The sequence below is a fragment of the Microcystis sp. BLCC-F210 genome (assembly GCF_042134685.1).
In the GTDB taxonomy this organism is placed as follows: Bacteria; Cyanobacteriota; Cyanobacteriia; order Cyanobacteriales; family Microcystaceae; genus Microcystis; species Microcystis aeruginosa_D.
The window spans coordinates 3566888-3624051 of sequence record NZ_CP169647.1; the positions used below are offsets into that span (position 1 = coordinate 3566888).

53 protein-coding genes and 5 pseudogenes (2 of these 58 running past the window's edge) are annotated in these 57164 nt (G+C 42.1%); 30 read left to right on the plus strand and 28 right to left on the minus strand.

Features of this window, described 5'->3' with window-relative positions:
* Both ACE3JL_RS17170 and ACE3JL_RS17175 read left to right on the plus strand, forming a co-directional pair.
* On the plus strand, positions 1-330 hold the end of the coding sequence (locus tag ACE3JL_RS17170) for a B12-binding domain-containing radical SAM protein (RefSeq protein ID WP_271991388.1). 1233 nt of this gene lie to the left of the window's left edge; only the last 330 of its 1563 coding nucleotides appear in the window; the start codon falls outside the window, past its left edge; its stop codon occupies positions 328-330.
* A 397-nt stretch (positions 331-727) separates the two neighbouring features.
* Complete coding sequence (locus ACE3JL_RS17175) at positions 728-1801, plus strand: hypothetical protein (RefSeq protein WP_375327992.1); 1074 nt, start codon at positions 728-730, stop codon at positions 1799-1801.
* A 2-nt stretch (positions 1802-1803) separates the two neighbouring features.
* Here the strand turns inward: ACE3JL_RS17175 and ACE3JL_RS17180 are convergent, their stop codons facing one another.
* The 6 genes from ACE3JL_RS17180 to ACE3JL_RS17205 form a co-directional block, all read right to left on the minus strand.
* A complete protein-coding gene (locus ACE3JL_RS17180) occupies positions 1804-2247 on the minus strand; it encodes a molybdenum cofactor biosynthesis protein MoaE (protein ID WP_271991392.1) in 444 nt (147 codons plus the stop codon).
* Between the two features lie 129 nt (positions 2248-2376).
* Positions 2377-3273 carry a 50S ribosomal protein L11 methyltransferase gene (prmA, locus tag ACE3JL_RS17185; protein WP_375327993.1) on the minus strand — a complete coding sequence of 299 codons (897 nt, stop codon included), beginning with the start codon at positions 3271-3273 and terminating at the stop codon, positions 2377-2379.
* Positions 3274-3392: 119 nt separating this feature from the next.
* Complete coding sequence (gene serA / locus ACE3JL_RS17190) at positions 3393-4970, minus strand: phosphoglycerate dehydrogenase (RefSeq protein ID WP_271991396.1); 1578 nt, start codon at positions 4968-4970, stop codon at positions 3393-3395.
* Between the two features lie 488 nt (positions 4971-5458).
* Positions 5459-7312 (minus strand): biosynthetic-type acetolactate synthase large subunit, encoded by a 1854-nt coding sequence (ilvB, locus tag ACE3JL_RS17195; protein WP_375327994.1) that lies wholly within the window; start codon positions 7310-7312, stop codon positions 5459-5461.
* 229 nt (positions 7313-7541) lie between these two features.
* Entirely contained in the window at positions 7542-8072 is a 531-nt protein-coding gene (locus ACE3JL_RS17200) for a ComEA family DNA-binding protein (protein ID WP_271989636.1), read from the minus strand.
* On the minus strand, positions 8072-8467 hold the full coding sequence (locus ACE3JL_RS17205; RefSeq protein ID WP_002759086.1) for an NINE protein: 396 nt from the start codon (positions 8465-8467) through the stop codon (positions 8072-8074). The genes ACE3JL_RS17200 and ACE3JL_RS17205 overlap by 1 nt, the downstream gene beginning before the upstream one ends.
* 227 nt (positions 8468-8694) lie before the next feature.
* Between ACE3JL_RS17205 and asnS the strand changes: the two genes are divergently transcribed.
* Positions 8695-10059 (plus strand): asparagine--tRNA ligase, encoded by a 1365-nt coding sequence (asnS, locus tag ACE3JL_RS17210; RefSeq protein WP_375327995.1) that lies wholly within the window; start codon positions 8695-8697, stop codon positions 10057-10059.
* 245 nt (positions 10060-10304) lie between these two features.
* Here the strand turns inward: asnS and ACE3JL_RS17215 are convergent, their stop codons facing one another.
* Positions 10305-10466, minus strand: a complete 162-nt coding sequence (locus ACE3JL_RS17215; protein WP_271989632.1) for a hypothetical protein — start codon at positions 10464-10466, stop codon at positions 10305-10307.
* Positions 10467-10474: 8 nt separating this feature from the next.
* Here ACE3JL_RS17215 and ACE3JL_RS17220 point away from each other — a divergent pair, with 8 nt between their 5' ends.
* Complete coding sequence (locus ACE3JL_RS17220) at positions 10475-10777, plus strand: hypothetical protein (protein ID WP_002759084.1); 303 nt, start codon at positions 10475-10477, stop codon at positions 10775-10777.
* Positions 10765-10992, plus strand: a complete 228-nt coding sequence (locus tag ACE3JL_RS17225) for a hypothetical protein (protein WP_002735928.1) — start codon at positions 10765-10767, stop codon at positions 10990-10992. The genes ACE3JL_RS17220 and ACE3JL_RS17225 overlap by 13 nt, the downstream gene beginning before the upstream one ends.
* A 265-nt stretch (positions 10993-11257) precedes the next feature.
* On the opposite strand, the gene ACE3JL_RS17230 is transcribed toward ACE3JL_RS17225, so the two are convergent.
* Both ACE3JL_RS17230 and ACE3JL_RS17235 read right to left on the minus strand, forming a co-directional pair.
* Positions 11258-11581: a Txe/YoeB family addiction module toxin gene (locus tag ACE3JL_RS17230; protein ID WP_271989629.1), complete on the minus strand. Its 324-nt coding sequence runs from the start codon at positions 11579-11581 to the stop codon at positions 11258-11260.
* A complete protein-coding gene (locus ACE3JL_RS17235) occupies positions 11571-11855 on the minus strand; it encodes a type II toxin-antitoxin system Phd/YefM family antitoxin (RefSeq protein WP_012264090.1) in 285 nt (94 codons plus the stop codon). Before ACE3JL_RS17235 ends, ACE3JL_RS17230 begins: the two co-directional genes overlap by 11 nt.
* Before the next feature lie 1071 nt (positions 11856-12926).
* Here ACE3JL_RS17235 and ACE3JL_RS17240 point away from each other — a divergent pair.
* The 3 genes from ACE3JL_RS17240 to ACE3JL_RS17250 all read left to right on the plus strand — a co-directional run bounded on the left by ACE3JL_RS17240 (position 12927) and on the right by ACE3JL_RS17250 (position 14317).
* Positions 12927-13238, plus strand: coding sequence for a hypothetical protein (locus tag ACE3JL_RS17240; RefSeq protein WP_375327996.1), 312 nt, complete (start codon positions 12927-12929; stop codon positions 13236-13238).
* 600 nt (positions 13239-13838) lie between these two features.
* Entirely contained in the window at positions 13839-14075 is a 237-nt protein-coding gene (locus ACE3JL_RS17245; protein ID WP_004161776.1) for a hypothetical protein, read from the plus strand.
* Between the two features lie 2 nt (positions 14076-14077).
* Positions 14078-14317 (plus strand): hypothetical protein, encoded by a 240-nt coding sequence (locus ACE3JL_RS17250; RefSeq protein WP_375327997.1) that lies wholly within the window; start codon positions 14078-14080, stop codon positions 14315-14317.
* Between the two features lie 119 nt (positions 14318-14436).
* Here ACE3JL_RS17250 and ACE3JL_RS17255 read toward each other — a convergent pair whose 3' ends face one another.
* The 5 genes and pseudogenes from ACE3JL_RS17255 to ACE3JL_RS17275 all read right to left on the minus strand — a co-directional run bounded on the left by ACE3JL_RS17255 (position 14437) and on the right by ACE3JL_RS17275 (position 16486).
* On the minus strand, positions 14437-14790 hold the full coding sequence (locus tag ACE3JL_RS17255) for a type II toxin-antitoxin system RelE/ParE family toxin (RefSeq protein WP_375327998.1): 354 nt from the start codon (positions 14788-14790) through the stop codon (positions 14437-14439).
* Entirely contained in the window at positions 14783-15121 is a 339-nt protein-coding gene (locus ACE3JL_RS17260; RefSeq protein ID WP_334311234.1) for a UPF0175 family protein, read from the minus strand. Before ACE3JL_RS17260 ends, ACE3JL_RS17255 begins: the two co-directional genes overlap by 8 nt.
* A gap of 116 nt (positions 15122-15237) precedes the next feature.
* Positions 15238-15381, minus strand: a pseudogene (locus tag ACE3JL_RS17265) (DUF3368 domain-containing protein); the annotation flags it as partial.
* Complete coding sequence (locus ACE3JL_RS17270; protein ID WP_002748168.1) at positions 15378-15623, minus strand: UPF0175 family protein; 246 nt, start codon at positions 15621-15623, stop codon at positions 15378-15380. The gene ACE3JL_RS17270 and the pseudogene ACE3JL_RS17265, both read right to left, overlap by 4 nt.
* 188 nt (positions 15624-15811) lie before the next feature.
* Positions 15812-16486, minus strand: coding sequence for a Uma2 family endonuclease (locus tag ACE3JL_RS17275; protein ID WP_375327999.1), 675 nt, complete (start codon positions 16484-16486; stop codon positions 15812-15814).
* A 278-nt stretch (positions 16487-16764) separates the two neighbouring features.
* Between ACE3JL_RS17275 and ACE3JL_RS17280 the strand changes: the two genes are divergently transcribed.
* From ACE3JL_RS17280 to ACE3JL_RS17300, 5 genes are all read left to right on the plus strand, one after another.
* Positions 16765-17988, plus strand: a complete 1224-nt coding sequence (locus tag ACE3JL_RS17280; RefSeq protein WP_150975139.1) for a bifunctional oligoribonuclease/PAP phosphatase NrnA — start codon at positions 16765-16767, stop codon at positions 17986-17988.
* A gap of 52 nt (positions 17989-18040) precedes the next feature.
* The gene (gene sixA / locus ACE3JL_RS17285; protein WP_375328000.1) at positions 18041-18535 is read left to right on the plus strand and encodes a phosphohistidine phosphatase SixA; all 495 of its coding nucleotides are present in this window, start codon (positions 18041-18043) and stop codon (positions 18533-18535) included.
* 208 nt (positions 18536-18743) lie between these two features.
* Positions 18744-19490 (plus strand): pseudouridine synthase, encoded by a 747-nt coding sequence (locus ACE3JL_RS17290; protein WP_150975137.1) that lies wholly within the window; start codon positions 18744-18746, stop codon positions 19488-19490.
* A gap of 26 nt (positions 19491-19516) precedes the next feature.
* Positions 19517-20278: a RodZ domain-containing protein gene (locus tag ACE3JL_RS17295; protein ID WP_271987736.1), complete on the plus strand. Its 762-nt coding sequence runs from the start codon at positions 19517-19519 to the stop codon at positions 20276-20278.
* Between the two features lie 8 nt (positions 20279-20286).
* A complete protein-coding gene (locus tag ACE3JL_RS17300) occupies positions 20287-21135 on the plus strand; it encodes a hypothetical protein (protein WP_271987738.1) in 849 nt (282 codons plus the stop codon).
* Here the strand turns inward: ACE3JL_RS17300 and ACE3JL_RS17305 are convergent.
* Positions 21109-21306: pseudogene (locus tag ACE3JL_RS17305) on the minus strand (DNA cytosine methyltransferase); the annotation flags it as partial. The gene ACE3JL_RS17300 and the pseudogene ACE3JL_RS17305 sit on opposite strands and share 27 nt — an antisense overlap.
* A gap of 411 nt (positions 21307-21717) precedes the next feature.
* On the opposite strand from ACE3JL_RS17305, the gene ACE3JL_RS17310 reads away from it, so the two are divergent.
* The 6 genes and pseudogenes from ACE3JL_RS17310 to ACE3JL_RS17335 form a co-directional block, all read left to right on the plus strand.
* The gene (locus ACE3JL_RS17310) at positions 21718-22857 is read left to right on the plus strand and encodes a citrate synthase (protein WP_271987740.1); all 1140 of its coding nucleotides are present in this window, start codon (positions 21718-21720) and stop codon (positions 22855-22857) included.
* Positions 22858-23056: 199 nt separating this feature from the next.
* On the plus strand, positions 23057-24799 hold the full coding sequence (locus tag ACE3JL_RS17315; RefSeq protein WP_271987742.1) for an ABC transporter substrate-binding protein: 1743 nt from the start codon (positions 23057-23059) through the stop codon (positions 24797-24799).
* Entirely contained in the window at positions 24799-26070 is a 1272-nt protein-coding gene (locus tag ACE3JL_RS17320) for a glycosyltransferase (RefSeq protein ID WP_375328001.1), read from the plus strand. The genes ACE3JL_RS17315 and ACE3JL_RS17320 overlap by 1 nt, the downstream gene beginning before the upstream one ends.
* 76 nt (positions 26071-26146) lie before the next feature.
* Complete coding sequence (locus tag ACE3JL_RS17325; RefSeq protein WP_375328002.1) at positions 26147-26740, plus strand: IS607 family transposase; 594 nt, start codon at positions 26147-26149, stop codon at positions 26738-26740.
* Positions 26709-27518, plus strand: coding sequence for an RNA-guided endonuclease InsQ/TnpB family protein (locus tag ACE3JL_RS17330; protein ID WP_375328003.1), 810 nt, complete (start codon positions 26709-26711; stop codon positions 27516-27518). Before ACE3JL_RS17325 ends, ACE3JL_RS17330 begins: the two co-directional genes overlap by 32 nt.
* 141 nt (positions 27519-27659) lie before the next feature.
* A pseudogene (locus ACE3JL_RS17335) lies at positions 27660-28121 on the plus strand (IS200/IS605 family accessory protein TnpB-related protein); the annotation flags it as partial.
* Positions 28122-28256: 135 nt separating this feature from the next.
* Here the strand turns inward: ACE3JL_RS17335 and groL are convergent.
* Positions 28257-29939, minus strand: coding sequence for a chaperonin GroEL (gene groL, locus ACE3JL_RS17340; RefSeq protein WP_375328004.1), 1683 nt, complete (start codon positions 29937-29939; stop codon positions 28257-28259).
* 247 nt (positions 29940-30186) lie between these two features.
* On the opposite strand from groL, the gene ACE3JL_RS17345 reads away from it, so the two are divergent.
* Complete coding sequence (locus ACE3JL_RS17345; protein WP_375328005.1) at positions 30187-31620, plus strand: hypothetical protein; 1434 nt, start codon at positions 30187-30189, stop codon at positions 31618-31620.
* Between the two features lie 7 nt (positions 31621-31627).
* Here ACE3JL_RS17345 and ACE3JL_RS17350 read toward each other — a convergent pair whose 3' ends face one another.
* From ACE3JL_RS17350 to ACE3JL_RS17390, 9 genes and pseudogenes are all read right to left on the minus strand, one after another.
* A complete protein-coding gene (locus ACE3JL_RS17350) occupies positions 31628-33652 on the minus strand; it encodes a potassium channel family protein (protein ID WP_375328006.1) in 2025 nt (674 codons plus the stop codon).
* 127 nt (positions 33653-33779) lie between these two features.
* Positions 33780-34619 (minus strand): SWIM zinc finger family protein, encoded by an 840-nt coding sequence (locus ACE3JL_RS17355; RefSeq protein ID WP_271992922.1) that lies wholly within the window; start codon positions 34617-34619, stop codon positions 33780-33782.
* Positions 34620-34632: 13 nt separating this feature from the next.
* A complete protein-coding gene (locus ACE3JL_RS17360; protein ID WP_375328007.1) occupies positions 34633-37755 on the minus strand; it encodes a DEAD/DEAH box helicase in 3123 nt (1040 codons plus the stop codon).
* 409 nt (positions 37756-38164) lie between these two features.
* Entirely contained in the window at positions 38165-39145 is a 981-nt protein-coding gene (locus ACE3JL_RS17365; protein WP_375328008.1) for a DUF3616 domain-containing protein, read from the minus strand.
* Between the two features lie 658 nt (positions 39146-39803).
* Positions 39804-40526, minus strand: a complete 723-nt coding sequence (locus ACE3JL_RS17370; RefSeq protein WP_375328009.1) for a WD40/YVTN/BNR-like repeat-containing protein — start codon at positions 40524-40526, stop codon at positions 39804-39806.
* Between the two features lie 65 nt (positions 40527-40591).
* A complete protein-coding gene (locus ACE3JL_RS17375) occupies positions 40592-42112 on the minus strand; it encodes a penicillin-insensitive murein endopeptidase (RefSeq protein WP_375328010.1) in 1521 nt (506 codons plus the stop codon).
* A gap of 44 nt (positions 42113-42156) precedes the next feature.
* The gene (locus tag ACE3JL_RS17380; RefSeq protein WP_375328011.1) at positions 42157-43077 is read right to left on the minus strand and encodes an N-acetylmuramoyl-L-alanine amidase; all 921 of its coding nucleotides are present in this window, start codon (positions 43075-43077) and stop codon (positions 42157-42159) included.
* Between the two features lie 74 nt (positions 43078-43151).
* Positions 43152-44036 (minus strand): peptidoglycan-binding protein, encoded by an 885-nt coding sequence (locus ACE3JL_RS17385; protein WP_375328012.1) that lies wholly within the window; start codon positions 44034-44036, stop codon positions 43152-43154.
* 29 nt (positions 44037-44065) lie between these two features.
* A pseudogene (locus ACE3JL_RS17390) lies at positions 44066-44243 on the minus strand (IS30 family transposase); the annotation flags it as partial.
* Between the two features lie 871 nt (positions 44244-45114).
* On the opposite strand from ACE3JL_RS17390, the gene ACE3JL_RS17395 reads away from it, so the two are divergent.
* The 6 genes and pseudogenes from ACE3JL_RS17395 (at position 45115) to aroQ (ending at position 51346) form a co-directional block, all read left to right on the plus strand.
* Positions 45115-46554 carry a sensor histidine kinase gene (locus ACE3JL_RS17395; RefSeq protein WP_375329624.1) on the plus strand — a complete coding sequence of 480 codons (1440 nt, stop codon included), beginning with the start codon at positions 45115-45117 and terminating at the stop codon, positions 46552-46554.
* A gap of 92 nt (positions 46555-46646) precedes the next feature.
* Positions 46647-47744 (plus strand): saccharopine dehydrogenase family protein, encoded by a 1098-nt coding sequence (locus ACE3JL_RS17400; protein WP_375328013.1) that lies wholly within the window; start codon positions 46647-46649, stop codon positions 47742-47744.
* A 3-nt stretch (positions 47745-47747) separates the two neighbouring features.
* Entirely contained in the window at positions 47748-49430 is a 1683-nt protein-coding gene (locus tag ACE3JL_RS17405) for a mechanosensitive ion channel family protein (RefSeq protein WP_271992935.1), read from the plus strand.
* Between the two features lie 9 nt (positions 49431-49439).
* Positions 49440-49577 (plus strand): annotated as a pseudogene (locus tag ACE3JL_RS17410) (IS607 family transposase); the annotation flags it as partial.
* Positions 49549-50787: an RNA-guided endonuclease InsQ/TnpB family protein gene (locus ACE3JL_RS17415; RefSeq protein ID WP_375328014.1), complete on the plus strand. Its 1239-nt coding sequence runs from the start codon at positions 49549-49551 to the stop codon at positions 50785-50787. The pseudogene ACE3JL_RS17410 and the gene ACE3JL_RS17415, both read left to right, overlap by 29 nt.
* A gap of 94 nt (positions 50788-50881) precedes the next feature.
* The gene (aroQ, locus tag ACE3JL_RS17420; RefSeq protein ID WP_271993060.1) at positions 50882-51346 is read left to right on the plus strand and encodes a type II 3-dehydroquinate dehydratase; all 465 of its coding nucleotides are present in this window, start codon (positions 50882-50884) and stop codon (positions 51344-51346) included.
* On the opposite strand, the gene ACE3JL_RS17425 is transcribed toward aroQ, so the two are convergent.
* Positions 51343-52515 (minus strand): CBS domain-containing protein, encoded by a 1173-nt coding sequence (locus tag ACE3JL_RS17425; protein ID WP_375328015.1) that lies wholly within the window; start codon positions 52513-52515, stop codon positions 51343-51345. The two genes, aroQ and ACE3JL_RS17425, sit on opposite strands and share 4 nt — an antisense overlap.
* A 238-nt stretch (positions 52516-52753) precedes the next feature.
* Positions 52754-53161, minus strand: a complete 408-nt coding sequence (locus ACE3JL_RS17430) for a recombinase family protein (protein WP_375328016.1) — start codon at positions 53159-53161, stop codon at positions 52754-52756.
* A 293-nt stretch (positions 53162-53454) separates the two neighbouring features.
* Here ACE3JL_RS17430 and trxA point away from each other — a divergent pair, with 293 nt between their 5' ends.
* The 4 genes from trxA to malQ all read left to right on the plus strand — a co-directional run bounded on the left by trxA (position 53455) and on the right by malQ (position 56704).
* A complete protein-coding gene (gene trxA / locus ACE3JL_RS17435; protein WP_375328017.1) occupies positions 53455-53778 on the plus strand; it encodes a thioredoxin in 324 nt (107 codons plus the stop codon).
* Positions 53779-53858: 80 nt separating this feature from the next.
* Positions 53859-54185, plus strand: a complete 327-nt coding sequence (locus tag ACE3JL_RS17440) for a hypothetical protein (protein WP_002751596.1) — start codon at positions 53859-53861, stop codon at positions 54183-54185.
* Positions 54186-54236: 51 nt separating this feature from the next.
* Entirely contained in the window at positions 54237-54854 is a 618-nt protein-coding gene (locus ACE3JL_RS17445; protein ID WP_002790229.1) for a CP12 domain-containing protein, read from the plus strand.
* 347 nt (positions 54855-55201) lie between these two features.
* Positions 55202-56704, plus strand: coding sequence for a 4-alpha-glucanotransferase (malQ, locus tag ACE3JL_RS17450; RefSeq protein ID WP_271993052.1), 1503 nt, complete (start codon positions 55202-55204; stop codon positions 56702-56704).
* A 51-nt stretch (positions 56705-56755) separates the two neighbouring features.
* On the opposite strand, the gene ACE3JL_RS17455 is transcribed toward malQ, so the two are convergent.
* Positions 56756-57164 carry the 3' portion of a hypothetical protein gene (locus ACE3JL_RS17455; RefSeq protein ID WP_375328018.1) on the minus strand. Its footprint extends 17 nt past the window's final position, so only the last 409 of its 426 coding nucleotides appear in the window; the start codon falls outside the window, past its right edge; its stop codon occupies positions 56756-56758.

Here is a 57164-nt window from a genome sequence, read left to right on the forward strand (position 1 = left end):
CTTGATCGCACCTATCGCTGTTTCCTGAAATTGGGCGCACCTAAAGCTAAACCTGCCTTTAAACTGCCTCGCCGGGCCGATCTCTATGCCCTAGCGGTAATTATCTGGCGACAGGGCTTTAAACGTTCCACTCGCTGGAAATTCTGGCAGAATTTATTCGGTATCTTGCGCCATAATCCCGCCAATGCCGAACACTATATCACTGTCTGCGCCCACAACGAGCATTTCCTAGAATACCGTCAGATTGTTCGGGATGAAATTATGGCACAATTAGCCGAATTCCAACGCCAAGAGGCATTAACATCGGAAAAAACAGCTATAGCGGCCTAATTATGCAGAGGATGGGTAAATAAACCCATCCTTAATATTTTCTGTCCTGATGGTGGACGATCGATAAAATATAAGTACCTAAGCAAAATTAATTACACATATCTAACCACCTCTTGCCTCTTGCCTCTTGCCTCTTGCCTCTTGCCTCTTGCCTCTTGCCTCTTGCCTATCTTCACTAGGAAATTAATTTTGCACGACTACTTAAATCAATAATATTCCTATTTTCTGGTTAAAAATTCCCTCAATCTCTGCCAAAGCAATTCAGTATAAATTCTTAATTTTCTAGATATAATTACATTTTTTCCCTAAAATGTTAGCTTGAATACTGAATAAATCGTAAAATCTTGATAAAGCCAGTATTTTTAGCTCCTTAACCCTATAAATCAAGGGAAAGTCAATGATTACTCGTCAAGAACTTAAGAAACTACAATCCCTAACTCAAATACCCGCTCTTTCCATTCTCTTACCCACCCATCGCACCTCACCGGATAACAAACAAGACCCTATTCTCGTTAAAAATTTGGTCGATGAAGCAAAGCGCCGATTATCGGAAGAATTCTCTAAACGTGAAATCGAACCTTTGTTCGATCGCCTCGATAGTCTAGTGGCTGAAATAGATTATCCTTATACTCTAGATGGATTAGCTCTCTACATTGGCCCGGATATTGCCAAGCTTTATAACCTGCCTTTTTCTGTTCAGACAAGAGTTATCATCGATAAAACCTTTGCTACACGGGATTTAGTTTATGGATTACATCGAGAACAACCCTATTGGCTGTTACTATTAAGTCAGGGTTCTACTCGTTTAATCTCCGGTACAGGAGAAACTCTCGAAGAAATTCGCGATCAGAATTTTCCCCTAGAAATGACCGGACCTGGGGCCACCTCACCACTGCCTTTTGATGCCGATACCAGTTATCTAGATGATAGAATCCGGCGATTTTTCCAACAGGTAGATAATGCTCTGGATGAATACGTTGATGATTTTTCCCCTTTGATTGTGGGTGGAGTGGTTCGTCAAATTTCCTTCTTTCAAGAAGTTTCACAGTACACATCAGCAATTGTTGGCACTTTAACTGGCAATTTTGACAAAACCTCACTGTCAGAATTAATGCCACAGGTATTGCCGATTATGCACTCAGTGCGTCAGACTCAAAAAACTGAAGCTCTGCAAGCTTTAGATGCGGCAGTCAGCGCTCAAAAAGTTATCTCTACCCTGGGAGAAGTGTGGCGTTTAGCGCAGGAAGGTCGAGGAAAATTGTTATTAGTGGAGAAAAATTACCATGTACCCGCAGTTTTAGGCGAAAACGGTGATTTAGTGTTGGTGGAAAATGTCGGTGGTACGGAGGTAATCGATGATGCAGTGGATGAAATTATCGAAGCGGTATTGGCCAAGGGAGGACGTGTAGCTTTAGTCGAGGAGGATTCCTTGAACGATTACCAAAAAATCGCCTTGATTTTACGTTATTAGACCTAAGACTCCGTTTCACAAGCACCAATACTAACCCATTGACTAGAACCATCAGACCAGTATTCTTTTTTCCAGATGGGGGCATTATGCTTGAGAGTATCAATAGCATAACGACAGGCTGCGAAAGCTTCCCCCCGATGGGGACAACCCACCGCTACTAAGACGCTAATTTCCCCGATTTTGAGCTTACCAGTGCGATGGTGAATGACAACTCGATTGGTGTCGGGCCAGGTTTGCCGAATTTGCCGAGCAATTTGCCGGAAAACTTCCATCGCCATGGGTTCGTAGGCCTGATAATCAAGATAAATAACCGGTTTGCCGTCGGTTTGCTCCCGTACAGTACCACTCATTAGTACAATAGCACCATTAGCCCCATCATCGGCTAATTGATATACTTCCTGCAAAGATAAGGGAGCAAAACTGATGCGAAAACTATCTTGAGTCATGGATGGGGTGTGGGGGAATTATGAATTATGAATTATGAATTATGAATTATGAAGTGGGGTGTGGGGAGAACAAAGCTGCCTTTTGCCTTTTGTATTCTGACGACCGTATCCTGACGGCCGAGAGCTATATTAATCGAGGGTGCGACGAATTTGGATACAACACCATTCTTGACGTTTCCACAGGGCAGCCACTGTCCAGCCGTGGCGTTCTAAAATACTTGTAACTGCTTGTGCTTGGGTGAAGAGGATGCCGCTTAAAATTCCCCAAGTGGTGAGTTTTGCTAGAAGGGTGATTTCCGGCATTAAAGCGATAATTGTCTCGGCTAAAATATTACAAACGATGCCATCAACACCGTCGGGAATTAATTCTAATAACTCCTCGACACTGCCCTGATTAACAGCTAAATTTTCGGGGTTAATCCCGTTGAGATGGCGATTACCGTGGGTCGCACTCACCGCCAGCGGATCTATATCAACAGCATAAACTTTTTTAGCCCCCAATAAAATCGCCCCGATCGCCAGTATGCCGGAACCACAACCGATATCGGCGATAATTCTATTCTCTGGATGGCTACTTAAACGCATTTCTAGGGATTCTAGACATAATTGCGTGGTGGGGTGCGTTCCTGTGCCGAAAGCGGAACCGGGGTCAATTTTAATCACCAATCTCCGGTTATTTTCCGGGGGATTTAACCAAGCGGGACAGATCAAAAAGCGATCGCCGATCTCGCTAATTTGCCAATGTTGTTTCCAACTGCTGGCCCAGTCTTCCTCGTCCATTAACTGCCAACTGGTGACAGGTTCGGGAAAACCTAAAATCAAAGCATCCTGCTTTAACCAGAGGTTTAGTGCCTCTAAATCAGGCAATTGCGCTTTAATTTCTGGTATATAGGCCTTAACCTCCAAAGAGGATTGTTTTTTAGCAGTGGACGTTCCCGAACAGCCAAAATTTTCCAGTCTCCAGAAAACCGTTTCTTCGAGACTAGGTTCGCACAAAACCGTAATTTCCCACCAACTATTAGACATATATCAGTTATCAGGAATCAGTTATCAGATTTGGGTTTTCAGTCAACAGTAATAAGTGGCAAGTGCGGAGCTTTCCTTTCACTGATTACTGTTTACCGATAACTGATAACTGATTTAACCTAGAGTTTCACTGTGTAAGCATCGCGGATACCGGGGACTTTAGTAATTTCCGAGAGCAGACCTTCCGGTAGAGGATCATCGAGACTCAGGGCCATAACCGCATCACCGCGAATAATTTTGCGTCCTACCTGCATACTGGCGATATTGACATTAAAACTGCCTAAAAGTGCGCCAATTTTGCCGATAATACCGGGCATATCCTGGTGAAGGGTGAATAACATATGATTACTCGGTGGCACGTTAATGGGGAACTCATCGAGGTCAGTAATGCGGATTTCTCCCGTACTTAACAGCGCTCCGGTGACTGAATGGGTCCCCATGGAACCATTAGCTTCCAAATGAATCGATCCCGAATAGTCGCGGGTGGAAGCATCCCGGGTTTCGATTACCCGGATACCGCGTTCCTTAGCTTCGATCGCCGCATTAACATAGTTTACCCGTTCCCGGAGAGCTTGGGAAAGTAAACCCTTAATTGCCGCTACCACCAGAGGTTGACTGTCTTTAGTGGCCAATTCTCCCTGTAAACGGACATTTAACGAGTCACAGCGACCTCCTGCCAACTGACTGACGAGATTCCCCATAGTTTCCGCTAATTGCAGGTAAGGGCGCAGTTTTTCCATAACATCGGGAGTTAGTCCGGGGATATTAACGGCCGAACGCGCTGGCAAACCGAGGAGGACATCGCGAATTTGTTCGGCCACATCAACAGCTACACCCACCTGTGCTTCCGTAGTCGATGCACCTAGGTGGGGAGTGAGGATGACGTTAGACAATTCTCTTAATCTAGATTCGCCTAAAGGTTCCTGTTCAAATACATCCAAGGCTGCCCCAGCAATTCTACCAGATTCGAGGGCTTCAATTAAAGCCAACTCGTCGATAATGCCGCCTCTGGAACAGTTAATGATGCGGACCGTGGGTTTCATCTTAGCGATGGTTTCCTGACCGATGAGATGCTGGGTTTCGGCGGTTTTCGGGACGTGGAGGGTGATAAAATCGGACTCGGCAAAGAGTAGATCCAGATCCACCAGGGTGCAACCGAGTTGATCCGCGCGTTCTTTGGAAATAAAGGGATCGTAGGCGAGAATTTTCATGCCTAGGGATCTAGCTACTTTGGCGACGTGGGAGCCAATTTTACCTAAACCGACGACTCCTAGGTTTTTTTTATAAACTTCTGTGCCGATAAAGCGATTTCTTTCCCATTTATTCGCTTTTACCGACTGATTGGCATCGGGAATATGACGGGAGAGGGATAACATCATGGCCAAGGCGTGTTCGGCAGCGGCGATCGTGTTACCTTCGGGAGAGTTAACGACAATAATCCCCTGACGAGTGGCCGCAGGAACATCGATATTATCGACTCCTACCCCCGCGCGGCCGATAATTTGCAGTTTGCTGCCCGCTTCGACGATTTCTTTGGTGACGCGGGTACTGGAACGGAGCATCAGCGCGTCGTATTCGGGGATAATTTGAATGATTTCCTCGGCGGATAGTCCTGTTTTCACGTCCACTTGGGCAACCTGTGACAGAATTTCTACTCCTACCGGATCGATCGAATCGGATACCAGAACTTTGGCCATAATCTTTATAACGTGCTTTTTTCAGTCTACGGGCAAATGCTAGACCAATATTGGTATCTAGCCGCAATAGCCCATTTTAGAAGCAAAGGGTGCAGTCTATGGCAAAATTAGCGAAAAGATTTTAGGTTGTCATTCTTAATTGTCGTCCATAGGGTTGATGTCAGCCTCTTGCCGTTGTCACTGAGATATGGCTAATTTAATCACGGTGGTGATCGAGTTTTTCGCTTCTTTTTCTAAGGCTTTTTCTAGGGATGCCATTGCTTCTGTTTGAAAATTTCTAAGTAGCTGGTTATAATTAAATTAAGAATGGATTTTAGGTTCGATCCCCCCTGCCCCCCTTGATAAGGGGGGTGCTGATCTCCCCTTATCAAGGGGGGTTTCTGATAATTTTTAAGCCCTACCTACTTATCATGTTCACATAGTAGATAAAAAGCCAAAAACCTCCGTTATATTTAACGGAGGCTGGTTAATTAATTAACAATTTTTTGCTACAATTTCGCCCCACATTCAGGACAGAATTTATTATTCCAACTGTTAACTGCACCGCAACTGGGACAATCGAGCATTTCACAATCCTTGGCGACAATTTTCGGTAAACCAATCATACGCGCATTACTTTGACCGGGGGCAACCATGGGATAACAATTTTCGTCTCTAGCAACGATCGCATTGACCAAAACTGGACCATCATGGGCCAACATTTCGGCGATTTTTGCGGCTAATTCCTCTCGATGGCGAATAGTAATCCCTTTAATGCCGTAAGCTTGGGCTAACAGTTCTAAATCTGGCATTCCCACTTCCATATTGGAATTAGAATAACGTTCCCCATAGAAAGCTTCTTGCCATTGACGTACCATACCCTGCCAACCATTATTAATAACAATTGTCTTGGCATGAATATTAAATTGGGTTAGAGTCCCTAATTCCTGTAGATTCATTTGGAAACTGGCATCACCACTAATACAGATGACCTCCTCATCGGCAATGGCCACCTTGGCCCCCATCGCAGCTGGTAAACCGAAACCCATTGTCCCCAATCCCGCGCTAGAAATCCAACGTCGGGGACCATTTTTGAGGAATTGGGCCGCCCACATCTGATGCTGGCCCACATCGGTGGTGTAGTAGGCGTGGGGTGCTTGACGGCCCACCTCAACGATTACTTCTTGGGGGGAAAGTTTGCCTTCTGGTCGAGGTACTTGCAGGGGATAATCTTGCCGCCAGCGCTCGATCTTGGCTAACCAAGCTTGGCTGCGATCGGGATTAGTAGGATAATCAAATTCTCTGGCTTTGTGGAGTATTTGTTCTAAAACTACCCGCACATCCCCGACAATCGGCACATCAGGGGCGCGATTTTTGCCCACTTCTGCCGGGTCGATATCCACATGGATTACCTTAGCTTTCGAGGCGAATTCGTCCAATTTCCCCGTTACTCGGTCATCAAAACGAGCGCCGACTGCAATTAATAAATCACACTCGGTCACGGCAAAATTAGCGTAGGCAGTGCCGTGCATTCCTAACATTCCCACCGAGAGGGGATGATGTTCATCAAAAGCACCGATCCCCATTAACGTGGTGGTGACGGGTAACTGAAAACGTTCGGCAAACTCGGCGATTTGGGCGTGGGCATTAGCCGCGATCGCACCTCCGCCAACGTACAGTAAAGGTTTTTCGGCGGTTTCCAAGAGGTGTAAAGCGGCCTCGATTTGACGGCGATTGCCTTTGACCGTGGGACGATAACCGGTTAGTTTTACATCTCCCGGTTCGACCGGGATATAATCACATAGTTCTAAACCGACATCTTTGGGAATATCGACTAAAACCGGTCCCGGTCGTCCTGTACTGGCGATATGGAAGGCTTCTGCGACAATTCTCGCTACTTCGCTGGCATTTCTAGCCACATAGGAATGTTTAACAATCGGGAGAGTAATGCCATAAATATCGGTTTCTTGGAAAGCATCGGAACCGATGGCTGCCCGACTCACCTGACCGGTGATAATTACCATCGGGATGGAGTCCATGTGTGCGTTAGCGATGCCTGTTACCAAATTGGTCGCCCCGGGGCCGGAAGTACCGAAACAGACTCCCACTTTGCCGGTGGCCCTAGCGTAGGCATCGGCGGCATGGGCGGCCGCTTGTTCGTGACGCACTAAGATATGTTGTAATTCTCCCCGTTCTTCAAAGCGGTAGAGTTCGTCATAGATGGGCAGGATCGCACCACCGGGATAACCGAAGATGTGCTTAACACCATGACGTTTGAGACTGTCCATCAAGGCATAAGCACCAGAACAACGCTGGGAAACCGTTGTTAAAGAGTCATTGGGCTTGGGAAGTGATGAAACCACAGGGCAAACCGTCCAATTTCTAACTAGAGGGATAATTGCGATTCTGTTGCCTAGGATGCAACTTGAAAAATAGCAAAATTGATAACCTTATACATTTAGTGTATTCTATCTGACCTTTTTGGCCGCAGTTTTTTTTCTTTTTGCATCTTACCTATGCAATATCTGGGGTGTGGGTTTTGGCCGTGAGCTTAGACTTCGACCTCCCGTCTCCTGTCCTGATGATTTGGGATTAAAACTGAAAAAAGTGCATTAATTGGGAGATTTCCTGAGCGTCTAGGGATAAACGCCCTTTAAAATCCACAATATTCTTAAATAATCCCTGTTCTTCTCTATTTTTAATAATGGCAGCTGCTAAATTATCGCTGATCAGGGGTAGGGTGATTAACTGCTCGATCGAGGCGGTGTTAGGATTGATTTTAGGGGGTGCGAGGTGACTTTCTGGGCTATAATAGGCAAATTCTAGAATCGGTTCCCAAGCTTTCAATCTAGCCACAGGAACACTCAAAGCAGCCGCTAGATCTTCGAGACAAAGCAATTCTACCCCCATACCCAGCAATTCCACCAACATCCGCGCTTGATGGATGGATATCCCCGGCAATCGCAGCCAATCATCCACACCCGCTTGACTGACATTAATTTTAATGCCCAATTGTGCCGCCATAGCGATCTCATCGAGGGAACGAAAGCGATAATAGGGATCATTGCTAATTTTGGCTTTTAAAGGGTTAAAAGTGCGTCCTAACCAGTTTTGCGGTGTCATTATAGTAATTGTCGCCGTTTTTCTTCAAATTCGTACTCAGAAATCAATCCTTCTTGCCGGAGGCGCTCTAATTCCCTTAAAGCTGCCCCGATCGCCTCTACTTGTTTAGGCTCTAAACTGGGGACAGTGGCAGCAGCGGTGGCAGTGGGAAAATAGTTAGCCAAAAATTGGTTATCTTGGATTAAATACCACACCGCATCGATCGCGCAAGCCACCCGGGGAATCGGAGTTTGCCAAAGGAGAAGATAAATAATTCCCCAGAGAGGTTGACCGAGATAGAATTTATGAATACCGGCGATAGGAAAGGGTAAAGCGAGAATACTACCGATAAAAGCCAAAAAAATCGCTAATTTACGGCTTTTGGGCTTACTTAATAATTTTTCCACCAGAAGCATGAGACCTGTTCGAGATTGATTTTAGCCTGATCTGGACTTTCTATCCTAAAATACTCTTTGGTTCTCAGTAGGGAGACACAATTATTTGTAGGATGGGTTAGCGGTAGCGTAACATAATCTGGCGTTGGGTTTCATGCTTCAACCGTTCGGCTGAGCTCACGGCCGAAGCCCAACCTACGTTCATCTTATATTTAATTCCACTCACCCACTTAACATAGGGATAAGCCATGACTAGCAGAATCAAGGAAATCTTTCAAACAGGACAACCGGATCAATCCGTCACCGTGCAGGGTTGGGTGAGAACAAAACGAGAATTAAAAGAATTTACTTTCCTGGAAGTTAATGATGGCTCATCCCTGGCCAACTTACAAGTTATCCTCGAATCGACTTTACCCGATTATGAAAATGTACTAAAGACAATTAGTACAGGAACGGCGATCGCTGTTTCGGGAAATTTGGTTCCTTCCCCGGGTAAAGGGCAAAATATCGAGTTAAAAGCGGCCGAAATCACCCTTTATGGTGACTGTCCTGCGGATTACCCCCTACAAAAGAAACGTCATTCCTTTGAATTTCTGAGAACTATTGCCCATCTGCGAGCAAGAACCAACACCCTAGGAGCAGTAATGCGGGTTAGAAACGCTTGCGCTACCGCTATTCACAGTTTTTTCCAAGAAAAGGGCTTTATTTGGGTACATACTCCCATTATTACCGCTAACGACTGCGAAGGTGCGGGAGAATTATTTACTGTCACCAGTTTAGACTTAAAAAAACCCGCCAATTTTGCCGAGGATTTCTTTGGTAAACGGGCCTATTTAACCGTCAGTGGACAATTACAAGCGGAAGTAATGGCCATGGCTTTATCTAATGTTTACACTTTTAGCCCGACTTTTCGCGCCGAAAATTCTAATACTTCCCGTCATCTGGCCGAGTTTTGGATGGTGGAACCAGAAATGGCTTTTTGTGACTTGGAAGGGGATCAGGATTTAGCGGAAGCTTTTCTCAAATATATCTTTAAATTCGTTTTAGAAAATTGTCCCGAAGATTTGCAGTTTTTTAACGAACGTATCGATAAAACGGTGTTAAGTACGGCCGAGAATATCGTTAATAGTGAGTTTGGCCGGATTACCTACAGCGAAGCGATCGAGTTATTAGAAAAAGCCGATCGTCAGTTCGAGTTTCCAGTAGAATGGGGCGTAGATCTACAGTCAGAACACGAACGTTATCTAGCGGAGGAACTATTTAAAAAACCCGTGATTGTCACCAATTATCCCAAGACAATCAAAGCTTTTTATATGCGTCTAGATGACAATAATAAAACTGTTTCCGCTATGGATATTTTAGCACCCAAGATCGGCGAAATTATCGGCGGTTCCCAACGGGAAGAACGATTAGATGTATTAATCCAAAGAATGCAGGAACAGGGTATGAATCCCGATGATTTGTGGTGGTATTTAGATCTGCGTCGCTACGGTTCCGTTCCCCACGCTGGTTTTGGTTTAGGATTCGAGCGTCTGGTACAATTCATGACGGGAATGACCAATATTCGCGATGTGATTCCTTTCCCCCGTACCCCTTTAAGTGCCGACTTTTAGGTTGATGTCTAGAACCCACGGGAGAAAGCTTGTAATCCTCAAGCTTTCAGCACTAATTTGCTTGGTCTTTGGAAACTTGTACAACTTTATTGTACAAGTCCAAGCTCTTGAACTCCCCAAAAATCCCAAAATCTCAAGGGAGGAGAATGTAAAGATTTATTAAATTGTAGCTTAAAGTACAGTTACGGGGGATAGTGTGTGTTGTTGTATGGAGAATCGGTTATTATTACCTTGATTGAATCTGCTCAAAATACTCCCTCAAATGATGATTCATCATGGGATAGTGAAGATTGGGAGCAATTTGACCAACTCATTGCCAATTGTCTTGTAGATTCAGGAATTGAAGATTGAGCATCAGCAACACGACCACTATATTTATCGAACACCGAAACGAGAATCCTATCCATGATTGGCAATGAAATTTGAAGTTGTTACCCCTTTGGGATTTACAGTTAGAACTTCAGAAGGTTATTGGCAGAGGCTAATGGGCAAACATCCTGACCTTGAGGAGTTGGAGGAATTAGTGACCCTTACCCTAGCTTCACCAGATGAAATTCGACGCAGTAGCCACGATGCTGGGGTGCTGCTATTCTATCGCCAGCGACAGGAAAAACGTTGGGTTGTGGCAGTGGCTCGGCGTTTGAATGGAGATGGGTTCTTGATTACTGCCTACCAAACCGATGGGATTAAAGAAGGGGAAATGCTATGGCTCAAGTAAAAGTTTTCTATGAACCGGAAACGGAATTACTGACTGTCTTCTGGCAGCAACCCAGAAAGGAGCAGATTTGTACTGAACTGGGGGATGGGGTGATTTTGATTAAGGATTCCACCAGTGGCGAGCCGATTGGCTTGGAAATTCTCTCCTATCGCCCTGGGGACAATCGCTTTGACGCGGTGAGCGTTGAACTGGGGCAGTTGAGTCCCGTCCGTTGATATTGGTCGTTATTCTGGTTGTCCTCTAACTTCCGAAATCATCTGGGCGTTGAGGATGGGTTTCATGGTGGATAGCTCGTCAGGGAGAGGAATGTAAAGATTTATTAAATTGTAGCTTAGGCTACAGTCTTAGAGTAGAAAATGTGTACTGTTGTTCTCCTTCTGTCTTGGGTTGGGCTATCCCTTAACCCAAGCTGCGAGGGGGAACGTACTACGTTCCTTGTCCCCTTTCTCCTGTAAAGTTTCTTGATGGGTTTGTCTGAGTTTAGCCTGATTGATAATGATAGCGAGCTTGTAAAAAATAAACCTTATTTCCTGTGACTTTATAAACTAAACGATGCTCTAAGTCGATCCGTCGTGACCAAGTATCGGCAGCAATATACTTAAGAGGTTCGGGTTTACCCAATCCTGTAAACGGATCGCCATCCAAAATATCTGCCACTAAGTCTAAAATTTTATCGCCTTTTTTCGGTTCGTTCCGATACCACCAAGCTAAATCTGCTTTGAAATCAGGACTAAAAACGGGCAAATAACCATGAATAAGATTGTTTTTAGGTTTATCTGGCTTATTTTCTCTTTTAGGACTCAATTCCTAACTCCTCTTTCAATTCAGCTAATGTTTGAGGAGTTGCATCTTCTGTCTGGGTCCATGCTAAAGAGCGAAATAAGCGTTGGGCATTTTCTGGCGATCGCAATAAATAAACACACTCTAATAAACTGGAAAGCTCATCTTCAGCAATTAACGCCACATTTTTCTGATTGCGACGCTTAATGACGATAATTTGCGATTCGTCACACACCTGATCTAAGATACTGGCTAAATTCATTCTCGCCTGAGAGTAGGTGGTTTCTTTGCTTAACATGATTTTTAGGGGAGACTTGTACAACCTTATTGTACAATTCCAAGCTCTTGAACTCCCCAAAAACCCCAAAATCTGAAGGGAGAGGAATATAAAGATTTATTAAATTGTAACTTTTGATACAGTTGTGGGGGGGGAGTGTGTATTGTTCTACTATCCGCCTTTAGTGTTGGGTTGGGTTGTTGCTTCACCTAGCTGCGAGGGGACGAACACTTATGTACTGAGTAGCGAATGGTGATGAAAAAAGGATTTTTCAGATGGCTACCAATTTGGTTCTTCGGTTTGTCTTATGCAATGGACGGGGGTTATAAGGGATGGAACCCTTATATACAAAGGCATTTGGCGATTTTTGTCAATTGCTTTTGATCTAAAGCGAGCTAATCAATTAAATTCCTTGCCAGATAAGGATTTAGTCGATTTATGCCACCTATCGAACCATACCAAGTAACGAAGAGCCACCAATTTTAGCCTTAACTACAGCTTTATCTTCTAACTTCTATCAGAATCACGATGATATTGCTCAAGCCCGTAATTCGAGAGTTGTAAGCAATGGTTTTGCTTTCGAGATTCAGAATTGTAATAAAGACAATAATTCTGTAGTTTGTACTTTTATGGTTGCAAACTTAGGGGAAGTCAGAGATCTTTATTTTTCTCCCACAGACTCTATCATCATTGATTCTACTGGCAAGCAATTGAAGGGATCGCAGGGCATTATTGGAGCAATAGGTCCAGGGGGGGCACTACTATTTAGGGATATGCCTTCTAGAGTCCCCATTAACGGAAAAATTCTCTTTAAAGGAAATTTGCCCGGAAGAATCGTTTATCTGCGATTAGTAGGTTCTAATTTCTCGGTTGAATGGAGGTAATATATTACCTCGGTTAACTGTTAACTGTTCACTGAATAAAGACTCGTAGGTTGGGTTGACGCAAGGAAACCCAACAACTTCTTGGAATATTTTCACAATTTTTGTTGGGTTTCGCCTTTTGAGCCGATGGGTAATACCTGATCAATAATGATAGCTCAACCCAACCTACGGCTCGATTAATTAATAAACTTATTCAGGAATGATAGTTATGGCAATCAGAATCAAACTTTGGGCAGATTATGGAAGTTACCCACTTTGGGGAGTAGATGAAATTGATAACATTGCTCCTGAAGAATTACCATTAAGTCAAGCAACCATTCAACGTTTAAACGCATGGCAGGATACTTACGATAAGACTTTAAATCAAGACTATCCACCTTTATCAGATTTTCCTAATCAGCAAGCTGAAATGGATTTTAGGCTCTTCTGGTTTCTGTGTGGAAACGAGGTCTATACTGATAGTTTCTTCGACAAAATAGTCCTAAAAGTGTTGCCCGATAAGCATTTCACGATTCCATAAGCAAAAATTATCACACAAAGTCGAGAAGAGCCGATTTTAAACAAGAAGGAATTAGTTTATGGAAACAGTTACGTCTTGAACTGGCACCAGATTATGAAGTTTTCTACCAAAATGAAGGTCAATTGTTTAGACATCCTAAGGAAATAACCACAAAATCTACAGTACAAAAAATAACAGTTTGAGTATCATCACTTTCGGATCCAACGCAGCTTTAACCCTCAAGCGCCAACTAAAACGGGAGCATCTCACTTACGCGATGAGTAATTATACTTAGCTTAAAAGCCACTCTTAATCGTGTCTTGGAACGAAATAGAGGCTTTTAAAGACCGCGTACATGGAGAATTAAAACAAGAATTACCCTCGAAAAGCCTATTTTTCTACTAAGTATTTATGCTTATTGCAAAGGTGAGATGCTCCCGTTGAGGGACTAAAACCCTCTCAATCCACCGAAAAAGAAACCACAAAAGTAGGCTAAATTGCCTCTAAAAATACTATAAATACCCCTTCAATCAATCTTGAGGGGGTTTTGTTTTTTTATATCTCTTTTTTGGCAATAGATGCTATAATAAAAGGCCACTGTTTAAGATTGCTTGATCGATCGTGGACTTTGAGATTATTAGCGATATTACGAATATCGAGATTATTGCCACAGGAACAGGAATTCGTAATCGGGAACGGTTGCAAAAACAGTATGGCAAAGGTAAATGGAGAAAATTAAAGGGCATAGCCCAAGTTCAGCTTCCCAATGGTATAGTAAGGTTAGCTGAAGTCCATTGGTATGAAGCTCATGGCATCGGCAAAAAAGAATTTAAGCTCAAGTTACCGTTTCTAGATTGACCATGAAAATAGAGTCATCTCCAACAAATAAGTTCGCAGTTTGTCTCAATAATGAAGGCTACGAAGCTTCACTAGAGGTGGGCAAAATATACCGCGTTATCCCTGATGAGACAGCAGAAATAAACAGTTTAATTCGGGTTATTGATGAAAGTGGTGAAGATTACGCTTTTTCTGTGAATCGGTTTCATGCTATTGAGTTACCAAAACCAATAGAAGAAGCTTTATTATCATTTGCCAACTAAAACCATCCAAATGCACTGAAAAAGCAACCACAAAAGTAGGCTAAATTGCCTCTAAAAATACCATAAATGTCCATTCAATCAATCTTGATGGGGTTTATTTTTGGCATCTATTAATACTTCTAAAAATTGTCAAACTTATTAATGATGTCTTGAATTTGCTGCGCTGGGATGTCCGTTTGGTCAGATTTGGCATAGATGAGGAGCATCAAAACACAACTATTGTCTTTAAGTTGATAGATAACACGATAGCTGCTACTTTTGCCCTTTTGAATATCGCTGTTTTTGAGGCGAACTTTAAAGACAGTGTAGCCTATTCTTGGTATTTGATCGCCGATGAATTTGCCTATCTGAAGGTCATCAATTAGAGGTTGTAGGTCAGTACGAATGCTCCGATAGCATTTGGCGATGGTGCGAAGTCGAGCCTTGAATTCATCAGAGAAAAGGATTTTAATAGGAGGAATTTCTTTAGTCATCTATGCCATCCCAGAGTTCAGAGATGGGATGTACTTTACCTTCTTTAGCTTGCTGAAGAGAAATACAAAGACTGGTGAGGATGAGTTCTTTTGGTTCGTCGTCGGGATCAGTGGGTTGAGTGAGGATATTACGCGATACTAGCAATTGATAGAAATCATCGATCGCCATTCCCGTTAGTTCAGCTGCTTGTTCAAATTGAAGACGTTGCTGCTGATAAAGCATGATAGCGATTTCCGTGAGCATTTGAGCTTCAGTCATTTGTACTGTTTGCAGAAGTTCAGTGGGAAGGATGAGGTTCATAGAGGTTTCATTAAGTGGCAGTAACTTCATTGTATCGCCATTAAAAAGCAACCACAAAAGTAGGCTAAATGGCTTCTAAAAATACCATAAATGCCCCTTCATTCAATCTTGAGGGGGTTTATTTTTTCTTCATCAACAATCTGTAAAACACTGCTGTATAAAGGTGCATCAACTAATTCTCGATAAACTGCTTCAGGAATAAAAACTATTTCGTAAAGTTGTTGTAGCAGATGAAGTTGATTAATGGCGGCAAGATTGTTGATAGGGGATGTATCACTGACAACAATCACAATCTTCCCATCTCCCGCAAGTTCTTAATATCCTGTTCAAAATCTTCGACATCGTAGTGTACTGGAATTTGACGACTTGCAAGTAGGTGTTGAAAAGCAATACGATTCATTCCTGCAAATCGACTCGCTTGAGCAAGGGTGAGCTTCTCTTTTTGAAAGAGCATGACCGCAATTTCCTGCCTCATCTCAGCTTCAGTCATGCGTGTGGCACTGAGAATTTCATCGGAGATATCAATACTCATGGCTATAACCCTATCTATCCCTTCCTATTGGAATAATATCATAACCTCCTTCATTTAGTCAGTTGAGGGGGTTTATTTTTTGCGTCTTTTCCTCTCACACATTTTACATATTAAGAAGAGAACTTGACATTTATCTACTTTCATTCTACCGAGACTATCTCGATCGAATCAATCGATCGAGCATTTTTTTAAATTTCTTCGGGATTAATATTTAATTCGCGTAGTTTTGCCGCCAATCGTTCGGCCTGCTGCCGTTCCGTTTCGGCCCGTTGTCGTTCCATTTCGGCCCGTTGTCGTTCTTGGTTGTAACTGGTGAAAGGTTGACCATCAGGATAATACAAGAGTAATTCCGGTTGGGCTAACTGAAAACGAATGCCCAAGCGAGGACTTACCCAATTATCGAGATTTTCTAGACTTTCGAGCCGATTTTCCCGACGAATACAGCCACCCAAATCATTTTTATCGGGATTATAAATGTAGTATTCTTCCACACCATAACGGTCATAAAACAGTAGTTTTCTGGTCATTTCCGTTTGGGTATTACCCGGAGAGAGAATTTCAAAAACCACTTGCGGGGGGATATTGTTCTCTTTCCACTGTTGATAGGAACCTCTTTCCCCTTTCGGTCTGCCAAAAGCTACCATGACATCGGGCGCTTGCCGAGTTTTATTATCTCCTTCCACGGGATACCAGAGTAAATCACCGGCAACGAAAACATCGGCATTATTGGCAAATAACCAGTCTAAATTCGCTTTAATCGTCGTGATCCAGCGAAATTGTCTTGTATTGTCGGCCATCGGTTTACCATCGCTATCGGGATAGACGATTGTGGTTTTCGGGCTGTCGTCGAGTTGTCTAACCATTGCTTAACCCTAGAATTTCGTCTTTGCTTCCTTAATAGTATAACTTTACTATAAAAAATCGGAGCAAATATTTAGGATTGGCTGAAAACGTTTTTCGTGGGGGCTGGGTGTGGGGGAAAGAGGTCTTTTGATAGACTAGAGTTATGGCCTCAGAGTGGGGAGCTAGGGGCTAGAAAAGCTTAATATTTGAGATAAACCGATCGAGCCAGAATATCGTCTAGAATTGATTAGCTCAAAAAATCCTGACTGCATTTACCTTTAAGCAAACTTTTCTAAAAATGATGGCTGAATTACTGAGTCTAGTTCCTGCCAAGTCCCTCGAAACTGATGTAGTGGTAGGGGAAGCGCCGGCAGTATGTCCCCTTCCTCCAGTCACGGTTAGTAATGATACCCTACTTATTTCCCTGATCGATCGCCTGCGACGTACTTTGGAAAATCACCGCGGCGAAAATCAAATTGTGGTGATGCAGGATTTCCCAGATCCCGATGCTCTTTCTAGTGCCTGGGCCTATCAAATTATCGCCGAACAGTACGATATTCACTGTGATATAGTCTATGCGGGTACTCTCTCCCATCAGGAAAATGTCGCTTTGGTAAAACTAACGGGTTTACCGGCTAAACGTTGGGGAGTCCATACCCTCAAGGATAGAGATCTTTCGGTTTATCAGGGTTGTGTTTTTGTCGATGGTCAGGGAACCAATAGTCAGTTAACCACTCTGGTTAAACAGGCAAAAATTCCCATTATTGTCGTGATTGATCATCATACTCGCCAAGGGGATCTAGACGCAGAATTTGTCGATATTCGCCCCCAAATCCGGGCAACAGCGGCGATGTTAACCCAATATATCCAAAAAGGGTTAATAAGTTTTAATACTAGCGATACCGTCCATGTTAAGTGTGCCACAGCTTTGATGCACGGATTGCGATCGGATACGAATAATTTAATGCAAGCGCAAGAATGTGAATTTATTGCTGCTGGTTATCTCAGTCGTTTCTACGATGCTCAATTATTAAATGCTGTCCTGCAATCGGCCAGATCCCGACGGGTGATGGATGTGATCGAACGGTCCCTAAAAAACCGTATTATTAAAAATAATTATTCGATCGCTGGGGTCGGTTATTTGCGTTATGATGACCGAGATGCGATTCCCCAAGCTGCCGATTTTTTGGTGACAGAAGAAAATGTTCACACGGCTTTAGTTTATGGTATCGTTCACGATGAAGATGAGGATATCGAGTTAGTCATCGGTTCTATGCGTACCAGTAAAATTACCCTAGATCCCGATGAGTTTCTCAAGGAAGCTTTCGGACAGGATAACCAAGGTCGCTTTTTTGGTGGTGGTCGTTATATGGCCGGAGGTTTTGAAATTCCTATCGGTTTTCTCGGTGGTTTTAATAATAATGCCGAATACGCAAAACTGAAGTGGGAACTGTATGACACCCAAATTAAACAGAAACTTTCCCATCTAGTTAACCCCGATGAAAAGGTAATTCGCACCTAGGTATTAAATCTCAGCTATTTATTATCATCACAAAGACCGACCCTAAACTGATATGAAACTTTATTTTGTGCGTCATGGATTAGCAGGACAATCGGGGGATTATCTCAACGATAGGGAACGTCCTTTAACCGAGGAAGGTAAGACAAAAACTGCTAAAGTTGCCCAAAGATTAGGACAGTTGGGGGTGAAATTTGACCTAATTCTTACCTCTCCTTTGGTGCGTGCCGTGCAAACCGCCGAAATTCTCCAAAAAGCGGGTTTAAGCAGTAAAATTGAGCAATTTAATCCCCTATCGCCCCATGGCAATCTTCAAGATTGGGTGCAGTGGTGGCAAAAGTCCGACTATCAGCGAGAGGAAAATGCGATCGCACTGGTGGGACACGAACCGGATTTAGGCTATTGGACAGAAATGCTACTTTGGGGCAAGTTTCAAGGAAAATTATCGGTCAAAAAAGCGGGAATAATTGGTCTAGAGGTTCCCACTCAACAAAATCCCCTAGGTAAGTGTCAGTTATTCTGGTTGACAGCCCCAAAATTACTACTCTAGGAATTAACCATAGGTGTACAGTCATTTCAATTAAGATTGAGAATATCAATGCCAGAGTTCATCAGGATTTTATCGGTCTAGAATGTCACGACTCTTTTTTTAGAGAAGTTTTCCGAGAAAAAATCAACTTTTCTTCATTTTTTGGGCGAAAAAAACCTTTTTAGGATGCTTATAATAGGAGAAAGGAAGGGTTAAAAACTAAGAAAAAATGGCGGAGAGAGTCCAAAAAATCCTTGCCCAGTGGGGAATTGCCTCCCGAAGAAGGGCGGAGGAGATGATTATGGCCGGGCGAGTGAGACTGAATGGCAAAATCGTGCAGTTAGGGGAAAAAGCTGACCCTGAAAAAGATCACCTAGAGATAGACGGAAAAAAAATTGAACCGGCCAATCGTCCCCAAAGATTGTATATACTGGTCAACAAACCCATTGGTGTGGTTTCTACCTGCAAGGATCCGCAAAACCGGCCGACAGTAATTGACCTTTTGCCCGACTCCCTCGCCGGCGAGACAGGGTTACATCCCGTAGGAAGGTTGGACATTAACACCACTGGGGCTTTACTCCTCACCAACGACGGCCAACTCACCCTCGCTCTCACCCATCCTCGTTATCATTTGCCCAAAACCTATCGGGTTTGGCTAGATGGTGCGATTGATAGACTTGCTCTCCAGCGTTGGCGAGAAGGTATCCTTTTAGAGGGAAAAAAAACCTTACCCGCACAGGTTGAGATTCTCAAGCAAACCGACCAAAAAACCCTACTAGAAGTTATTTTAGTGGAGGGAAGAAATCGGCAGATTCGCTGTGTAGCCGAAGAATTGGGTTATCACGTCCTGAAACTTCATCGCAGTGCTATCGGTCGTATTCAACTAAACTGCGGTAATAATCCCCCCTTACCCTTGGGTGATTACCGTTTTTTAACCCTTGATGAACTGAAATATTTAAAAAACCAGATTAACTAAGCTGAAAGTCAGCTCCTAATAGCGATATGTTTCGCCTTCTCCAATCACAACTTGATCCCCAGCATAAACAGCGCACCAAATTACTGGAAATCGGCGTTTATTTGCAAAAAAATCGCCTAGAACAGTCCCTTTCTCTCGAGGAAATTGCCCAGAAAACCTTGATCCCGCGCCATCGTCTAGAAGCACTGGAAGCGGGGGATTTGGAGGCATTGCCCGAACCGATTTATGTTCGTTGGTTAATCAAACAATTTGCCGAGAGTCTGTCCCTGGATGGTGAGACGATTAGCCGACGTTTTCCCATCAAGGTAAATAACTTTTTTAGGGGGACAAAACCATCTTTATCGCTGCCGAGTCTTCAAATTCGCCCGATTCATCTGTATTTTCTCTATCTAATCTTAGTTATTGGTTCCGTACAAACCCTATCCCACGTCCTGCAAAAATCGGTACTGCAATCGAATCGCTTACCACCGCCTTCTTTACCACAACAGCAAATTGTCCAATCAAAAAGCAACTCCCTTCAACCGGTAGCCAACAAAACCAGCAATAATCAGCAGCTGGTGGTGGAGGTAAAACTAGAGGATGACTGCTGGCTGCGGGTGGTGGTGGATGGGAAGACAGAATTTGAGGGTATGCTGCCCCAGGGAACCCATCGCACTTGGCAAGCAAACCGAGAATTAACCGTGAGAGCGGGTAATGCTGGTGGGGTTTACGTTGCGGTTAATAATGCCAATGCTAAACAACTGGGGCAACCGGGCAAAGTCGAGGAAGTCACCTACAGGGCAAATTGAGCTAATTTATGCAAAAAGTTTTTTTACCCCTCGAACGACTTCAGGGAGGGCTAATCGGGGCATATATCGGGGAATCCTTGCATAATCAGCCCCTGATACCATCCTTTAACTATGAGGCTACACCGAGGACAACCCTGCTTTTGCAAGCTCTGCAATCTCAAGAGGATTTTTCTCTTGTGATCGCAGCAAGTCGGCAGTCGGAATCGGCGTTATTATTTGTGCTATTGCCAGAGATTTTAACCTGGCCTGATCATGGGGAACGTTGGCAAGCTAGATTAAATTTTTGGCAGAAAAAGGGCTTAATTTCCGAGTTAACCCGACAAGAAGCGATAATTTGGGGAGAGACAGTAGGTCTGTTGTTACAGGGAAAAAGGCCTTTAAATCAGTTAATGGGGCAATTGCTAACTATTAACCCCAATAATAAGCTATTAGAGCAGATTCACTCAGCTTTAAGGCAAAATCGTCCCTTAGAGTCCATTTTATCGGCTTGGGCGCAAGAAATTTCACCTTTAGGAATTGCGATCGCAGCTTCTCTCTATACCTTTCTGCAAACGAGTGAGGATTGCGCCGTGAGCGTGCGTCGTGCTAATTCTAGTCCCTATCAACGGCAATTAACCACCACTTTAGCGGGAATTTGGGCGGGATTGTACAACGGTATCGAGGGGATTCCCCTAGCTTGGCGGCAAAATTTACCTAAAGAGTCAGTTAAACAGCAATTAATGGATAAAGCTGAGGAAATCTATCGAATTTCCCTGGGTGTATCCCCTCATCTTGTCTTATCTCCTCATGCTGCCGTCGCTTACGGGGGGAGTTTGCAACCCCGTCCTAGCTTAAAATTGGTCTCTCAAGACAGCTAAAGACTCGATAACAGAATTAACCACAGCAGCTACGCAGGAAATCGCCAGACTATTGCCTGTTAATTTTCCCATAGTTTGATAACTGCCGACAATTTGATAATCATCGGGAAAACCTTGTAAACGTAGCATTTCCCTTGCTTTTAAGCGTCTTTTCCCATTCGCTAACAAATAATACTAAATCCGTTGAGTACAGGCTATTTATGAGGAGAGGCAAGAGGCCGAAACCCACACCCTACCCGCACGAAAAACTTTTTGCCGCAAACCCTAAATATTCGTCCCGAAGAAATTTTAAAAAAATGCTTGATCGAATCAATCGATCGAGATAGTCTCGCTACAATGAAAGTAGATAAATATCAAGTCCTCTAGCTAGAGTCGCAACAGTAAGCCCAGAAAAAATGCGCTAGGGCAAGGTGTTGACTAAATCGACGAAGCAATCGCTAAATAGGAGTAATTTCCGTCCACTTCTCCCTAATCCTGAACAGGAGAGGCAGAACCGAAGAATTTCTATAAAATTTCGGTAAGGGTGGAAAGATCAAGTAAGTTAGCGTTAGGGCTTAATCTTCGCCACGGAAAGGTAGAACTATGACAGTTTGTGAATATCGGCCAGGTTTAGAAGGAATTCCCGCCGCTCAATCGAGTATCAGCTTTGTGGATGGGCAAAAGGGAATCTTGGAGTATCGGGGCATTCGGATTGAGGAACTCGCCGAAAAAAGTACCTTCCTCGAAACCGCCTATCTCCTTATCTGGGGTGTTCTGCCCACGGGGGCGGAACTAGAAGAATTTTCCGATGAAATCCGTTATCATCGACGCATCAAGTACCGTATCGAAGACATGATGAAATGCTTCCCCGAAAAAGGCCATCCCATGGATGCGCTACAAACTTCGGCGGCGGCTTTAGGTTTATACTATGCCCGTCGGGCTTTGGATAATCCCGACTATATCCGTCAGGCAGTGGTGCGGTTATTAGCGAAAATCCCCACTATGGTGGCGGCGTTTCAATTGATTCGCAAAGGTAATCATCCCATTCAGCCTAATGATAGTCTTGATTATGCGGCTAATTTCCTCTATATGTTGACGGAAAAAAGACCGACGGATTTAGCGGCGAAGGTTTTCGATGTCTGTTTGACTCTCCACGCCGAACATACCATGAATGCCTCGACTTTTTCGGCCATGGTGACGGCTTCCACTTTAACCGACCCCTACGGTGTCATCGCTTCAGCAGTGGGAACTCTCGCCGGACCCCTCCACGGTGGGGCAAACGAGGAAGTATTGTCAATGTTAGAGGAAATCGGTTCGGTGGCTAATGTTCGTCCCTATGTGGAAAAATGTATCGCCAATAAACAAAAAGTTATGGGTTTTGGACACCGGGTATATAAAGTTAAGGATCCCCGGGCGACGATTTTACAAAATCTTGCCGAACAATTATTTGCGGAATTAGGTTCTGATGAATACTACGATATCGCCCTAGAATTAGAACAGGCAATGGTGGATATCTACGGCGAAAAAGGTATCTATCCTAATGTGGATTTCTATTCGGGATTGGTGTATCGGAAATTAGGTATCCCCAATGATTTGTTTACCCCGATTTTTGCCATCTCCCGGGTGGCCGGTTGGTTAGCCCACTGGAAAGAACAATTAAATGCTAACCGCATTTTCCGTCCTACCCAAATCTACACCGGAGAACACGAAGTCCCCTATACACCGATCGAAGAACGTTCTTAGATTTTATTTCCTATTCTTAATGGAAACACGGTTTCTCGCCTTTGTCAATTTCCCCTAGGCGAGATTTTTTGTCTCATTTCCTGTTATATTTATGAGGCAAGGAAACAGTCCAGCGGCTTTCACCTTGGTTAGTTTCGGTGTACATAGTAAGGCAAGGTCTTTATTTCTAAGTTAGTCGGATAGAAAAATATTAAAGATTATGGTGAAATTTTGGCGCAGATTAACGATATTTTTAATTTCTTGTTTATTGCTGATTTCCCTAACTGCTTGTGGTAATCAAGTTAGACGCAATCAAGTGGTCATATCGGTATTAAGTGACCCAAAAACCTTTAATGCTGTTTTATCGGCCGAATCTCCGAATATTTTTGGTTTAACCTACGAAGGACTATTAACAGAAAATCCCATTACTGGCAAAAAAGAACCAGTCTTAGCAGAATCTTGGACAATTTCCGATGATAATTTAAGCATTATTTTTACTATGAGAGAGGGTTTAAAATGGTCAGATGGTCAACCCTTAAATGTTGATGACGTGGTTTTTACCTATAAAGACTTATATCTAAATCCTAATATTCCCAACAACTACCGCGATAGTTTAAGAATAGGATTAAAAAAAGAATTTCCAGTGATTACTAAACTAGATAATCGCAGGATCGAATTTAAACTACCCGAACCTTTTGCCCCTTTTTTAGATGCTGTCAGTTCACCGATTTTACCTAAACACGCTTTAGAAAAAACTATTCAGAAAAAAAGCCCCGATGGTAGGTTAGAATTTCTCTCCACTTGGGGGTTAGATACTCCTCCCGATAAAATTGTTTTTAATGGTGCTTATAAACTAAAAGAATATATCACGGGACAAAGAATTATTTTTGAGAATAACCCCTACTATTGGAAAAAAGATGCCCAGGGACAACAATTACCCCATATAACTTCAGTAATTTGGGCAATTGTTGAATCTCAGGATACAACTTTACTGCAATTTCGTTCGGGAAGTTTAGATTCTATTGGGGTAACTCCCGAATTTTTCTCCCTCTTAAAAACCGAAGAAGAAAGAGGAAATTTCACTATTTTTAATGGGGGACCTGCCTACGGAACCCAGTTTGTTAGTTTTAATCTCAACCAAGGCAAACGCAACGGAAAACCCCTAGTAGAGCCGATTAAATCTAGGTGGTTTAATAACTTAAATTTCCGTCAAGCTATTGCCTATGGCATTAATCGTCAAAGAATGATTGATGATATCTATAGAGGATTGGGACAAGAACAAAATTCTTTTATTTCTATCCAATCGCCTTTTTACGATAAAACTCTGAAAGGTTACGATTATAATCCCGAAAAAGCCAAAGAATTATTATTAGAGGTGGGATTTAAGTATAACAGTGATAATCTGCTAGTCGATGCTGATAATAATCCCGTTAGATTTAACCTGATTACTAATGCAGGAAATAAAATCCGGGAAGCAATTGGCGCGCAAATTAAAAATGATTTAGCCGCAATAGGAATTCAAGTGGATTTTCAAGCGATCGCTTTTAGCAATTTAGTTGATAAACTGAGTAATAGTCTAGATTGGGAGGCACATATTTTAGGTTTTACTGGTGATAATGAACCCCATGCGCCTAATATTTGGTATGTAGATGGAAATCTCCACGCTTTTAACCAACAACCTCAACCCGGCAGCCCTCCAATTCAAGGCTGGCAAGCGGCGGATTGGGAGAAAAAAATCGCTGATTTATACGTCAAGGGTTCCCAAGAATTAGACTTTGAGAAGCGCAAAGTTATCTATAATGAAATTCAACAACTTCAACAGGAATACGTCCCGTTTATTTATCTTGTCAATCCCCTCGCTTTGGGGGCGGTGCGTAACTGTTTTGAAGGAATACAATTCTCCGCCTTAGGTGGTGCATTCTGGAATCTAGAAGAATTAAAGAAAACCTGTGGAGGTGTTTAATGACTCATTTTGGTTTACTCTGTCCTACAACCTCTGGACATATTTATTCTCTCCTACCTTTAGGAAAAGAGTTACAAAAACGCGGTCATAAAGTTACCTGTTTTTTAACTCTTGATGGTGAAAAAATGGTGCAAGCAGCCGGCTTAGATTTTCAGGCAATTGCACCCAACAAATATCCGAAAGGCACATCAGCCAAAAGTTTAGCCGAAATTGGTCAATTACGGGGAACAGCCGCCGCCCGTCGCACGCTACAATTAGTAACTGATTCTACCGCTACTCTCTTTGAAACTATCCCGCAAGAGATGCGTCGCTTGGGAATTGATGCCCTAATTGTCGATCAAGCCTCCCCCTCAGGAGGTACAATCGCAGAAAAATTAGCTATTCCCTTTATCAGTTTTTGTTCGGCTTTAGTTTTCAATCGCGATCCGCTTATTCCGCCCTTTCTGACCACTTGGGACTATAATCCCTCATTTATCGGGGTTATTCGCAATAAAATTGGCTATAAACTCCTTGACTCTCTGACTCGTCCCCTGAATGAGTTAATCAACCAGCAGCGTCAAGAATGGGGGTTAATTCCCTATCAAAACATCAATCAACGCTATTCCCCCCTTGCCCAAATTAGCCAACAACCTGCTGAATTTGAGTTTCCTCGGCCAAATTTACCCGCTCACTTCCACTTTACCGGTCCCTTTCACGATTCCTCCACCAGAAAACCGATTCCTTTTCCCTACGAAAAATTAACCGGACAACCCTTGATTTACGCTTCCCTCGGTACAATTCAAAATCGCCTACAATCGGCCTTTAATGCGATCGCCGAAGCCTGTGCCGATTTGCCGGTACAATTAGTTTTATCCCTGGGCAATAGCGACTCTAACATTCAAATAACGACCAAAAACGCCCTAGTTGTTCCCTACGCTCCCCAATTAGAGCTTTTAACCAGAGCTTCTCTGACTATCACCCACGCAGGCTTAAATACTACCCTAGAATCCCTTGCTCAAGCTGTACCGATGGTGGCCATTCCCATCGCTAACGACCAACCGGGGGTATCGGCTCGGATAAAATGGTCGGGGACAGGGGAAGTGATACCGATTTCCCGTCTAGAAGTTCCCCGTTTACGAAAGGCCATTGAAAAGGTGTTATCCTTCCCCAGTTACCGAGAAAATGCCCTGAGAATGCAAAAAGCGCTGCAGAAGACAGGAGGAGTGAAAATGGCCGCCGATATCGTTGAAAAAGCCATTTCTACCGGCCAACCCGTCCTATCGGTATTGTAAAGTTTTGTAAAAAATATATGCAAATGACTGCAAACAACTGCTAATATGGTTAGTGTAAGTTTACATTGCAGTTCACATGAAACTATCAGATTATGCTAAGAAAAAAGGGATCAGTTATGACACTGCTTGGAGAATGTGGAATCGAGGGCAGTTACAAGGAGAACGTCTTCCTACAGGAACAATTATTATTTTTGAAGATGACCGTTCTTGCGGTGAAAATAAAGTAGCTATTTATGCGCGAGTTTCTAGTTCAGAAAATAAATCTGACTTAGAGACTCAGGCAAAAAGATTGGAAGCTTATTGTATGGCGAAAGGCTATCAAATTGTTCGAGTAGTTAAAGAAGTAGGAAGTGGAGTCAATGAGCATCGAAAGCTATTATTAAAACTTCTAGAACAAACTGATTATAATTTGATTGTCGTAGAACACAAAGATCGTTTAAGCAGAGTAGGGTTTAATTATCTGAAAGTTCTTTTAACTCAAACAAATAGAGATATAGAGGTCGTTAATCTAGCAGAAGAAAGAAAAGACGATTTAATGCAAGACTTCGTGAGTATAATTACCTCATTTTGCGCTCGATTATACTCATTAAGACGACGAAATAGAAAGATAGAATGTTTAATTAAATGCCTTGAGGAGAATGATGAAATTAGTTCAAAAACATCTAATTAAATTTAATCACAAAAATTATTCAGTAATTGATAAATTAGGATTTTTATCGAAGAATCTCTATAATTGTGCTGTTTATTTAAACCGTCAAGTTTTCTTTTCACATCAACCATTTTTAACAATGACTGAGTTACATCATGCCTTAAAAATGAGTCCAGATTATCAAGTCTTACCCGCCAAAGTAAGTCAGTTAGCATTAAAGCAAGTAGAAAAAACCTTTAAATCCTACCAAAAAGCGAAAGAACAATACAAAAAATCGCCAGATAAATTTACAGGAGAGCCTAAGTTGCCAAGATACAAAGACAAGGAAAAAGGTAGAAACGTTTTAACTTATAACTATCAAGCCATTTCTAAAAAAGCGTTGAAGCAAGGTTTAATCAAGCTATCAGGGACTAATTTAGAATTTAAAACTAATTTAAAGGAAGTCTTAGAGGTTAGGATTATTCCTAAATTGGGTGCTTATTGTTTAGAGATTGTCTATGAACAACCATCCTCATCAAGTCAAGAGGGAGAAAGATATGCTTTTATCGATTTAGGCTTAAATAACCTAGCTGCTGTTACCTCTAATATTCCCGAATTTCAGCCAACGTTAGTATGTGGAAAAGCCTTAAAATCCTGCAATCAAAAGTACAACAAGACACTAGCTAAACTCAAATCGGAATTACCCAGTCTCCAGAAGACCAGTAAAAGAATACAAGGTTTAACTTTAAAGCGTAATTGCCAGGTGGATTATTACCTCCACACCGCTAGTAAATATGGCTCTACCGAACCTGTCATGTAAAACTATTAACAACTTATGCTTGTAAAGCTTGTATAGTAAAGCTTTGAGTTTTTGTTAGATTGATATTTATCAACTTTAGAGCATTGCTGGACAGAGAGGGAGCTTGGGGAATTTTCTACATTGTAAGTTCGGAAGAACCGTAAATATATTATTGATAAATTACTAGCTCATCAAATTAACCTTTTAGTTATTGGTCATAATCAAGGCTGGAAACAAAACCTTAATATTGGGGATAGAAATAACCAGTCATTTGTAAATATTCCTCATTCAAGGTTTATCGAACAACTTACCTATAAAGCAAATTTGGTAGGAATAGAGGTCAAAACAACTAATGAAAGCTATACCTCTAAATGTAGTTTCTTGGACTTAGAGTCTATTCAAAAGCAAAAAAGCTATTTAGGCAAGAGAATTAAAAGAGGACTATTCAGAAGCTCGTCGGGTTATTTCTATGGAGCAGATATTAATGGTTCCTTAAATATTGGAAGAAAGGTAGTCGGAGAGGCCGCCTTTAGCGGGAATCCGATAGAGAGGTTCGTAGTTAACCCCGTACGGGTCAAAGCGTACAAAGCTAATTCTAGATGCAATATTTGCGTACAGAATTAGTAACTATTACCAGACAGAGGAAGTTGAGCATTTGTGAGGAAAAAAAACCTGTCCCTAATGCCGACGATAAAGAGAAAAGGGACAGATTGGCTCAATTGAATGAGATTATTTTGAAGGGCCAGACGGCATCAGGAATTACATCATACCCATGCCGCCCATGCCGCCCATGCCGCCCATGCCGCCCATGCCGCCCATGCCGCCCATGCCGCCCATATCGGGGGCTGCGGCTTCTTTAACGGGTTTTTCGACCACGAGGGCTTCCGTAGTTAAGACCATACCGGCAATAGATGCGGCATTTTGAACGGCTGACCGTACTACTTTAGCGGGATCGATAATTCCGGCGGCGATTAAGTCTTCGTACTTGCCGGTGAGGACATTGTAACCGACGCTAAAAGCAGTTTCGCGCACACCTTCCACGATCACATCCCCTTCCACACCGGCGTTATTAGCTAACTGACGCAGGGGTGCTTCTAGGGCTTTAGCGACGATATCGGCGGCGACTTTTTCCTCATCGTTAGTGAGAGAAGCCTTATAGCCAGCGACTTTCGAGGCCAAGTGAATCAAGGTTGTACCACCGCCCGGGACGATACCTTCTTCCACGGCGGCTTTGGTGGCATTGAGGGCATCTTCGATGCGGAGTTTACGATCCTTGAGTTCGGTTTCTGTGGCTGCCCCGACTTTAATCACGGCCACACCGCCGGCTAATTTAGCGATGCGTTCCTGTAATTTTTCCTTATCGAATTCGGAATCGGTTTCTTCTAACTGTTTTTTCAGTTGGGCGAGACGTTTCTGCACATCGGCTTTATTGCGGCTGTCTCCGGAGGCGACAATAATTGTATTGTCTTTTTCTAGGGTGATTTTTGCCGCTTGCCCTAGCAGATCAAGGCTAACCGTGTCAAGACTTAAGCCCACTTCTTCGGAAATCAGACGACCGCCGGTGAGGATGGCGATATCTTGTAAAACCGCCTTGCGACGTTCCCCAAAACTGGGGGCTTTGATGGCGACGACATTTAAGACACCCCGGGCCTTGTTGACTACTAGAGTGGCTAAGGCTTCGCCGTCCACATCTTCGGCGATAATTAATAGGGGACGACCTTGACGGGCAACGGCTTCGAGGACGGGGACTAATTCAGCGATCGCACTGATTTTTTTATCGGTAATCAGGATCAGGGGGTTGTCGTACTCGACGATCTGTCTTTCCTGATCGGTGATGAAATAGGGGGAGATATAACCGCGATCGATCTGCATCCCTTCCACTACTTCTAATTCGGTGGTTAAAGATTTCGATTCTTCCACGGTGATTACGCCATCGGTGGTGACTTTTTCCATGGCGGTGGCGATCATTTGTCCCACTTCTTCATCGTTGCCGGAAGAAACGGTGGCCACTTGAGCGATCGCATCTCCAGCGATCGGTTTAGCGACGGCGGCGATTTCTTCCACCAGATAGGCGATGGTTTTGTCTAGTCCGCGTCTTAAGGCGACGGGATTGGCCCCGGCGGTAACGTTTTTCAGACCTTCTTTAATTAAAGCCTGGGCGATGATGGTGGCGGTAGTGGTGCCATCGCCCGCTAAATCCTTGGTTTTTGCCGCTACTTCCTGAATTAATCTCGCCCCGGTGTTTTCGAGGGGATCGGACAATTCGATTTCTTTGGCGACGGTGATACCGTCATTAACGATCTGGGGGGCGCCGTATTTCTTTTCTAACAAGACATTGCGTCCTTTCGGACCGAGGGTGATTTTTACCGCATCGGCCAAGGCGTTGACACCTCTTTCTAGGGCGCGACGGGATTCATCTTTGAAGGCAATGATTTTGGACATGGTATCGCTGTTGTAATAGGACTCCTTATAGTTAATTTAGCACTCTTAGGGCTTGAGTGCTAATCCCGGTGTGCGGTTATTGAGGAGATAAGGGTGTTATGTCTCCACGGCAGACTGAATTGAGTTAAAAAAATAAAAATTTATCAAGATTTATGAATAATTGCAGAAAATCAATGATAACTATTGTAGTATCGAGAAAATAATCGAATTTGAGCCAATTTTCGCCTTTTTTTAGGAGAAGACAATCATGATTAATCTGAATCCTGCTATCGAACAAAAAATTAATGAATTTATTCTGAAAGTTAAATTAGCTCACCAAAAAGAAGCCACTTCCACCACTGTGGAATTACAAAAGAAAAATGAGTCTTTGATTGCTGAACTGAAGAATAACTTAGACAAATATAGTTCAATTCCTGAAGTAGATGAACCCTTTGAAAAGTTAGTCAAGGAATTTAAAGATAATTTTGCACAACTACAAATGCAAGAAGAAAGTGTTTTATTTCAAACTTTAGACGATTTAATCAATGAAATTAAAGCTAGAGATGAGGTGATCAAACTAAATAAAAGAATTGATATTTTACTGGGAAAAACCAAAGAACAAGTAGCGGGATTCCCTCCAGAATTAGACCGGGAAGTACAGGGAGAATTAGCCAAATTAATTAAAATACTGGGGATAGCGCAGGTAGAACTCATGAACATTTCAAAACCTTGTGATATCATGCAAGTAAAGTCGGTAGTAGATGCCGGGGAAATTGCGATTAAATCTTTAACAGGTCAACCTAATATTGTTTTGGCACAAAAATTACGCTACGCTGCAACAACGGGATTAAGAGAAATCCAAAAAGGTTCTAGTCGTCGTTTACGTCGTTTAGCAAACTTCACAGATAATCTTTTCCATTCTTTCAAAATACCTACGAAAGTTTTAATTGGATTAGTGTTCGCTTTCCCTGTAAATTGGTTTATTATGAACTTCTCTCCGGTGAAAGAGTTACTCTTCTTACCTCCAATCATAAAATCTAGTAGCCAAAATACTCAGGGAGAAGGTAACCAAAATACTCAGGAAGAAGGTAACCAAAATACTCCAGGAGAAGGTAACCAAAATGCTCCAGGAGAAGGTAACCAAAATACTCCAGGAGAAGGTAACCAAAATACTCAGGGAAAAGGTAACCAAAATACTCCAGGAGAAGGTAACCAAAATGCTCAGGGAGAAGGTAACCAAAATACTCCAGGAGAAGGTAACCAAAATACTCAGGGAAAAGGTAACCAAAATACTCAGGGAAAAGGTAACCAAAATACTCAGGCAATTATACGTTTGATGTGGATAACAGGCACTTTAGGGGGAGGAGTTAGTCTTCTAACTCGTTTGCAAGATTTTGATAATCCCAAAAATCAAAAATATGACGATGACCTCTTGCCATTGTTAATTGGTTTAACCAAACCCATTTTAGGGGGAAGTTTCGCTTTCTTTATTATGCTAATTCTTCAATCTAACATTTTTCCTATACAAATTCGGAGTGGCAATGGAGATAAGGGGAATGACACCTATTTACTTTTGGCAATGGCTTTTGTGGCTGGATTTAGCGAACGTCTTATTCCCGATTTAATTAGTCAAGTAGAGAAAAAAGTAACTGTAGAGGCTAGTTCCACTGGACAGGGACTACCTCCAGACAAAAAAGGATAACTCCCATTTACCCCGATTTCGGGTTAATGGGAATAGCCAAAGCTTGAACTTGAATTTTTTTTAACTCGGAAACTAATCGAATCGCCTGCTGTTCGTAGAGGGGAGCGCCCAGGGTCGCTGGCAAATTTTCCATGAGATCGCTGGCGGTTTTCAGGGGACAATTAGAAAAACGACTGATCACGGTGGGTGCTTCTGCGGCAATATTGCGGTTAAAGGCTTTTTCCACCCGCACGCGCCAAGTTTTGGGAGTGCGACGACCCTGCTCCACCCGTCGCAGTCCGTTGATGGTGGCCAGCACTACAATGCGATCGCCGATGCGTAAATTGAGATAATCTTCGGGCATTAATTTCGTGGTTTCCCGTTCTCGTTGGTGTAGGATCGGCACGACTCGATAACCGTAGGCAATATCCCCGATCGAGCTACCATTGAGAGTATCTCCAGCTTCGATCTCGTATTCCGTCACCAGAATTGTTTTTTGCGCCCAACGGAACAGATAGATGATATTTTCTCCGAAAGCCGCTCCCGTAAAGGCTTCTGCCGCTACGGTGTTGGTTCCTAAAATGTGAGATTGGGGCAGAATTTGACTTAATTGTTGACTAAGGTTGTCGTCGGTGGTGCGGATGACTAAGTAGCTTTGGGGGTTGAGTTTGCGGGTGGTTAGGGCCACTTCTAAATTGAGGATTTCGTCATCGGTAACGATCGCTATACTTTTAGCCCTATCTAAATTGACATTTTTTAAAGATTCTTCGATATTTCCCGTCATCAGGGGCATTTTTGGCAGGATAGTCGCATCAAAATCCCTATTTAAGCTGACCCCGACGATCGCCTGTTGCATTTCTAGTAATAAATTAGCCACTTCTTTGCCGACTCGACCTAAGCCGACAATAACGATATGATTCTGTTGGGGAACTGGGGGACGGTTAGGGATAAATTGAAATCTTGATGATAATAAAGTTTCTGTCAAAATAGCGTAGAGAACCCCGATAAAAGCGGTTCCAGCTAAGGTTAAAAAGAGACTAAATAGCTGCATCCACCAGGGGACTGCATTTAAATCTTCGGGGTTAGAGGCACCGAAAACATCACCGTAACCACCTAATAAAAGAATCGCCGTTCCTGAAAGAGCGGAAATAAAGGAAGCTCTCGGAGCGTAGAGATGGAAAAGAAAAGTCCCGATCATTACCAGCAGGATAATGATAAATACTGACAGGAAAGCCACCCGGTGAATTTGCTGCTGAAAACTCAATTGCCAGAATTGTTGGATTTCTTTGAGCAATTTTTGCCAAAAATGCCGCAACTTCTGGCGAGAATTTGACGGTTTCTGGCGGACAGCATCGATGTTTTGATAGGTAGTTTCGATGGTGGTAATGGTATCACCGGCCCGGATAGTGGTGGAGGGAGACCATTGATAAAATCCGGCCCTTAAAGGTTCATCGGGGGCTGTGTGTGCCAACAGACGACGGGTGGGGGTATTTAAATCACCTAAAAAGCGATCGAGTAAACCATCTTCGGGACTAATTTGTCTCTGGATAATACGCAATTTCTGACCGTCGAGATGCAAAAAACCGAGGGTTTCTGTGCCTAATGTGGCTAAAGCAAAGGCATTGGCGGGTAGTTGGGTGGGTTCATAGGCGATAAAATTGCCTAAACGTTCCTCAAGTAGCTGATTGAGATTATCTTTAGAAGAACGCACCACTAAGCGGGTAAGAGGATTTAATTGCCGAATAATTAGGGCAGTGGTGGCATTAATTCGCTCATCACTGGTGACAATTAAAGCAGCCCGACAGCGATCGATTCCCGCTGTTGCTAAAATGTTTTTTTGACGACAATCACCGATAATTATTTCCTCTAATAAATCGGGAAAATCGTTAATTTCCCAACTGGGAGGCTGTATTAGTTCGATACCGACAACGCTAACCCCAAACTCTTTTAAAGACTTGACGCAGTGTTGTCCGAGACTACCCAATCCACAGACTAAAAAGCGATCGGCTAACTTGACATTCCCATGGACAAAGCTGAGAGATTCTTGGTTCATAGATTCTGCTTGTCTTAAAAAATAGAATGCTTTTTCAAACTTCTGATCCCCCTTTAATCCCCCTTTAATCTACCCTTAATTTCTTCTTAATAAGAAGGATGTCTGACAATTTTTAACACTTACCTCATTATAACATACCAGCGTTTTTATTGCGTACCCGTTGATACATTTCTTCCATTACTTCGATAAAGGAGGTATCCTTATCCCAAAATGGAGGATAATCACCAGCTTTTTTAATGACAATTGCGGGAATAGTTGCGGATTTAACTAACTGAGGATTTTCGGGTAAACGGTGATGGGAGTGCCAAAATTCTTTGAGATCAATTGTTTCTGATGCTGGTATAGTTTCGGGTTTAGTGTGATAGGAGTTAACGGGGTTAAGAGGAATTTTTTCCTCTTGGATAGAGGAGGAAAGCAGCTTACCGAGGGGAGTTTTTGCTAACTCTTGCAGTAATTTTTGCCGAGAGATACCCCGTAATTCAAATAAGAGGAAAGGATCCTGATCTAATTGGGAAGCAACGAGGTAATAAACTCCAGCAATATGTTTACAGGGATTTTCCCAATCGGGACAGGAACAATTGGTGATAAAATCCTTTTGACTGTGGGGTAATAAGTGCAGATTCAGATCGCTAAATGCTTCATCAATATTATCGGGAACTTCTTTGAGCAGCAGTTTAGAGATCATACTCGCTCTTGAACCAAGATTATATAAAGCTTGTGACCACTCTGCTTTAGTAATTGGTTTAATCTCAATACTCACCTTATACAAAGGTTCTTTGTAAACTCCAAAGTAGGGATTAATGGAACCTCGCACCTGAGCAGTAATTAAATTACCGTCAATTTCGTAATTCTTGACTTTATCATTTTTAGCGTAGGAACGTCCTCGACTCAAACGCGCTGAGTCGGTAAATTCCTCTAATGCTTCTATAAAGCGTTGTCCCCACCAAGTTTTACTAAATTTATTCATAGGTTTACCTCGATTAAATAATTGTCTGTTTATTCAATGCGATTAACTGACGAAAACTTTCGTTATCTAATTCCGTTAACCAAGATTCATCATTACTAACAATAGCATTAGCTACCTTTTTCTTTTCCTCGATCATTTCATCAATTCTTTCCTCTAAGGTTCCCAAAGTGACAAATTTATGCACGAAAACATTTTTTTGTTGACCAATTCTAAAAGCGCGATCAGTTGCTTGATTTTCCACCGCAGGATTCCACCAACGATCGAAATGAAAAACATGATTTGCTTTGGTTAAAGTAATCCCCACTCCCCCAGCTTTTAGGGATAAAATAAATACGGAAGGTTCTGTTTCGGGATGTTGAAATTCTTCGATCATTTGTTCTCGTTTTGGTTGAGAAGTCCCCCCGTGAAGATAATAAGTATTATAGCGAAAAGTTTGTTTGAGGTACTTTTGTAAGGAGTCACCGATTTCGGTAAATTGAGTGAAAATTAGCAGACTATCTCCCTCTAAAATTACTTCTTCTAGCATTTCTCCCAAACGCTCTAACTTATGCGATCGCTCAGGGGTAAAAGCACTGTTATCCTGTAAAAATTGACGGGGATGATTACAAATTTGTTTCAAGCGCATCAGGGTAGATAAAATTAATCCTTTGCGTTTTATTCCCTCCGCTTCTTCTAATTGTTTTTCCACTTCTTTGATAACAACTTCGTAGAGAGAAGCTTGTTCTTTAGTTAAATTACAATACTGTTTGTTTTCCACTTTGTCAGGCAAATCTTTAATTATCTGCTTATCGGTTTTTACCCGACGCAGAATAAAAGGTTCCACTAATTTTTTGAGAACCGTGGACTGGAGACGATCATTTTGTTTTTGGATTGGCACTTCAAAAGCTTTACGAAATTGAGTTTCTTTACCTAAATAACCAGGGTTAAGAAAGTTAAAAATTGACCATAAATCAAGCAGTCTATTTTCTACTGGAGTTCCCGTTAATGCGAGACGATGTTGTGCAGATAAACTCAAGATTGCTTTAGTTTGTGCCGCTTTAGGATTTTTTATATTTTGTGCTTCATCAATTACTAAACGTTGCCAAGATTGCGAGTTAAATAATTTCAAGTCCTTGCGAACTAAGGTAAAAGAAGTAATGACGATATCCTTGTGACTAGCTACTGTCTGAAATTCGTTCTCATCTTGATAGCGCTTACTACCATGGTGAATTAAAACCTGAAGATGGGGGGCAAATTTTTCAATTTCTTTTGCCCAATTTCCCACCACAGAAGTGGGTGCAACTAGCAGAGTTGGCAAAACATTATTATCTCCCTCTCTTTCCCCAATCAATCTAGCAATTACTTGTAGGGTTTTTCCCAGTCCCATATCGTCAGCAAGACAACCATTTAACCCCAATTGTTCTAGGTATTGAATCCAGGCAACTCCGCGCTTTTGGTACTCCCGCAGCGTTCCTTGTAATTGGGGAGGATTTTCGATCGGTTCTAGTTGACTAGGATTTTGTAATTTCTCTAGCATAGAACCCAAAAAATCATCGGTTTCAACAATAATCTCCTCTGGGTATTCGGCAGCTTTTTTCATTAATTCAATCAGATTCATCTCAGGATTTTCCTGCTGATATTTCTGCCAAAAATCCAGCATTTGCTGCATTTTATTTTGTTCTAATTCTACCCATTGACCTCGAAATTTAACTAAGGGTGTTTTGGTGTCAATTAATTGTTGCCATTCCTCTTGACTAATAGTTTCTTCACCGATGGCTAATTCATATTGATATTCAATGATGTTTTCGAGGCTAAAAATCCCTTTACTAACGGGGGTAGATTTGCCCGATTTAGAAGTGGTTTTTAGCCGAACTTTAGCGCGTTGACGACCTTCGGGAGTCCACCAAGCGGGAATAATTACCTTATATCCCGCATCTTCTAAAATCCAAGCAGTTTCTTTTAAGAAAGTAAAAGCTTCTGTAAGGTTGAGAGAAAATCCCGTCGGTTTATCCGTTTCTAATCCTTGCCAAATGGGGGGATAAATACGGGCAGCATAACCCAAACTTAGTAAAATATTTTTGTCTAAATCTTGACCAAAATGCGCTCGTATGCTTGTTCTAGTTTCGGGTACTGCATACCAATATTCGTCTAATTCTAATCGCAGGGAGGGGTCTTGTTTAGAGATGAGGATAAAAGTAATTTGCCACTGTTCAATATTATTTTCTGGGGCCTCCGTTAGTTTAAAACCAAGGCTAAAACTAGATATATTTTGGTCTCCTAGTAACTGCTGTCTCCAAGTTTGCCACTGTTGATATTTTTCTAAGGCAGCGGCAGTTTGCAGAAATCCGGCAGTTTTAGTCACAGAGAAGCAATCACCTATAATTGTCTCGCTAATTTTTTTATCAAAACTGACAGGAATTGCTGTGTTAGTGACAATTTCATTGAGGAGACATTCGGAGAAGTGCTGGAGTAGGGTTTTGGGATCGTATAATTGTGGTGAAGCATGGGGATTTTCAGCACCAGCAAGACAAATGCGGGGAAGATATTCAAGATAGCGATCGAGATTGGTTTCGTAGGTTGCTGATATAATTTCCCAAAGAGGGTAGATGGCAAAGTTAGCGGGTTTCTGGTTATTTGTAGCTAATTCTCGATATTTAAAGGCAGGAATATAGTTATCTTTGAGAATTATTTCTTTAAAAGCTTGACTGTAGTGATACCAAAAAAGTAAATCTGCACCTAACTGAATCTCTGAGGAGTTGTAAAGACAGATAAAATGCAGATCATTGAGCAGTTTAAGTACAGGATTAAGGGGATAACAATCAATTTGCCAAGATTGCCATTGGCTATTTTCTGGGGGTTCTTTTTCTAGATAACGCAGTAATTCTAAGGAGGGTAAAGGTTGATTCTCGTGACTAGGTAAAAGAAAGTAGCGGGGGACAAATTGCCGACTAAGAGGATTATAATTCGATTGAACTATTCCTAACTCTCCAGTGAGAAAGCTAGTTAATTCTTCTTTGCTTAACTGAAAAGGATGATAATTATCAGCAGTGGTGCGACTCTTTTTCGGGGTGCTAGTTTCTCCCCAAAGATAAAAGCTACCCTTCTGAATAAATTCGTCCGTTGATTGAGGAATCCAAGTACCGTGAAGAATTTTCATGGTTTTTAATTAGTACAAAAGAACTTGAATGAGAGCAAGACTTAGCCTCTAGAAAAATTGTAGCGATTATGGGAGGATTCTCCACACTTTTTTGTCCCTTTGCGAACCCAGAAGTCCTCTGGATCAGAGAAAAAGGTTAATAGCGCTTCTAGGACAAAAAACCATTGAGAAGACGTGATCAACGGTTTTTTTGAGCTTAAAGCTTATCCCTATATGGGTTTAAAGCTATTTTTGTTCTAGGTTTTGTTGAGGTTCCACTAAGAAGGATGGCTAATTATAGCAATTCCCCAAAATCCGGCTACAGGAGTTCGATCCCCCTGCCTTCGTCTCCCTTAAAATGGGAAAAAGGGGAAAAGGGGAACTTAAATTCGATAATTCGATCCGTAGTTTTTATGGGTGAGAATTGGTATTAATTAACTTTTACCCAAATACTGCGGAAATATTTTTCGGGACTATTTTTATCGGGAATCTCTTTACAGGGAGTATTACCAACTCGCTCGATTGTACCATCATCGCTTAAAATCTGAAAGCGATCTTGGAAATGGGGATAAAACAACAAAGCTTCTGGACGAAAACCTTTAGGGAATTGCAGTGATTCTATCTTTTCTGGTGCATCTTCTTTTTTTCCTGACCAAGTATAGAAAACAAATTGATCGCCTCCATGAAATTCTCCGGCAATAATTAAATATACTTCTAAAGCTGGCCAAAATTCAATGCTACGAATTCCCAATCCTCCCAAATCCAACAAGATAGGATCACCAAATTCAGCTTTAGCTGTGGTTGAATTAGTAACTAAACTCTTGGGATTTTTTAGGGGTAATAAAAGAGCTTTACTGTTGGGGACAGGATTACGAAAACCGATTAAGATATTTCCGTCTGGAGTTGCCGTTAAACCTTCAATATTTAATCCTCCTTCAGCTTTAGGAGCTTTGGTTTCTGCTGTTTTGAAGTCAAATATTTTAGCCAATTGAGAGTCTTCGATAATATCGCGCAAGACTAACTGAGTATAAGACTCACCCTCTCGAACTATACTAGGGCTTTCATCGGTAATTTTACTAGCAAAAAATTGATGACGAGGGAGTTTTTGTTCAGCATTTTTATTGCGACCGTGGGAAGTAATCCAATAGATTACGTCATTTAGTACAGTTACCCCCTCCAAGTCGATTTCTTTATTTTTAGGATTGTTTTTTAGCCAACCATTAATGTCAATGGTTTCCAGCGCTTTTCCCGACTCTTGAGAGGAATAAATCCAGAGAATATTACCTAATTCTACATCTGCCTCATCATTACCAATAACAAATTTATTTTCTCCTAAAGCAGTGGCTGCAGAAGCATCACAAATTCCTTGATGTTTGATTTCTTGGATAATAGAAAATTTGAGAGGTTGCATGATTGTATTCTCCTTGTTAATTAGAAAAGTGAGGATTGGGAAAATTGTCGGCAATAAAAGAGAAAAAGACAAAAAATGACTAAGAAAAATTTGAAAAATGATTGGTTTGAGCATTGGTTTAAACGAGGCAATTAAGTCCCCACTCAAAAATAAAGTTAACTAGGGTCTGCTGAAAAAGTTTTTCCTGGGGGTAGGAGTCAGGAGTCAGGAGTCAGGAGCCGGTCGTTTCAGGCTTTGTTGCCCTTGTTTTTTGTACGAAGCGATGTACTACAAGAAGGATAATGCAAGGTTTTTGAAAGTCCCAATCCTATTTTCTTGCACTAACATCGGACTTTAACAGGTCAAAAGCTTTATTTTAAAAGGGTTTTACCATTATTCAGCAAGCCCTAACTAGATCGACGAAAGAACAGGGAGCATATTAGCTACATCAAAGAGATTCTCGCAAATAAAGTACAAGGCAATTCCTCCTGCTTGACACTGAGACTTTTCAAGGGTTATATGCGATATTTTACATGAACAACAATCTGTTTTTTTTTACTATTTTCAGGAAGCGATACATAGTCTGGTGTCGTGATTTAGGATCATCTTTCTCCCTTTTAGGTTGTCCTCTATTTTTTCTCCTGAAATAAAGTAAATTATTTAAACAATTACCATCGCCTTAGCCATTACTAATAGCGGCGGGATAGATTGTTGCTAATAAGTCCACAGATTTACTGATCAAAATGCCTGCAACAGTTGTAGTAATCTGCCAAGTATGACTAAAATCAAAAACCTGAGAATGAATACTATTCCAAGTAAAATATTCCGCAGGTATATTATTAATTTCTTGCCAAGTCTGCCCCCCATCATTGGTTTTAAGAAATAATTGAATATTTTCTCCTTCAACATTAAAAGTTTTGCCAATAACAATACCTTCTTGTTCCGATTTAAAGCGTAATCCTTGGGCTTCGGTAAAAGAAACAATTCCACCTTTAGCTGTAATCGCCTCATGAATACCAGAAGATTCCTGCCATGTTTCTCCAAAATCTGTTGTCGAATACAATGTCGGAAAAGTGGCTTCAACTTGCCATTGTGTTACAAACCAACCCTGAGTTTCATTGAGGAAAAATATTTCTTCTTTCACTAATGATCCTTGTGTTGCATCTAGGGTTAAACGCCAATTGTTCCCACCGTCAGACGTTTTAAGCACAACCGTATGAGTTCGCATTAAACTAGAAGAAAGGGGAGCTTTTTCAGCAAAAACAACAAATAGTAAAGCTGAATCTGGACTAAAACCAATCAATTCTAAGCTGTCGATAATTGCTATAGCAGAGTCTGGATTATCTGTGGGAAAATCAGGGTTAATCGCAGCTTGAGAGAGAACTTCACTAAGATTTGACATGGGTATTCTCCAAAGTTTTAGAAATCTTTGGGGCGCAAGCCTTGCGCCCCTACAACAAAACTGAATTATTTGCTAAATCGAACATGAAGATGATCGTCGTGACCAGGCCAAGGCTGAACTCCCTGTAACTTATTATCATTACAAAGGATCAACTTGACCTTGAGAATCGGATTGCTTTTTATTGTATTGACTAATGCTTGGGTTCGAGTACGAGAATAGTTAGGATGGTGAAAAGTGATACCAATTCTTGCACCATCTGTTCTTAATAAACGAAAATCAACATCTAATCCCGTTTGATGACTGCTATGGGGCGGTACGGGACCACCTCCTTTCTTGCTGATGTTTCCTATGCCAATGACAAGACCAGTGCGATGACTTGCAAACCATAATTCACCAATTTTTTTGATTGCTTCGATGGTTTCAGTTAAGCCAAATTGCTTCTCACGGAATTGGGAATAGCTGTAGTAACCCGTTCCCTCGATAGGGAGTTGAGTATCGACTGCGGGAAAAGGAACAGCTTCTAAATCCTCAAGATTTTCCTCATCTAGGGGAGAAAAACAGGGAGTATCTTCCAACTCAATAGGGGTTTCGTTATCAACAGTTTCCACGTCAGCAGGATTTGGGAAAATGATGACGGGAGATTCTGCACTATCAAGTAGATTGGATGCTCCACGAATTGCGCCGATGGAGACACCAACATTAGCCCCAGAAAATCCTGAACATCCTCCATTCGTATGTACGCCAACTACATTACCGTTTTTTTCTGCCAGAATTGGAGAACCTGATGAACCCCCTTGTGTGTCAATGTCATCATAGAAAAGTTGACCTTTTTTATGATCGATTAAAGGACCAGCTTCAATTTTCTTAGGGTTGCCATTGGGATGTTGAATGACGCATAGCATTGAACCTATATGAGTCAAGTCTTGTGGAGACAAATTTAATGTTCCATACTTCCCTGATGGCGATTCTCCTGCTTCGTTTCGACCTAATTGAATAATTGCGTAATCTAACCCCTTTTCTCGGTATTCTAGAAGATTAATGATCGGAAAGCGATCATCAGGACGGGGTTTGTCAGTGGTGGGATCGATCTGAAAGTTAAAATTTACGTGCATTAGTGTCGCAATTTCTTCTGGAGAAATCACTTTATTACCACGAGATGGCCTTTGCCATCCACCGCCAGTTTTATCAAAACAATGACCTGCTGTTAAAAATTTATCCCCTTCAATTAAACATCCAGTACACCAGCGTTTTCCTTCAACATTTCCGGGAGATTCTCCTTCTTTGCTAAAAAGATCGGCCAAATTCTCTTGCCATTGTAATTGACCTACTGGAGGAGAAAATTGATTGACAAAATCCCTTGTAACACCTAGAGTGCCATCATATTTTTCCACATCTTGACTATCATCCGTGTGACCACATATTGACTCACTACTACTCACTCGTGTAATCAAGATATCTAGTTCTTCAACTTGAGCCATTAATGCTTCTCTTTGTTGAACTAAGTTATCACGAGTTTCTACGCTAGGCTCTAATTCAGGATTCTGTCCTTGAGGAGGAAAAGGAAGGCTATTGCGTTTTTCAAACATAGTTGGTCTCCATTTTTTGGTAATAAGGACAAAATCAAACTTGACTACGGACAACCCAAAGATTCTTCTTCAAAAATTTGGGCATCATCTAGGACTTTAACCATAACTGTAGCGGTTGCATTGGGTGTTCCTGCGGTTGCGACTAATAGGGTTTGTCCTTCTTCTTCAGCTAAGGATACGATACAACTTTGCCAGTTTCCTTCTTCATTTTTAGTTGCTTGAGGGATCAGAGAAATAACTCGCTCCCAAGCAATATCAAGGGGAATGGTTGCTTGTCCTTTTTCATCCAAAGAGAAGGAAGTAGTGTAAGTTATCAATTTTAGATGGGGTGTAATCTCCATTTCTACTTGTGAGATAGAAGAATTTAAAGTAACCTCCGCTTCTCCGCTTCCTAATGCTTCTGGTGAACCGACAAATTCTAAAGGTCCTCCCATGATAATTTCTACTTCAGCCTGGGTATAACCTGGGTCCCAGTGGTCGTTTTCAGGAACATGGGAATGTCCATAATGTCCCCCTTTAGTATTCCAATTTGTTGCATTACGATTATGTCCACCTGGATCTCTTGTCCCAGTTCGGGGAAGTCCATTCGGCCAAACTTTAGGGACTCCATGAGTGGTTTCGATCCAACGACATAATTTGGCAACATTTTTGAGAGTTGCAATATTTTTCGGCTTACCGGCAAAAGCGACGACCTCAATTTGGATTGCGGAATCTCTGTTAGTTTGTACACCTCCGGGTAGATTTTTCAGAGATCGTGCTGTACTAGCTGTGTCGATATGTTGGTAAATGGTGGTGGAATCAACGGTGAAATGAGGATCGGATTTATTGGCTTTATACGCTGCCATCGCACCGGCTGCGGTTGAGCCTTCAGTTGTGTGATGAACAATCTTAAAACGAGATCCTGGTGAATAATTGCCAAGTCCCCCTGTAATTGGTTTCTGTGTAGCAAAAGGACAACGTGCCATAATAACCTCCCAAAAATTAATTTTTTAAGTGTTCAAGACTGTAATTAACCCACGATGACTTAATGGCATAGGTTTCAACTGCTCATAATTTGCATCATCATTAGTTGTTCTATGCCTTGTATTTCTTCTGCTGTCTCTGGATTTTCTGGTGATTCTTCAGCAGCACTAATAGATTCAAATGACCCTAGCTTGGATAACCAATTTTGAGCTAACCCAGCAATATGTGAAGCTTTGTCACTATCGTTGATCACCTTTCGTGCACCGACAAAATCGGTTTTACTGCCATTAACAAAAGTACCGAGTTTTTTACTGGTAAATTCCCCTAGTAACATACCATCTACTAGAACAAATAAAGCAATATTTGGATCTAGAGCTTTCTCTTTGTTGCCCACTAAATCAATGCCTAATTTTCGACTATATTTTTCATAGTTTGATTTGAGGGTTAACTGAACATAACCTCGCCCATAAAAAGGGAAGTAAAACCGTGTCTGAAGATGAGCCATTTGTTTGGATCGAGGCTTTAAAAAAAAGGCTTCTTCAACAGGCTGAAAAGAATTAGCGGTTTCATGTTCAACGGTTGCTAAAACATAGGCAATCTGCGAATTAAGAATTAATCCTCGGCGTTTACATTCGTGGATAATGGCTTTTTGAGTTCCTTGCTTCGTGCTAAAATCATGCACTCTTTGCCCAATAGATTTGTTCAAATTTAACAGAAATTGGGCAGTGGTAGGACCTAAAACATCTCCCCCAGATAAAGCAAAGGCTTCTTTAAAATCTCGTAAGGCTTCCCGTGTAATTTTACCGTAAAGTCCATCTACCGTAAAATGATAAAAATTGTTTGCTTTTAGAATTTCTTGAATTTCTCGACAGAGTTGCTCATCAGAAGCTAGGTGGGAAGTTGCAATATCTTCATAGGGAATCTGAAGTTGATTGTTGACGATATCTTTAAGAGTAGTCATGAGTTTTATCCTTAAATAAGTTGGCCGATTCAAGTCTGAATTGCATTACTGTCTGATCTAGCCTCGTAGAATACCTCATTCGGGGTACGATAGTTAAGACATTTTCGAGGAAGATTGTTAATTAAGTTTACGGCTCTTTCTACTTTCTACCTCCTCTGGCTTAAGGATTTTCAAATTCGTTCCCTTGACAAAAAATTGTCTCAATATAGTGCGCCTAATTGATTTGTGAACGGGTAGTCTCTAGAAGTCAAGTGTAGCACGACCTTAGTTCTGATTAATTCTCAGAATTTGGGTTCTTCGTTACTTGGTATGATTCGATAGGGGGGCATAAATCGACTAAATCCTTATCTGGCAACAGACTTAATTGATTAGTTCGCTCTAGATAAAAACAATTAACAAAAATCGCTAAATGCCTTTCTCTATAAGAGTTCCATCCCTTATAACCCCCGTCCATTGCATAACAAAAACCGAAGAACCAGAATTTGCTCACGGCAAAATATAGTCAATAACCGACCCCAACTATTGCTGGACAGTTACCACTACTCAACTGTTTACCTAGCTTGAAAGCAACACTTAAACAGGCAAACCAAGACCCGATGATCCCTCCCATTGACGTAATGTCAAGGCAAAAGGGTTTGGGAGCAAAGATCGGTTAGTTAGGGAAATAATTTGGGAACAATTTAACTTGCTCTATGATAACCATAGATAAACAAAAAAATACTTAAATGTAACAAAAAAACACATAAGTCGGCAGGTGTAATTAAATATCAGACTTATCGAGGTTGAATTGAGCCACGAACCCCACAACCAGCATAGGTAATCAACTGGACTAACCTATATTACAAATCATTAAGCCGACTGACAGCCTTTCTCATCATCCTCGATGAAGTGTAACCTAATTTGCTATCGACGACCGACTCCCCAAAACGAAAACTTTGTACCTCACTATTAAGATAACTGCCCTAGGTAAAAACGCGGATATCACTGCTAATAGAGTTCGGTTTTACCGTTATGGGATGAGCATTAACGGGGGTACTATTCTAGGTAAGGAATTTGTATCTAGTCAGTGATGAAGACGATGTTAGAGGGGTCTTTACCGAAATTAAGCGATATTTTCCCGCCAACTGACCATCAGGACCGGGAAACTTTCACCCCCAATGCTTTTTATCCTAATTTATCAGAATGGCTCAAGCGATCGCAACTGAAAGCGGAAAGTGAATGGTTCGCAGCGATCGCATCTTTAGAAAATATCTTATTACAAAACCCAAATAATGCCGCCAGTCGGGGTTTAATTCTCTCCGGTCCGACGGCTTTAGTCAGAGAAAGCAAGGCTTTAACGGGTTTTAAATTCGGTGTTTTTACCGTTAAAGCTTTAAAACATTTACAATGGCTGGGTTTGCAATTGCCTTCTCAGGAAAAATCCGCCGCCGATATTTCCCCGACAGAGATTCATGAATTGCCTCTCTTGCCAACGGATCCGATTGCTAATGAAAGATTTTGTCTGGTTTTTAGCGAAAGTTTCGCTCTTTTGCTGGTTTTAGGCGAGGATCAGTGGGGTTTGTCCTCTTTTCAATTTTCCTTTGATCCCGTCCTCACTCAGCAAGCTTGGCAGCAGTTGCGGCAACGATTAGTTAATCTGCGTTATCCGCAAATCGAGACTTTAGAGGCAATTATCGAGGCTAATGGCAGTCCCTCGCCGGATTATCGTCTAGTTAGCCAATTTAGTCGCCAATTACTGCAAAATTTACCCGACCAATCTAACTTAGACCTGAAAAAAACGAAATCGTCTATCAATAGCGAAATCACTCCCCCAAAGGAAGATAATTCTAATTTAGAATCGGGTTGTGATTTGGAATTATTGCGAGCTTTAACCCACGAAATTCGCACCCCTTTAACCACCATTCGCACCATTGCCCGATTATTATTAAAACGGGCCAAAGTAACGGAAGATGTAGAAAAATATTTAGAAACAATCGATTTAGAATGTAGTGAACAAATTCAGCGCATGGAATTAATTTTTCGAGCCGCAGAATTGGGTATTAATCCTCTGGGAGATAAACCAATTCAATTAATTCCAATTGCCCTAGAAAAAGTCTTTCAAGATAGTATTCCCCGGTGGCAGAAACAAGCTAAACGGCGCAATGTCAATTTAGAAGTTAATGTACCGAAAAAATTGCCTTCGGTAATTAGCGACCCTAATTTATTGGATCAAATGTTAAATGGAGTCGTGGAAAAATGTACTCGCAGTATGACCAGTGGTGGTCTGTTGCAAGTACATATATCAACGGCAGGAAATCAATTAAAAATGCAGTTCCAAACTCAGGTAAAATCACCGAATCTTACCCTCAAAGCTTTGGGAAAAGTCTTAATGTTTCAACCAGAAACCGGTAGTTTAAGTCTGAATGTGAAGGTGACTAAAAACCTTTTTCAAGCTTTGGGAGGTAAATTTATTGTACGTGAAAAACCCGAAGAAGGTGAGATTTTAACTATTTTCTTGCCTCTCGGACGCATTAAATAAGTTGGGATTATTCTAAAATTTTCATCTCAAAAAATAGGCAAATTTGCCAAGATGATGCTATACTAGGGCAACAAACATTGTTAATAGTTGCCATGGAAAAAACTGTTTTAATTTTAGGTGGCACTGGTCGCATTGGTCAAAGTGTCGCCCTAGATATTATTAATCATACTGCCGCTAAAATTATTGTCACTGGACGGAAGGAAAAAGCGATTAAATTACTGCCAAGAATGCAGTTTTTGGCTTTAGATTTAGAGGAAATAGACAAGCTTAGACAGGCAATTAAAAATAGTGATTTAGTCATTCATTGTGCCGGTCCTTTTCACTATCGCGATGACAGGGTAATAAAAATTTGCATTGAAGAAAAAGTCAATTATATTGATGTTAGTGATCATCGTTCTTTTTATCAAAAGTTAATTCCCTATCGAGAATTAGCGATAAAAGCGGGAATAACTGCCGTGGTTAATACGGGAATTTTTCCAGGTATTTCTAATAGTATAGTGCGGGAGGGAGTCGAACAATTAGATAGGGTAGAAACGATCCGTTTAAATTATGCCGTAGCCAGTTCAGGAGGTGCGGGATTAACTGTGATGCGGACAACTTTTCTCGGTTTAAAAAAGCCTTTTTTAGCTTGGATTGAGGGAAAATGGCAAGAGATTAAACCCTATACTGCTAGAGAAGTAATTGACTTTCCCGCCCCTTTAGGTAAAACTGGTGTTTATTGGTTTGATATGCCAGAAACCTATACTTTTGCCGAATCTTTTCCAGTGCAAAATGTGATCACAAAATTTGGTTCTATTCCCGATTTTTATAATCACTTAACTTGGATTACTGCCCATATTTTTCCCGATGCTTGGGTAGAAAGTTCTCGGGGAATCGAGTTTTTTTCCCAAGTTAGTTATCGCATGACAGAAGTAACCGATAAATTTTCGGGAATTGGGGTAGCAATGTTAGCAAAAGTCGCCGGATGGCAAGGGCAGCAAAAAGCGGTTTATCAAGCAACTATGGTTCACGAGAACACTGCTCAAGCAGCGGGTTGGGGAACTGGCAGCGTGGCAGAATTAATCTTAGGGGCAAAACTCCAAAAAGCTGGGATTTATCCCGTGGAACAGGTGTTATCCACAGAACTATTCCATGCTACGATGAAAAAAAGAGGTATTAAACTCGATCGCTCCTGTGAAATTGTAGCTTAGAAGATGAAAAAAATCTGGCGTTACCTAGGACTGTTTTGTTTAGTTTTGTTACTGACGTTATCCCCCGTCTTCATGATAGCAGCCCAGAATAATCCTGCTAAACAAGGACAGGAAATACCCCTGGAAACTTTGGGAGAAGTTTTTCCCGTCATGCTTGATAATCAAGAACTTTTTACTATTCGGCAAGGAATAGGTTCTTTTTCAGCGCAAGAAAGAGCGAAATCGATTACAGCTAGAATCGAAAAAATTGCCGATGACGATGCTCTTTCTCCTGAAGATTTAACCATAAAAATTGATCCTGAAGACAAAAACCCTTCGATTATTTTGGGAGATACGGTTATTGCTACTATTACTTCTAGAGATGCCAAATTACACGCAGTCAGTCAAGAAGTATTAGCCGAACGAGCTTTAGCAAAGATTAAAGCAGCCATTGTCCGTTATCGTCAAGAACGTCAACCAGATAAACTCTTAAAAGATGCAGCTTTGACGGTAAGTGCTACCTTGTCCACGGTTTTAATTTTCTGGGCGATGATTTTTATATCTTCGCGGGTTTTTCCCCAGATTCAGAGATTAATCACCTCCCTAGTTCCTGGGGTGGGATTCCAAAGTTTTGAGATTATTAGTTCCAGAACAATAGGAATTTTTTCCCTAAGAGTTTTGCAATTTATCCGCACTCTGATTATTTTAACTATTCTCTATTTTTATTTAACTTTTATCCTTCGTCTTTTTCCCTGGACTAGAAAATTTGGTGATGGTTTTCTGCAATACTTTTTTAGTGCTTTAGAAGTTTTTTCCCAAGAGATAGCAAAATATTTACCCAATATTTTTATCATACTGCTAGTTGTTTTTATAACTCACTATCTGTTGAGGGCAATTAGACCATTTTTCAATGCATTGGAAAGAGAAAATTTAGTCATACATGGTTTCTATCCCGATTGGGCAAAACCAACCTATAATTTACTGTCACTGCTGATAATTGCCTTAGCTATAGTCATCGCTTTTCCCTATTTACCCGGATTTAATTCTCCTGCTTTTCAGGGAGTGTCGGTATTTTTAGGGGTGCTATTTTCCTTGGGTTCTACCTCTGCTATTGCTAACGTAGTAGGAGGAATTATCCTCATCTATACCCGCTCTTTTCAACTAGGAGATAAAATTTCTATTGGTGATGTTATTGGAGATGTGATTGAAAAAGGATTATTAGTCACCCGTATTCGCACACCGTCTAATAAAATTATCACGATTCCTAACTCATCGCTGTTAAACACCAATGTGATTAACTTTAGCGTCTCTCAAAGGGAATTCAAAGAGCCTTTAATTTTGCAAACCACAGTCACTCTCGGTTATGATTTACCTTGGCGTAAGGTTCACGCAACCCTGAAAGAAGCAGCCTTAGCAACCCAATTTATTGTCTCAGAACCTGCTCCTTTTGTCTTGCAAACCAGTCTCGATGATTTTTATGTCAGCTATCAGCTAAATGCCTACACCGATCATCCTAACAAAATGGTGTATATTTATTCTGAATTACATCAAAATATTCAGGATAAATGTAACGAAGTTGGTATCGAAATTATGTCCCCTCACTACAAAGCTCTACGGGATGGCAATCACAGCACTATTCCTGAAAATTATCTGCCAGAAGATTATGAAATTCCTGCTTTTAGTATTCAGTCAAATCCTCAGAAGTAATAATTTTTTTTAATGCAAGACTTCGTGAGCATAATTACCTCATTTTGCGCTCGATTATACTCATTAAGACGACGAAATAGAAAGACAGAATGTTTAATTAAATGCCTTGAGGAGAATGATGAAATTAGTTCAAAAACATCTAATTAAATTTAATCACAAAAATTATTCAGTCATTGATAAATTAGGATTTTTATCGAAGAATCTGTATAATTGTGCTGTTTATTTAAACCGTCAAGTTTTCTTTTCACATCAACCATTTTTAACAATGACTGAGTTACATCATGCCTTAAAAATGAGTCCAGATTATCAAGCCTTACCCGCCAAAGTAAGTCAGTTAGTATTAAAGCAAGTAGAAAAAACCTTTAAATCCTACCAAAAAGCGAAAGAACAATACAAAAAATCGCCAGATAAATTTACAGGAGAGCCTAAGTTGCCAAGATACAAAGACAAGAAAAAAGGTAGAAACGTTTTAACTTATAACTATCAAGCCATTTCTAAAAAAGCGTTGAAGCAAGGTTTAATCAAGCTATCAGGGACTAATTTAGAATTTAAAACTAATTTAAAGGAAGTCTTAGAGGTTAGGATTATTCCTAAATTGGGTGCTTATTGTTTAGAGATTGTCTATGAACAACCATCCTCATCAAGTCAAGAGGGAGAAAGATATGCTTTTATCGATTTAGGCTTAAATAACCTAGCTGCTGTTACCTCTAATATTCCCGAATTTCAGTCAACTTTAGTATGTGGAAAAGCCTTAAAATCCTGCAATCAAAAGTACAACAAGACACTAGCTAAACTCAAATCGGAATTACCCAGTCTCCAGAAGACCAGTAAAAGAATACAAGGTTTAACTTTAAAGCGTAATTGCCAGGTGGATTATTACCTCCACACCGCTAGTAAATATATTATTGATAAATTACTAGCTCATCAAATTAACCTTTTAGTTATTGGTCATAATCAAGGCTGGAAACAAAACCTTAATATTGGAGATAGAAATAACCAGTCATTTGTAAATATTCCTCATTCAAGGTTTATCGAACAACTTACCTATAAAGCAAATTTAGTAGGAATAGAGGTCAAAACAACTAATGAAAGCTATACCTCTAAATGTAGTTTCTTGGACTTAGAGTCTATTCAAAAGCAAAAAAGCTATTTAGGCAAGAGAATTAAAAGAGGACTATTCAGAAGCTCGTCGGGTTATTTCTATGGAGCAGATATTAATGGTTCCTTAAATATTGGAAGAAAGGTAGTCGGAGAGGCCGCCTTTAGCGGGAATCCGATAGAGAGGTTCGTAGTTAACCCAGTACGGGTCAAAGCGTACAAAGCTAATTCTAGATGCAATATTTGCGTACAGAATTAGTAACTATGATTACCCTAGCGGCAAAAATCTTGTTGATCGGCAATAGTCCCTGATCGAGATAAGATTAACTCTCGTGGTGATAAGGAGGACATTGGTGAATACACTAAACATTCTGGTTCTGCACGGGCCTAATTTAAACCTATTGGGCAAAAGAGAGCCGAATCTCTACGGTAACGTTAATTTAGAAACAATTAACCAGTTTCTAAGCCAAGAAGCTACCCGTTTAGGGGTTAATTTAACCGCATACCAGTCTAATCAAGAAGGGCAATTAGTGGACTGGATTCAGCAAGCATGGGGTCAGCAGCACGGTATTTTGATTAATGCCGGAGCTTATACTCATACCAGTATCGCCATCCGCGACGCACTCTTAGGCACAAAAATGGCCTGTGTGGAAGTACACTTAAGCAATATTTACAAACGCGAGTCTTTCCGTCATCATTCCTACATTGCCGATATAGCCATCGGACAGATTAGCGGTTTTGGAGCCGAAAGCTATCGCTTAGGATTATGGGCATTAGTTGATTATTTGCAAAAGAATAGAAGCAAGCTGGTTATCTAAGGGCTAATTTCACGACCGAGGTACTCAAGTTTCTCTAGAACAGATTGAAGCAAAGATCGCCGCTGCTCGACGACAATATCTAAGTTAGCCAACATATATTTTACGTCTTTGTAGGCATTGTCCAGCAAGGCTAGTAATAATTCGCGATCGCTGGCCATCTCTTTTTCTGATCGGTCACAAGTTTGTTGAAGTAATAAGTCCACTGGTGGAGAAGGAAGGGAAGGCGATCGCTCGGACTCTAGCTGTTGAATCGTTTGTTGTAAATTTTCAATCACCCCATACATTTCCATCGGGTCAAAAACCCTTAACAGACTGGTTTGTGTAACAATACCCAACCCCCGACCCCAGTTCCAAGAAACCACCAAACGCCCCACCCGCCGTTTTTGCATTTCCTGATGGGCTGTCCACAGGGAGTCCTCGGGGTTGAGGAGAAATAACGGCGTACTCATCACCGTCTGGGCCCTAGTTTTGTTCAGATCGATTTGAACTGCTTGAAACTGGACAAGATCTCGCTCTGTCACAATACCAACGGGGTAGTCATTGTCTTCGGAATTTCTCTGGGTGATCACCACACAACTGACACGATGTTCGGCCATTAACTGGGCCAATTGCAAGACTGTGGCGGTGAGTGGGGCCTGTACCACTTGAGTGGTCATCACATCCGATACGCGACGAAACCGCAATAGATTGGCCGGACGCAATATCTGGCGAATACTTTCATGGGAGATCACCCCGATTAACTGTCCTTGGTCATCCACAATCGGCAAATGGCGAATGCGGTAGCGCCGAAACAAAAACAGGGCAGCAAAAATGTCTTGAGCAGATTGCTGGGGCAACGTGATCAGGGGATGTACCATCACATCAGCAACGGTTGTCTCGGTCAGGTTAATTCCTTGAGCGGTGAGTCGCACCACATCCCGTTCTGTCAAAATTCCTAATAGCTCTTGCCCTTGCACCACCAGCAGACAGCTAACACGCACCTCTCCGGCCGGAGCAGCTAGAGGGGATAGGTCATCGGTGAGTAAACACAGACGACTATGGGCCTGGCCGATCATGGCGATCGCATTCGCCAGGGAAGTGGTTGGCGGCACCGTCAAGGGTTGGCGATTGATCGCCTTTTCCAGATCGGGGGCCCAACTCAGAGGTGTATCGAGGGACATCAGCACCATCCTGCGATCGCAAAGGACAAGATAGACAGAACAGCCTCTGGGCAAAGAACCCAGACTCTCAGAGTTGCCAAAACCCGTTCTAAAACTATCTCAAAGTGTAGCGCCATTTAACTTTTTCCTAAAAGATGTAACGTTTTGTTACAATTTTTATTAGACTCGTAAAGATTTTAGACCCACTTCGGTGTATCATAGAGGGATGTAACAGGGTAAAGCCTGAAACTTTTTATTTAGAGGTTATTCAGCCTCTAATGGTTTCAGGAGCGGCATCACCAGACGCTGGGGTGAGTACTTCCGGGTTATGCTCGGACTGAGGGGTTACTCCGGAAATTCTGGACACCTTTCCATATAGTCGATCCAGCACTCGCTTTACGGAAATACGCTGCCATGGTAAACCGCGTTTGGTGGTGTAGCCCTGTTCATTAAGCCAATCGGCGATCTTCTGCAAGGATTTCCCTGATTTGTGATGACGGCGAATCAGTTCAATGACCCGGCACTCTTCCGGATCATCCACTAATTCCCCATTGATCGAGCGTTGTCCAAAGGCAGGGGAGCCGTAGCCCGCATAACCACCGTTGCTTGCTTTTGCTTGTCTGCCTTGTTCTAGCCGATCCCAGGCAGATAAATCGTTGGAAGGGGTCGCTGTCATAGGTTATCTAAATGCAACAACTTGCAAAACCATATTATCGCAACTTAACGTCGCAAATTTGTTTTGATTGGGGGCAGCCGATGACGACTTACACAGTAAAACCCCTGCATGAGCAGGGACTAGATGTCACCATCGATGTCTGGGACAACCAAACTATAGACGATACCCCTGGGAGAGAGTCAAAAGCCGAGCATTTTTAGAGGAGGAGCGGTTCAAAGCTGAATTTATATTCTAAAACCCAGCGAGCAGAGAATTTGGACTAAGTTACACAGCATCAATTTGGAGATATAAACATGGGTACGGCTACATTTATTCAAGATGAAACTGAATTTGATTCCCTCTTAAAGAGTGAATCAGTGTTGGTGGTAGATTGCACCGCAACCTGGTGTGGACCTTGCAAACTGGTGGCACCGTTGATCGATCGATTGGCCGATGACTATAGCGATCGCGCCAAAGTCTTCAAACTTGACCTAGACAATAACAAACCCGTGGCCAAACGCTTTGGGATTAGAAGTATTCCTGCTGTCATGGTATTTAAACAGGGGGAATTGATAGAAACATTAGTTGGGGTTAAACCCTATGAAGAATTTATGGCAGCCGTAGAACGACAATTATAGTCTTCCACCGTTAACAAACACTCTGGGCAAACCTCAGACTTTGACCCTTTCCTTCTCACACCACTATTTAATTTTGAGGTATGGCGATGAACAAGCTTATAGAAATTCGGTGTCCTAACTGTGGCAGCGTAGCTCAACGGCTCTTGAGCGATCGCCTACCCGCAGGATATAAGTGTCCGGCCCGACAGGTTGCTCAGACGGAATGCCCAGTGTGTGATTATTTCATCGCCATGTGTTGGCAAAATGGCGCTGTGCTGGAGGCCTATGCACCTGGCATTCAGGGGAACACAGCTGCGGCCATGCCGCCCCAGCCCCAACCAGCGATCGCCCATTGGTCTTTGTCATCTGTGTTCAAAGTGGCACTCAGCCCACAAGAGTCGAGGAAATTGCTATCGGGGCAACCCTAGTCAACTTTTGCATTTATACCAGTTCTTTCATTTAACCAAACCAAACCATATATGCTACAAGCTCAAGAAATTATGACCCAAAACGTTGTCACCATTCGTGGTTCGGCAACGGTTGCCGATGCCGTGAAATTGATGAAAGAAAAAAAACTGCGGGGTTTGATTGTCGAACCGCGCCATGAACAGGATCCTTATGGAATTGTCACCGAAACCGACATCGTTTACAAAGTGGCGGCCTTTGGCCACGATCCTAAAACTATGCGGGTTTACGAAATTATGGCCAAGCCCTGTGTGGTTGTCAATCCCGAACTGGGGGTGGAATATGTGGCCCGGTTATTTGCTCAAACCCGCATTCGCCGCGCCCCGGTGATTCAGGGCAAAACTTTGCTGGGCATTATTTCTGTCAGCGATATTCTCTTCAAGAGCGATTTTGTTGAAAAGCCTAAGCGGTTGTTCATTGAAGATGAAATTGAAGCAGCTCGGGAAGACGCACGGGCAATTTGCGCGGCCAAGGGTGAGACCTCTCCGGATTGCGCCGCGGCCTGGGATGTGGTGGAGGAACTCCAGGCCGAAGCCTCCCATCAACGGGTCAAAAAACAGGGGAGTAATTCATTTCAGGCTTACTGCGAAGCCAATCCCGATGCCTTAGAGTGCCGCATTTATGACGATTAAATCCTTGCGGGTTTTAGGAAAATCGATCGCCTTAAGTAGGGTTTGTCACAAAAAGTTTTTCCTGGGGGTAGGGTGTAGGCTTCGGCCGTGAGATCAGGCTTCGACGGTGAGACTTCGGACGTTCGGCGAGCTCAGTAGTTCGACAAGCTCACTAACACGAACGCTCAGCCGAACCGCCGAACGGGTGTGGGGTCTAGGGTTTTACCTAATTTTGTCCTATAGGTCTAATAAAGTTGTTAAGTATTGCCGTTATCGATCAAGATCGGGTTAGCTTGGAGATAGCAGTGAGCATTCAGCTTTAAACACTTAATAACTGCTAACCTAATCACTGATAAGGGAGTTTTTTCATGGCTTTTAGCCGTTCTAGCGGTATTTTGCTTCATCCCACCAGTCACCCCGGCCGTTACGGGATTGGAGAACTAGGTAGGGAAGCCTATCAATTTATCGATTTTTTGGCTCAAAGTGGTCAAAAACTCTGGCAAATTCTCCCTTTAGGTCCCACAGGCTACGGTAACTCTCCCTACATGAGTTTTAGTGCCATTGCTGGCAATCATCTCCTGATTAGTCTCGATATTCTTCGGGAAAAAAACCTGCTTAGTGAGGCGGATTTCGAGGATATTCCCGATTTTCCCCTCGATCAAGTGGATTTCGATAAATTGATCGCATGGAAAATTCCCCTACTTAGAAAGGCGGCGAGCAATTTTGTCAAGGGTTCTGACACAATTCTTTACAAACAGTTTGCTGGCTTTTGTGGTGGCAATGCTGATTGGTTAGAGGATTATGCCCTATTTATGGCTTTATCCCACGCTTACCAGGGTAAAGTCTGGATGGAATGGCCGACAGAAATTCGCGAACGTCATTGGGGTGCGTTGGAAACACCGAAACAGGAGTTACAAGAGGAGATTTTTCTGCACAAATTCCTGCAATTTGAGTTTTTTGAGCAGTGGTTAGCCCTAAAACGCTATGCTAACTCCCTCGGTATCGAGATTATCGGCGATATCCCCATTTATGTCTCCCATAATAGCGCCGATGTTTGGGCAAATCCGCAGGTTTTCCGACTAGATCCCCAAACTGGTAATCCCTTGGAAGTGGCCGGGGTTCCCCCGGATTATTTCTCAGAAACGGGGCAATTATGGGGAAATCCCCTCTATAACTGGGATCATCTCAAAAATACTGGCTTTGACTGGTGGGTACGCCGTTTAAAAGGGGTTCTTTCCCTCGTCGATATCATCCGTATCGATCATTTTCGCGGATTAGAGGCCTATTGGGCCGTGGCTTTTGGCCAGGAAAACGCTATTAATGGTCATTGGCTAAAGGCCCCGGGTTATGATCTGTTTAATACTATTGGCGCTCGTTTGGGTAAATTGCCGATTATTGCCGAAGATTTGGGCGATATTGACCAAGCAGTTCTAGATTTTCGCGATCACTTTGCCTTCCCGGGGATGAAGATTCTTCACTTCGCTTTTGGGGGTGATGCGGGTAATCCCTATCTTCCTTTTAACGTCGAACGCAACTGTGTGATTTATACCGGCACTCACGATAATAATACTACTGTGGGCTGGTTTCAGGATAACGCCAATGACTACGAAAAAGCGCGACTATATCAATATCTTGGCGCTCCCAGTGGTCAGGGAGTGGCTTGGGATCTGATTCGACTTGCCTATAGTTCCGTGGCTAATCAGGCGATCGTACCGTTACAGGATGTGTTAGGTTTAGGATCGGATGCGCGGATGAATACCCCCAGTGTCGCAGAAGGGAATTGGTCATGGCGCTATCGTCAGGAAGCTTTAACCAGAGAATATAGCGAGAGATTGCGAGATTTAGTCAATTTTTTTGGCAGAAATCGTTAAATCTCAATCCTTTTTTTCGAGACGTTACTCCTAACGTCTCTTTTTGTCTGGTTAATGTGGGTGAGAATTTTTTAGCAATCTTTGCCGGATGCGATCGAGATTTTCTTGACTATTGACGGGTAAATGGGGTAGGGGTAATTCTAAATTAGGCCAATTACTCAAATCATGGCAGGGACAGGATAAACCCGATTGGCCCAGCACTTCAATTGGTACGGGTATAGTACAACGAGCGCAGGGGTGAAATTCCCATTGAGGGGAAAGTAAGTCTTGGATAGTTTGTTGAGTACCTTCTAGGTAACAATCGCCACTTTCAGGATCGAGCATTTTTTGCCAACAATCTTCAAACTCCGACGAATAGCGATCGCCATTGAAGATAGGCAGCGGACATAGCATAGCTTGGTTTTTGGGACAAATAACTTTTTTTCCCAATTGAAACCAATGGGCGAGATACTGTTTAACT

What these genes read in the sequence shown, in the direction of transcription:
- groL (WP_375328004.1), bottom strand. Translation starts at nt 29,939, where the DNA reads ATGTCCAAAATCATTGCCTTCAAAGATGAATCCCGTCGCGCCCTAGAA.
- ACE3JL_RS17175 (WP_375327992.1), top strand. Translation starts at nt 728, where the DNA reads ATGATTACTCGTCAAGAACTTAAGAAACTACAATCCCTAACTCAAATA.
- ACE3JL_RS17290 (WP_150975137.1), top strand. Translation starts at nt 18,744, where the DNA reads ATGGCGGAGAGAGTCCAAAAAATCCTTGCCCAGTGGGGAATTGCCTCC.
- ACE3JL_RS17260 (WP_334311234.1), bottom strand. Translation starts at nt 15,121, where the DNA reads ATGAAGTTACTGCCACTTAATGAAACCTCTATGAACCTCATCCTTCCC.
- ACE3JL_RS17430 (WP_375328016.1), bottom strand. Translation starts at nt 53,161, where the DNA reads ATGACAGCGACCCCTTCCAACGATTTATCTGCCTGGGATCGGCTAGAA.
- trxA (WP_375328017.1), top strand. Translation starts at nt 53,455, where the DNA reads ATGGGTACGGCTACATTTATTCAAGATGAAACTGAATTTGATTCCCTC.
- ACE3JL_RS17375 (WP_375328010.1), bottom strand. Translation starts at nt 42,112, where the DNA reads ATGTTTGAAAAACGCAATAGCCTTCCTTTTCCTCCTCAAGGACAGAAT.
- ACE3JL_RS17275 (WP_375327999.1), bottom strand. Translation starts at nt 16,486, where the DNA reads ATGGTTAGACAACTCGACGACAGCCCGAAAACCACAATCGTCTATCCC.
- ACE3JL_RS17395 (WP_375329624.1), top strand. Translation starts at nt 45,115, where the DNA reads ATGTTAGAGGGGTCTTTACCGAAATTAAGCGATATTTTCCCGCCAACT.
- ACE3JL_RS17445 (WP_002790229.1), top strand. Translation starts at nt 54,237, where the DNA reads ATGCTACAAGCTCAAGAAATTATGACCCAAAACGTTGTCACCATTCGT.
- prmA (WP_375327993.1), bottom strand. Translation starts at nt 3,273, where the DNA reads ATGTCTAATAGTTGGTGGGAAATTACGGTTTTGTGCGAACCTAGTCTC.
- ACE3JL_RS17310 (WP_271987740.1), top strand. Translation starts at nt 21,718, where the DNA reads ATGACAGTTTGTGAATATCGGCCAGGTTTAGAAGGAATTCCCGCCGCT.
- malQ (WP_271993052.1), top strand. Translation starts at nt 55,202, where the DNA reads ATGGCTTTTAGCCGTTCTAGCGGTATTTTGCTTCATCCCACCAGTCAC.
- ACE3JL_RS17200 (WP_271989636.1), bottom strand. Translation starts at nt 8,072, where the DNA reads ATGACACCGCAAAACTGGTTAGGACGCACTTTTAACCCTTTAAAAGCC.
- sixA (WP_375328000.1), top strand. Translation starts at nt 18,041, where the DNA reads ATGAAACTTTATTTTGTGCGTCATGGATTAGCAGGACAATCGGGGGAT.
- ACE3JL_RS17320 (WP_375328001.1), top strand. Translation starts at nt 24,799, where the DNA reads ATGACTCATTTTGGTTTACTCTGTCCTACAACCTCTGGACATATTTAT.
- ACE3JL_RS17315 (WP_271987742.1), top strand. Translation starts at nt 23,057, where the DNA reads ATGGTGAAATTTTGGCGCAGATTAACGATATTTTTAATTTCTTGTTTA.
- ACE3JL_RS17295 (WP_271987736.1), top strand. Translation starts at nt 19,517, where the DNA reads ATGTTTCGCCTTCTCCAATCACAACTTGATCCCCAGCATAAACAGCGC.
- ACE3JL_RS17225 (WP_002735928.1), top strand. Translation starts at nt 10,765, where the DNA reads ATGGCTCAAGTAAAAGTTTTCTATGAACCGGAAACGGAATTACTGACT.
- ACE3JL_RS17365 (WP_375328008.1), bottom strand. Translation starts at nt 39,145, where the DNA reads ATGCAACCTCTCAAATTTTCTATTATCCAAGAAATCAAACATCAAGGA.
- ACE3JL_RS17300 (WP_271987738.1), top strand. Translation starts at nt 20,287, where the DNA reads ATGCAAAAAGTTTTTTTACCCCTCGAACGACTTCAGGGAGGGCTAATC.
- ACE3JL_RS17235 (WP_012264090.1), bottom strand. Translation starts at nt 11,855, where the DNA reads ATGTTAAGCAAAGAAACCACCTACTCTCAGGCGAGAATGAATTTAGCC.
- ACE3JL_RS17425 (WP_375328015.1), bottom strand. Translation starts at nt 52,515, where the DNA reads ATGGTGCTGATGTCCCTCGATACACCTCTGAGTTGGGCCCCCGATCTG.
- ACE3JL_RS17345 (WP_375328005.1), top strand. Translation starts at nt 30,187, where the DNA reads ATGATTAATCTGAATCCTGCTATCGAACAAAAAATTAATGAATTTATT.
- ACE3JL_RS17205 (WP_002759086.1), bottom strand. Translation starts at nt 8,467, where the DNA reads ATGCTTCTGGTGGAAAAATTATTAAGTAAGCCCAAAAGCCGTAAATTA.
- ACE3JL_RS17360 (WP_375328007.1), bottom strand. Translation starts at nt 37,755, where the DNA reads ATGAAAATTCTTCACGGTACTTGGATTCCTCAATCAACGGACGAATTT.
- ACE3JL_RS17380 (WP_375328011.1), bottom strand. Translation starts at nt 43,077, where the DNA reads ATGGCACGTTGTCCTTTTGCTACACAGAAACCAATTACAGGGGGACTT.
- ACE3JL_RS17240 (WP_375327996.1), top strand. Translation starts at nt 12,927, where the DNA reads ATGGCAATCAGAATCAAACTTTGGGCAGATTATGGAAGTTACCCACTT.
- ACE3JL_RS17270 (WP_002748168.1), bottom strand. Translation starts at nt 15,623, where the DNA reads ATGAGTATTGATATCTCCGATGAAATTCTCAGTGCCACACGCATGACT.
- ACE3JL_RS17440 (WP_002751596.1), top strand. Translation starts at nt 53,859, where the DNA reads ATGGCGATGAACAAGCTTATAGAAATTCGGTGTCCTAACTGTGGCAGC.
- ACE3JL_RS17325 (WP_375328002.1), top strand. Translation starts at nt 26,147, where the DNA reads ATGAAACTATCAGATTATGCTAAGAAAAAAGGGATCAGTTATGACACT.
- ACE3JL_RS17405 (WP_271992935.1), top strand. Translation starts at nt 47,748, where the DNA reads ATGAAAAAAATCTGGCGTTACCTAGGACTGTTTTGTTTAGTTTTGTTA.
- ACE3JL_RS17330 (WP_375328003.1), top strand. Translation starts at nt 26,709, where the DNA reads ATGATGAAATTAGTTCAAAAACATCTAATTAAATTTAATCACAAAAAT.
- ACE3JL_RS17215 (WP_271989632.1), bottom strand. Translation starts at nt 10,466, where the DNA reads ATGGATAGGATTCTCGTTTCGGTGTTCGATAAATATAGTGGTCGTGTT.
- serA (WP_271991396.1), bottom strand. Translation starts at nt 4,970, where the DNA reads ATGGCCAAAGTTCTGGTATCCGATTCGATCGATCCGGTAGGAGTAGAA.
- ACE3JL_RS17355 (WP_271992922.1), bottom strand. Translation starts at nt 34,619, where the DNA reads ATGAATAAATTTAGTAAAACTTGGTGGGGACAACGCTTTATAGAAGCA.
- ACE3JL_RS17220 (WP_002759084.1), top strand. Translation starts at nt 10,475, where the DNA reads ATGAAATTTGAAGTTGTTACCCCTTTGGGATTTACAGTTAGAACTTCA.
- ACE3JL_RS17180 (WP_271991392.1), bottom strand. Translation starts at nt 2,247, where the DNA reads ATGACTCAAGATAGTTTTCGCATCAGTTTTGCTCCCTTATCTTTGCAG.
- ACE3JL_RS17385 (WP_375328012.1), bottom strand. Translation starts at nt 44,036, where the DNA reads ATGACTACTCTTAAAGATATCGTCAACAATCAACTTCAGATTCCCTAT.
- asnS (WP_375327995.1), top strand. Translation starts at nt 8,695, where the DNA reads ATGACTAGCAGAATCAAGGAAATCTTTCAAACAGGACAACCGGATCAA.
- ACE3JL_RS17350 (WP_375328006.1), bottom strand. Translation starts at nt 33,652, where the DNA reads ATGAACCAAGAATCTCTCAGCTTTGTCCATGGGAATGTCAAGTTAGCC.
- ACE3JL_RS17415 (WP_375328014.1), top strand. Translation starts at nt 49,549, where the DNA reads ATGAAATTAGTTCAAAAACATCTAATTAAATTTAATCACAAAAATTAT.
- ACE3JL_RS17400 (WP_375328013.1), top strand. Translation starts at nt 46,647, where the DNA reads ATGGAAAAAACTGTTTTAATTTTAGGTGGCACTGGTCGCATTGGTCAA.
- ACE3JL_RS17370 (WP_375328009.1), bottom strand. Translation starts at nt 40,526, where the DNA reads ATGTCAAATCTTAGTGAAGTTCTCTCTCAAGCTGCGATTAACCCTGAT.
- ACE3JL_RS17280 (WP_150975139.1), top strand. Translation starts at nt 16,765, where the DNA reads ATGATGGCTGAATTACTGAGTCTAGTTCCTGCCAAGTCCCTCGAAACT.
- ACE3JL_RS17250 (WP_375327997.1), top strand. Translation starts at nt 14,078, where the DNA reads ATGAAAATAGAGTCATCTCCAACAAATAAGTTCGCAGTTTGTCTCAAT.
- ACE3JL_RS17255 (WP_375327998.1), bottom strand. Translation starts at nt 14,790, where the DNA reads ATGACTAAAGAAATTCCTCCTATTAAAATCCTTTTCTCTGATGAATTC.